The following is a 57,671-nucleotide window of genomic DNA, read 5'->3' as shown; positions in this document are numbered from 1 at the left end:
AAGATCTGGCCACCTATCCCCGCACCCTCGGGGAGGATCAGGACAAGCTTGCAGCCGCAGGCAACACGCTGGTCTTTGCCCCCTCCGCGGAGGAAATCTACCCGGAAGGTCTGGCCCGGCAAACCAAGGTGGTGGTCCCGGAAGTCAGTGAAGGCCATTGCGGTGCCAGCAGGCCAGGGCATTTTGAAGGCGTCGCCACGGTGGTCACCATACTGTTCAACATGGTCCAGCCGGACATTGCCGTGTTCGGTGAGAAAGATTTCCAGCAACTGGCGGTGATTCGCAAGCTCACCCGTGACCTGCTGATCCCGACGGAGATCATCGGGGCACCAACAGTGCGTGAAGACGACGGCCTGGCCAAAAGCTCCCGCAATGGCTACCTTTCTAAACAGGAAAGAGCTGTTGCACCGGTGGTACATCAAACCCTGATCAACATTGCGACACAACTGGAGCAGGGCCGCACCGATCATCACGAGCTTGAACGCGAAGCCCGGGAGACTCTTGCCCGAGCCGGACTGCGCCCCGATTACTTCAACATCGTGAACAGCCACACGCTGAAGCCCGCCACCCCAGCCGACCAGGAAATTACACTACTGGTCGCAGCATTCCTGGGTACTACCCGGCTGATCGATAATCTCTGCATTACCCGATAGTTCCCGGAACCGCCGCTTCTGCCTGCAGGAGCGGCAAACAGAAAGGATGCTCTGATGGCTGACAAACCGGCAACACCCACCCATCGTCCACAGTGGCAGGCTCTGGTTCAGCACAAGGAACGGCTGACCGGAACGTCCATGCGAGAGTTCTTTCAGCAGGATCCGGAGCGCGCCAACCGCTATCTGATCGACGGTGCCGGCCTGACCCTGGATTTTTCCCGCAACCGCCTGACTGACGATGTATTAACCGCGCTCACGGAACTTGCCGATGCCTGCGGTCTTTCTCAGCGCAAGGCGGCTCTGTTTGCTGGTGACATCGTCAACATCACCGAAAACCGCCCTGCTCTGCACACGGCGCTACGCCAGCCCAGCGACGAAGACGTCCGGGTCGACGGCAACAACATCATTACGGAAATTCATACCACGCTGGCGCGTATGGAAAAACTGGTCGCAGCCGTGCATTCGGGTAAACAAGCTGGCTATACCGGAAAAACCTTTACCGACGTAGTCAGTATTGGCATCGGTGGCTCCTTCCTGGGCCCCAAGCTGGTGGTTGAAGCCTTGAAACCCTATTGGCAAGGCAATGTACGATGCCACTTTGTCGCCAACATTGATGGCACCAACATTGCCGAAACCCTGTCTCGGCTTGATCCGGAAACCACACTCTTCCTGATTCAGTCCAAATCCTTCCGCACCCAGGAAACTCTGGAAAACAGCCTGGTGGCCAGGCAGTGGTTCATGGCACACGGGGGCGCTGAGGCGGCCGTCGCCTCGCATTTTCTGGCGGTGACCACCAACATCGCCGAAGCCACCCGTTTCGGCATTGACCCCGGCAACATTTTCCCGATGTGGGACTGGGTTGGCGGTCGTTATTCGTTGTGGTCGGCGATCGGCCTGCCCATCGCCCTGACCCTGGGGATGGATCACTTTCGGGCGTTACTCAACGGCGCCCACGCCATGGACTGCCATTTCCGGGACCAGCCCGCCGAGCGCAATCTGCCCGTGGTGATGGCGATGCTGAGTGTCTGGTACAATAATTTCTGGGGCGCGGAAAGCCACGCGGTTGTGCCCTACGACGAGTACCTGAAGCACCTGCCAGAACATCTGCAGCAGCTGGATATGGAGAGCAATGGCAAGCGGGTAAGCCAGAACGGCCAGCACGTTGACTATCAGACCGGCCCGATACTCTGGGGCGGTATCGGAGCCAACGGTCAGCACGCCTATCATCAGCTGATTCACCAGGGCACCCGGCTGATCCCTGTCGATTTCATTATCCCCCTGCAATCCCACCATGCCGTGGCGCACCATCACGCCACCCTGTTTGCCAATTGCCTGAGCCAGGCCCGGGCCATGATGGCCGGTAAAACCCGGGCAGAAGCCGAACAGGAAATGCTCGATAGCGGCGTCGATGAAAGCACCGCAAAAACGCTGGCGACCCACAAAGAGATTCCCGGCAACAAGCCCAGTAACATCCTGATGATGAACAGACTCAACCCGGAAACCCTGGGCGCACTGATTGCACTGTATGAGCACCGAACCTTCGTGCAGAGCGTAATCTGGGATCTGGATTGTTTTGATCAGTGGGGGGTCGAACTGGGCAAACAAATCGGCAACGAGATACTGCCACGGCTGCTGGATGAGGAGAAAACAGGCAGTGCCGGTGACAGCGCCACCGACCACCTGATTCGACGATTCCGCTCAGCCAACCGACCGTGAAATTTTCCTGCCCTGCCAGTTGAAATCCACCGGCCACAGTTTCTGGTCGCGCTCATAGCTGTGCCAGAGCTGGTGATACGACTGCCGGCACACCGGATGCAATTCATCGCCGGCGATGTCTGCCAGCGGCAGCAATACGAAAGCATTGCTCAGGATTTCGGCACGGGGCAGTTCAACACCGTCGACAATGCCTGCGATTTGATCAAACGTCAGGATGTCCAGATCCAGCGTCCGGGGGCTGAACTTTGGCGCCGATCGCATTCTGCCGTTGTCCGCTTCCAGCTGTTTGAACCGACGCGACAGCTCGCCCACTGCCAGGTCAGTGTCAATGCCCACGACCAGGTTGAGAAAGTCCGAGCCTTCGAAGCCAACCGATTCGCTCTCGTACACTGGCGAAATCACCAGCTCGCCAAACCAGGCTTCCAGTGCATCCAGCGCGGCGGTCACGTGCCGGTAACGCTCAATATTGCTACCAATGCTGATGTAGACCCGGCTCATGCCCGAACTCCACGCTCGACTCTTACGCCAACGGAGCGCGCCGAAGGCACAGCACCGGGCTTATGCAGAGCCAGCCGCAGCCAACGCACGCCAAACTCCGATTGCAGCATCGCAGCAACTTCTTCCGCTGCCCGTTCCAGCAACTGAGGCTGGAGCACTTGCAAGCACTGGGTTACCCGCTCGCTGACCGCGGCGTAATCCAGTGCATCGGCGACATTATCACTGGCACCCGGCACCCGGTTATCCCAAGCCATCTCCAGGTCGACCAGCAGTCGCTGGGTGACCTCCCGCTCCCAGTCATAAACACCCACCACGGTGTCTACCGCCAGGCCCTCAATGAGCACCGTATCTACGCTACGCTCTGCCAAACCGGACTCCCAGTGTATTGCACTCAAGGCTGATTGAATAATGTGCAGGCAAGCGATACTGTGACCACTCATCTGCTTGTTGAATCTTCAGAACGGGCATTTTCTCACAGAACACCTGGTGCCGTCTGTGCGCCCGCGATGCAATCATGGACCTGACCAACAACCCGATACTGATTGTCCTGCTCTGCTTCAGTGCCTACCTGGCGGGCTCCGTGCTGTTCGCCTTGCCGGTGTGTCGCCTGTGGCACCTGCCAGACCCCAGAGCGCAAGGTTCGGGCAACCCCGGGGCCACCAACGTTTACCGGGCCGGCGGCTGGCGACCGGCTCTGGTGACCCTGGCGCTAGACGCGTTCAAGGGCTGGCTGCCAGTATGGCTGACCCACCTTGCCGGCCTGTCGATCCTGGTACAGGCCATGGTTGCCCTCTGCGCCGTCACCGGCCACATGATCCCTCTGTTCTATCGCTTCAAAGGCGGCAAGGGCGTGGCGACGGCTTTAGGCGCCGGACTGGCACTGGCTCCGGTGACCACCTTCATCATGGCGGCCATATGGTTGATCTTTATGTGGCGATGGCGCATTTCAGCCGTCGCCTCACTGGTCGCCATCATCAGCGGTCCGATCATCAGTGCCTTGATTGAACCAGACACACTGCCCCTGTTCGGGCTGTTGGCGCTGTTGATTGTGGTGCGCCATCGCAACAATCTGATCCGGCTGGCGCAGGGGCGAGAAACCGGCCTGTAACGGGTCAATCCACCAGCCCATTCGCTCTGGGCTCATGCACCGGCGGCAGGGTATTCATTGGCCACCGCGGCACAGACACAATTCGCTCACCGTCCCGCTGGCCGGCTTTCAGGCGCTGGGTACCGGCATAGGCAATCATCGCCCCGTTGTCGGTACAAAACTCAGGGCGAGCATAGAACACCGAGCCCCGGGTTTTAGCGGCCATTTTCTCCAGCCCGGCCCGCAACCGCTTGTTGGCACTGACTCCGCCGGCAATCACCAACCGCTTGCAGCCAGTCTGCTCCAGCGCCCGCCGGCATTTGATGGTGAGGGTATCCACAACCGCCGTTTCAAACGCCAGTGCGATATCCGCCCTGACCTGATCATCCAGTGCACCCTTGTCCCTCGCCGCATTCACCGTATTCAACGTGAAGGTTTTCAACCCGCTGAAACTGAAATCCAGCCCCGGGCGATCGGTCATCGGGCGCGGGAACCGGTACTGTCCCTCACGGCCCTTTTCTGCCAGTGCCGCGACCCGGGGCCCGCCAGGGTAATCCAGCCCGAGCATCTTGGCGGTCTTGTCAAACGCCTCGCCGGCGGCATCATCCACGGATTCGCCGAGCATCTGGTATTCACCAATGCCGTCCACCTTGACCAGCTGGGTATGACCCCCAGAAACCAGCAGTGCCACGAACGGAAACTCCGGCGGGTTGTCTTCCAGCATCGGCGCCAGCAGGTGCCCTTCCATGTGATGCACACCCAACACAGGAATACCCAAAGCAAACCCGAGGGCATGGGCCACCGATCCACCCACCATCAGCGCGCCGACCAAGCCAGGGCCAGCGGTGTAGGCAATGCCGTCAATATCCGCCCGGGTTTTGCCGGCACTGGCCAGCACCTGATCGCACAGCGGCAGTAATTTGCGCACATGGTCGCGTGAAGCCAGCTCCGGCACCACACCACCATAATCGGCATGCATATCTATCTGACTGAACAGCACATGGGCGAGCAAACCCAGCCCATCGTCAAACAGGGCAACGCCGGTTTCATCACAGGAGGTTTCGATACCAAGAATCAGCATAAGCAGGGTCGCGTCCAAAAAGGGTCATTAAAAGCAGACGGCATTTTAGCAGAAACCGGAAAGGCTCTGGCAGATTCATTGAACAGTCATTGACCTGAACCTGCCCAGGGGCTATCATTGCCGCCCTAAATTATGCACTGGTCGAGTTTTAGCCAATCTGACCAGGGATCGAGCCGACCGGACGTAAAGCGCCGGTCGAATACATTGAAACCGAATCAATCAGGTAGGTGATTTTCGAATGCCAGCTGTTAAAGTGAAAGAGAACGAGCCGTTTGATGTAGCACTGCGTCGTTTCAAGCGTTCCTGCGAAAAAGCCGGCGTACTGTCTGAAGTACGTCGTCGTGAGCACTACGAGAAGCCGACTGCCGTACGTAAGCGCAAAGCAGCTGCTGCCGTTAAGCGTCATCTCAAGAAGCTTCAGCGGGAACAGCGCAAGTTCGAGCGTCTGTACTGAGTTCAGATCGTATCGACCGCACGACTGATTGCCGGAACGGCGTTTCGCCTTCTCCGGCAAACTGAAAATGCCGCCGAGGCCTGGCTTCGGCGGCATTTTTGGCTATGGTGAATAACGTCTGTATCCGGCACTCCGGATGAAGTGGAGCCACCATGAGCGGACTGATTCCTCAACGATTTGTTGAAGACCTGCTGGATCGTATTGATCTGGGGGAACTGATCGGCTCCCGCATTACTCTTAAAAAGGCCGGCGCCAACTATAAAGCCTGCTGCCCGTTTCATGACGAGAAAACACCCTCTTTCAATGTACGGCCGGACAAAGGCTTTTATCATTGCTTCGGTTGCGGCGCTCATGGCGATGCGATCAGTTTTATCCGTGAGTTTGAAGGCCTGGGCTTTACCGAAGCCGTCGAAGAACTGGCCAGGCGCGCTGGCATGGAAGTGCCTTACGACCAGGCCGCCAAGCAGGAAATGCAACAGGCCCGGACGCTGACCGATGCCCTGGACTTTGCCGGCAAGTTTTATCATTCGGCACTGGCCAGCCAGCAAGGCGCTTATGCACGGGATTACCTGAAACAGCGGGGCCTGGACGACGCGATTATCGAACAGTACCAGGTTGGCTTTGCACCGGGCACCGGCACCGCTCTGTACGAGGCAGCACCAAAAGACCTGAAGGCACCCTTGCTGGAAACCAAAACCGTTTCCGACAAATACGGCAAACCGAGGGATCTGTTCCGCAACCGGGTAATGTTCCCGATCCGGAACACCCGGGGCAAAACCATTGCCTTCGGTGGGCGCACACTGGGCGATGACAAGGCCAAGTACATCAACTCGCCGGAATCGGACGTATTCCATAAGAGCCGCGAGATTTACGGCCTGCACGAAGCCCGGCAAGCCATCCGCCAGCTCGATAAATTGCTGGTAGTCGAAGGCTACATGGACGTAATCGCACTGGCTCAGCACGGCATTCACTACGCCGTGGCAACGCTGGGTACCGCGACCAATCAGGACAGCCTGACCGCGCTGCTCCGGCAGGTTCGGCACATTGTGTTTTGCTTTGACGGCGATCAGGCCGGCTTCCGGGCTGCTGACCGCGCCATGGAAAACGCACTGGAACTGATGGCAGACGGCCTGCATCTGCAGTTCCTGATGCTGCCTCAAGGCGAGGACCCGGATACCCTGGTCCGCAAAGAAGGTGCCGAAGCCTTCCAGAAACGTATCGAAGGTGCCACACCACTTTCGCGTTATCTGTTTGACCGCCAGAGTGAGGGTCTGGACCTGCAGTTGCCGGAACATCGGGGCGAACTGAGGGCCCGAGCCGAGCCACTGCTGAACAAGATGCCCCGCAGCACCCTTCGGGACGCCATGTGGCACGAAATGCTGCGCCTGTGCGGCGGTCGCAATCAGTGGCAGAGCAGACCGCAGGGCAACCAAAGTTACAAAGCCAAAGGTTGGCGAGGCGAACGCCAGAACCGGCCGACGGAAGAACGCATTGACGTCAAACTGAGCAAAGACAGCACACTGTGCCTGGCCTTGCTGGAGACGCCGGAGCTGGCCACCGAAGTCAAAGCTCTGGCCGACAGCACGCGACAACTGGAGCAGGCCGGGCGTTTTGCCCGCTGGCTACTGGAGCAGGACATCCGGACCCGCAAGGCATTGGTGGCGGGGCTGGCAACAGACAAACAGGCCCGCGACAGGTTCTACAACCTGTTTGACGGACTGGAGCACATACCGGCACGGGACAGCACACTGGCAGCCGCCAGAGAGCTACTAAGCCCGAATGAAGAAGCCGCGCGCCAGCAAAAGCTGGCCACTCTGCTCCGGAACCTGGCAACGCTCTCCCCGGAACAACGGGATGAGCTGAGAACCCTCAGCGCCGGCACATTAAATCCGGGAACTGAGGGCTGAACACTTGAAACCATTGCCATTGATCACCATCTAACCATCGGTGGCAGACCAGATAAGCGACAGCTATAATGGCTGTTTAACTTTTTTCCTCTTTAAAAGCGAGTCTACAGGGTGTCTATGTCAGGCAATTCGCAGAAATCACGTTTAAAAGACCTCATCGCACGAGGCAAGGAACAAGGTTACCTGACTTACGCTGAGGTCAATGACCACCTGCCAGAAGATATCGCAGATCCGGATCAGGTTGAAGACATTATCCGGATGATCAACGACATGGGCATCCAGGTGTGTGAAGAAACACCGGACGCCGATACGCTGCTGATGACCGAAGGCGACTCCACCGCCGATGAAGCCGCCGCCGCTGAAGCCGCAGCTGCCCTCGCCGCCGTGGAATCCGACGCCGGCCGCACCACAGACCCCGTCCGCATGTACATGCGCGAGATGGGCACCGTAGAGCTGCTGACTCGTGAAGGTGAAATCGTCATCGCCAAACGGATCGAAGAAGGCATCCGCGACGTCATGGCGGCGGTTGCCCACTTCCCCGGCACGGCAGGCACCGTTCTGCAGGCTTATGAGCGCATCATCGAAAACGAAGGCCGCATCAGCGACATCGTGACCGGTTTTCTTGATCCGGACGACGCCGAGCCGTTCATGGGTGAAGTCACCAGCGAAGATACCTCCGCTGATGACAACGACAGCAACGATGTCGATGACGACGATGACGACACCGACGAAGAAGAAAAAGAAAGCGGCCCAGATCCCGAAGAGACCCGCCTGCGCTTCGAGCTATTGAAGGAAAAGCTGGATGCCGCCAGCGCAGCCCTTGCCAAACACGGTCGCAGCCACAAGAAAACCCAGGAAGCTCTGAACGAACTGGGCCAGGTGTTTGCCCCGTTCAAGCTGGGCAACAAAGCCTTTGATGAACTGGTCCGAGTGGTTCGCTCCACCAACGACCTGGTGCGCGAAAACGAACGGGCCATCATGCAGATCTGTATTCGCGACTGCAAAATGCCCCGCAAGGATTTCATCAAGGTATTTCCGGGCAACGAAGTCAATCTGGACTGGGCTCCGCAGATCGCCAAAAGCAAAAAGGCTTACGGCGCGGCCATTGGTGAGCGCCTGGACGAAATCGTCCGTCTGCAGAAGCGCATCCATAACGTGCAGGTCGAAGTGGATCTGGACGTGGTTGATATCAAGGAAATCAACCGTCGTGTGTCCATTGGCGAAGCGAAAGCCCGTCGGGCCAAGAAAGAAATGGTTGAGGCCAACCTGCGACTGGTTATTTCCATCGCCAAGAAATACACCAACCGCGGCCTGCAGTTCCTGGACCTGATCCAGGAAGGCAACATCGGCCTGATGAAAGCGGTCGACAAGTTCGAGTACCGTCGTGGCTACAAGTTCTCTACCTACGCCACCTGGTGGATCCGTCAGGCCATCACCCGCTCCATCGCGGATCAGGCCCGAACCATCCGGATTCCGGTGCACATGATCGAGACCATCAACAAGCTCAACCGCATCTCCCGTCAGATGCTGCAGGAAATGGGCCGCGAGCCCACCCCTGAAGAGCTTGGCGAACGCATGGAAATGCCGGAAGACAAGATCCGCAAGGTACTGAAGATCGCCAAAGAGCCGATCTCCATGGAAACCCCGATCGGTGACGATGAAGACAGCCATCTGGGCGATTTCATTGAAGATATCCAGGCCCTGTCGCCGGTGGATTCTGCCACCGCCGAAGGTCTGCGCGAAGCCACCCGCTCCGTGCTGGCCGGCCTGACCGCTCGCGAATCCAAAGTACTGCGCATGCGCTTCGGCATTGAAATGAATACCGACCACACTCTCGAGGAAGTCGGCAAGCAGTTCGATGTTACCCGTGAGCGTATCCGACAGATCGAAGCCAAGGCTCTGCGCAAACTGCGCCACCCTTCCCGCTCCGATCACCTGCGCGGCTTTATTGACGACCAGGGCAACAGCTAAAACAGCAAACACAGTAGCGGGCGCCAACCCTCATGGGTATAATGGCGCCCGCTTTGCTTTAGGGCCTATAGCTCAGTTGGTTAGAGCAGGGGACTCATAATCCCTTGGTCGCAAGTTCGAGTCTTGCTGGGCCCACCATTTATCCGTTCGCATCGCTGCCGCTATTCACTCCTAGGCAAACTCCCGCGTTTTACAAACTTTTACAACTTATTTCCGTGTAAATCTCATCTTTTATACCAGATGGTAGATGCTCCGTTTTTGTCGCTCTCCTACTCTGTTCGGGCACTTAATCCCGTGATCAGAATGGATGTCGACCATGAATACAAAGAAGAATCTCCTCGGTTTAGCGGTTTTAACCACCTCGCTGGCGCTGGTGGGTTGTGGTGGTTCCAGTTCCTCTGGCAATCAGCAGGTGGAAGAGGATACGACGCCGGATGGGCCAACTTTCCCGGCCGCGTTTGCGTTTAGCCAGGATCCGGCGGCGGCGCTGGATGAGATGAAAGGGTTGCCAGAGCAGGCGTTTCCGGCGGAATTGTATAACCTCTTACGCTGGCAGCTCATTGAGGGTAATTCTACGTCGAGTACAGAAAGGCTTTCGTTTTGGACTGATCAAGATGACTTCACCAACTATCGATGTGGCGCGGGCACCTTTGGCGATGTAGCAACACCCGCTAGCCCAGCCGAGGGAACACCCGCCAATTCCTTCAGAGTGGCTTCAAAAGATGTTGCGGCTAATGAAGCAGAACTGGGGGCATACCCGAACAGTACCAGTACCGCAGCGCTCTTCAGAAAAGTCGCCCTTCTGATCTTTAATGAGTGCGAACTCGTCGACCCGGCCAATCCAAGCACAGTCGTCGCCACGATTAATGGTGAGGTCAGTCTGATAAGGGAATGGGTTGGAGAGAGCAGCAACGGGGATATGGGCAGCAGCAGAGTTGTTATGGACAACTTCTACTTTAACTTCGGCCCAAATGGCAATGAAGCAAGCGCTCCGGTTGTTGTAACCAAGAATAACACCACCTATGGCCTGACTTTCAGCTTTACCGAAACCCATGTCTTTGGCGAGTTCTCCCAGGCCCAACAAAACGCACTGAGCAGTTTTGAGTACGCTCAGCCGTTCAGATCACGCCTGTTCCAGCAGCGTTTAGCCGATAACGACTTCAAAGGCATGTACGCCTTTGATGCGCCGAACCTGAGCATCACCACCACACCCAATGGTGGCACGGCATCGCAGGTGAAGTTCAACAACTTTGCGTCTGTTTTTGTGGCCGACCTGTTTGGCAGCAATCCTCCAGAGGACTACAAAGTCAGCATTGAATCGCCTTATCGTGGTGATGAAAATGCCGAAGCGACATCCATCGTATTCGGCACCGGCGAGGATGAGCAAAGCCTGCTAATCTCGACATTGAAGGACGATGGAAATGGAAGATTCGTTTCCGGGGATGTTGTTCAGATCAGTAATATCAAACGGTTGGTGCGAGAACGAACCCCAAGTGGAACAGTGCTCTCTTGCCCGGACGGCTACTCGATCGGATTTTCTGCCATCGCTGACGCGCCTTTGGTTGCAGGCTTGCAGTTCCTGGACAACACCAACGATGAAAACACCGTTCGCATTTTCGTCGACGAGGACAATGACCAAAGTTCTCGAATTCCTTCCGTGGCGATCTCAACCATGAGCACGGATGAGTCTTGCGGGCCAGATAACGGTCCAACCCGCTTCATCCCACTCCCAGGATTGGGTGAAGTGTCGTATCCGGACCCGAGTAACCCACCACAGGTCTGATGACCGTCAGGTCGTCACCGGATCGCAAGATCCGTGGCGGCCTGCCTGAACCACCCCCAGTTTCCTCATCCAGCCATATCCCCTGGCACTCATCGTTCAGAGGACACTGCCGCTCGCAGGCAACCCGCTCCGCCGGTTTCTCCGGCAACGGCCATCGGCCCTCGAAAGCCGGGAAGAGGAACCGTAGGGTCTTGGTAGAGGCTGGAGCGCCGATGACCAGCCGCTTCGTTAGAGATTCAAGGCCGCTCATTGCCTCACGCATCAGGGTGTCGGTTTGCGGCGCCATTGCGACCGTCAGCAGCCACTTCAAAAACGACAAACCCGACTGCCGCGCAATCTACCACATGGTATAAAGTGATCCGGAAGCACCCAGGCACCGTTTATTGGGTAGGATAAATTCGGTGGAGCCAGATGTCAGATAACAACAACCTCAAAGAGTTGATTTCGGCCGTTGCTGCCAGAAAGGCGGAGTTTGCTGATCTCATAGTGGCTTTGGCACCAAACCTAAGTTCACCGGCCATTTTGCCCACTGAGGTAGCCCTGGAATTGTCCACCGCACTGCATGATCTGGAAGACCGCGTAGCCGGCCACGACCCCCTCTACAAACTGGTGAACGATCACAGCGCGCCGGCTCTCGCCCTCAATGAGTCTGGCCAGGTGGTGGCGCTGAACGTAGGCGCGGCTCAGTTGTTTGAACTTCGGTCGGGAGACGGGTTGGTGGCCCTGGGCATTAGCCCGGAGGCGTTTCATCAGTTTAAGGAACGTCTGGCCACTGCTCAGGGGCCCACGCTGCTGAAGGCTTATCGCAAAGGCAATGATAAAAACGCCCTGCCTCTGGTTCTGGTCGGAATGTACCAACGGGAACTGAATACCTTTGTACTGAACACCTTGCAACAACACTGGCCCGAATCCATTGATCTGGCCTTCGCCGACGTGTTTGGCCTGACCATCAGCGAACGCAACATTCTCGCCCTGCTTTCACGGGGCTGCGTCTCAGAAGAGATTGCCGAGGAGCGGGGCAGTTCCGTAGCCACCGTCAGGCAGCAGGTTAAGAGCCTGTTACAGAAACTCGGAGCCAAAAGCCAGGTTCAGGCTGCAACATTAGCGGCATCCGCTGCCACCGCAATGGACTCAGGGACAACCAAAGGAAACATACTGGCGCCTGATTATGATGACTTCCCGATGAGTATCCACGAGACACTGCGTGATCATCGGCGAATCGGTTGGCGTCGATTCGGTAAGCCGGGCGGCATACAGGTGCTCTACCTTCACGGCCCATCATTTGGCGCCGGAGATTTTCCTGAAGAAAGGAAAGTCGCGTGGCGATTGGGATTGGATGTAATTGCGCCGGAGAGAGCCGGATACGGCAGAACGGACCCTCCAGACAAGCAGGCAGACTCTTTAACTTGCCAGTGCGACGACGTGCTCACTGTTCTGAGTGAACTTGGCATTGAATACATCACCGTCCTTTCACACGAGGTAGCGCTGATCCCGGCCCTGGCACTTGCAAGGCGGCCTGAGGTGGCAGTTACCGGAATTGTTTCCGTCTCCGCTGCACCGCCATTCAAAGAACTGGAACAGATCAACACTATGCCGGCGCACCAGGCTATATTCATCCAGGCAGCACGGCACGCACCCTGGCTTGCGCGGCTGATGATCCGACTACTGGTTCTGAGAATGCGAAAGCTCGGCCCAGAGCACTGGCCTGAAGTCATCTTTGATGGTGTGGAGCCGGACGAGAGCATAATGCGACGTAGTGCGTTTAAACCGGGAGTTATTGCCACATACGGCTTTTACATCAATCAGCTTGGCGCGGGTTATCTTGAAGATTTGAAGATCATGTTAGAGGACTGGAACTATCTGCTTGAAGAGATGAGCGCCCCCATTCGTCTATTGCACGGCACTTGCAATCAAACCACCCCGGTTGCCCATCTGGAAATATTCCGATCCATTAATCCCCAAGTTCAGGTTGAACTGGTAGAAGGCGAAGGACTGACCCTGGCTGTGTCGCGCACCGAACAGATCTATTCAGCCCTGCTGGAAATGGCGACCACTGGAACAACACTCCCGCAGCTTTTCGGCCGCGGATAACATTGCCCCCCCCGGGCCACTGCCACCTGCGTCAGAAACCTTTACAGCTCCCACCAATGACCGGCGACAGTTTAATTCTATCCTTCTGTTTTAAAAACAAATCGGATAACTGGCGTGCTCCATGCTTCTTCCTATTCGGTATAGGCGCACTTAGGAGCATGGAAGATGAGTATTCAATACGCAACACGGCGTTTTGTATGCCTGGCAGGTGGCTTGGCGCTGGCCGGATCACTGCAGGCGGCCCCGATCAGCTGCAACGTTGACCCCACAATCAACTACATGCAGGTTGATAGCAGCGAGGCCTCGGCTTGCCTGCTTTCCGGAAGCGGTAATCTGACAGGTAACCCTGGTAACGATCTGTTTCTGAACAATCTGGCAGGAGAAGACTACGGCATCGTGGGCAAGTCCGACGAACCGAACCTCTTCAATATCAGTTATACATCGGTTGGTGATGGTACCGGCGGCTGGTCCTTCGACAGCAGCTTCTGGGATCTCTACAGCAGCGCGGCACTGGGCTTCAAGTTTGGTACCGGTAACACCCCAGATGAGTGGTTTGTCTTCTCACTTCAGGACGGTGTTTCCGCAGGTTCCTGGGCTTTTTTCCATGGGTCAGGCTTTGATAAACAGACAGGTGGCGGGCTTTCCCACATCAACCTGTACTTCAAAGACACTGTAGCAGTGCCCGAACCTGGGACGCTCGCGCTGTTGGGTCTCGGAATCACCGGCCTCGTTGCGGTGCGAAGAAAGAAGGCAGCGAACTAAGCAGACAACTGTCAGCATTGTTTACATACTTTGCTGAACCTGCCTTACCCCTTTCTGCCAAGCAAAAGCTCCAACCAGAACCCTCGTCGAGGCGCGAGGGTTCTGCCTGTCCGATTGAGAACTCCATCACAATTTTGACCGATTCTTATCGTGGCTACCCCACCGCGAACAAGGCTAGCCCCCCCTAAAGTTAGTGGTTTACATCAGAATTGGCTCTTCAACTTCATGATTTCTGTCGCCAAGGCCACACCATATCCGCCCAATGCCGGTATATGATCGAACCATAATGATAAATCGGTCAAAAGACCGGCAAGCGACTATAAAAAAAACGGAGTATCAGAATGAAGGGCTTTCATTTTGCAGGTAAGCGGATTCTCTGCGTCTCGATTTCGGTGATCAGTCTATCCCTGTCGTTACCGGCCCACGCCAGCATGGGTAATCTCGGCACAACCTATGGCGTTATGCCCAGTGATGTTGCCTCGGCGCAGGCACTGTCAATGTTTAATACACAGGTCTCCGCCACCTATTATAATCCCGCCTACCTGACCAAAGACCCAAGGGGCGAGCTGACCACCGGGCTTCTTCATGCCGAACAGGAGCTGCGCGCCAGCGGCCCTAACCGGGACGGCGATGTAGTTTCCAGCTCACCTAGCCAACACGTGCTGGTCGGCATGAAAACCAATCTGGGGTCACTCACGCGTTTCGGGCACCCGCTGTATTTTGGCTTTATTGCCGGCGTGGAGAAGTACGGCAAAGAAATGCTGGCCTTTGAGTCCGAAACCTCCGAAGACGGCCAGTTCCTGCAATATGGCCGTGAGCCTCTGTTTTTGAATATCGGTGGTGCAACCAAACTCTGGCGCGGAATCGATGCGGGTATCGCGGCAAGGATTACCTTGCAGGCCGAAGCCAACCTGGATGCGCGCTCCACCCTCGGCGGTGAGACCAGTCAAGAGAGGCTCGGTGTTAGCGCCAAACCGTCGATCAAAGGCATTGCCAGCATCAATGCCGATCTTGGCGAAACGTTCTGCCCGGATCAGGCGTGCATCGTCAGTGGCTTCGAGACAGCAATCGCCTATCGCGCACGGTCTAACACTAAAACCACGGTAGACGCCAATGTGGTGGTTCCCCAGGTTATACCAGAACCTGGCTTGCCCCTGGCGGTGTCAACCATCGACTCTTTCCAGCCCGAAATAATCGCGTTCGGCCTTCATTACCGGGGTGATGGCTGGCGTATTGGGGCCAGTCTCGAGCACCAGAAGTGGTCGGAACTTGAGGATGCTTTCGCCAATGACACTATAAAGAATCAAAGTGGCGTGAGTGACGGCTTGAGAATGTCTTTCGATGACATTCTGGTGCCAAGACTTGGCGGTGAATACCAACTGACTAGCGCGTTTGCCGTTACTGCTGGCGTTGCATTTGAAGAGTCACCCCTTCGCAGCACCCAGAATCCGGAGGTCAACTATTTCGACAATGACAAGATAGTGATAGGTCTTGGTGTCAGTGCAGAGTATGAGCGTACTCGCCTGTTTGCCTATCCGGTCCGGTTTGATCTCGGCTACCAGTACCAGCAGCTTCAGAAGCGTGATTTTCAGGTAACACCGTTTGGTAGCGAAACCGCCAATGAAACCGTCGAAACCGATGGCGACGTCCACGTTGTCGCAGGCTCTGTGACCTTCAAGTTCTGAAGAGGTGTAGTATGAAGCGTTCCATTCTGGCAATGGCCCTCGCCACGTCTGTTGTTGCAGGCTGCGGCGGGGACGAGCAAACCGTGAACCGGTCAGAGATAACAAAGGCTGACCTGTATTTCAGCTACCCCATGGCCGGGCAAGCCGCAGTGGCCACCACCACACCAATTTTCCTGCGCTTTACCCAGGGTATAGCCACCTCCGAGGATGAACTTGCCTCAAGCCTTCAGCTCGAAAGCGAACACGGTGACATCGTTGCGCTTACTGACGCGAAAATGACCGCAGAGAACCGGGGTGTGGCGGTTCGGCCGGCACAGGCGCTGCTTCCCGGCACCCGTTATACCCTGGTCAATACGGATCTGAGGGTGGGCGGTGATCTGGTGACGCTGCCTAATGGCGGCATTGAATTCACGACCGCGCCCGCCACTACAGGCCCGCTACTGGATCGCGCGGAAGGCACTGGCTTTGACCTGGCTCGCGTTATCCCTGCGGGCAACGATCGATACCCTGCAACCGACATGTCTTCCCTGCGGATTCAGTTTACCGAACCGGTGGATGAACAAACCCTCCGTTATGGGGACACCATTGCATTGCTGGATGGCCAGGATGAAGCCGTTGCAGCTCAGTTATATATTAGTGGCCACCGAGTCACTGTTGATCCTGATTCAGATCTGGACCCCAACCAGACCTACACCCTGCATCTTAGTGACGACATTCGCAGCATGTTGGCACAGGCATCGTTGAACCTTTCAGACGATACCCCCCTGACCTTCCAGCCGCTCGATTCCCGTTCACCCAAGGGTGAGCGGGAACGGATGCCGCAAACCGCCACAACCACGCTGGGCGACCTCTCACTTTCCGGGGAGGGGTTCAACTCCGTGGGCCTGCGCTCAATTCTTTTGGGACAGGACAACATTACCCGTGCGCAGGGAACGGTGTTTGCGGAGCTGGGCTACATACCGCGGTTTGACGCTAACAAGCAGAGCGTGCCGTTGAGGATTGACCAAGGCACCCTGATGGCCGGGTCCAATGTGGATGTTAATGTGGCCGGGGCGCTGCCTGCCGGCTTCTCATCGGAGGCAATAGAGGTCCGTTTTCTGTCAGATGCCGAGGGCTTCCTGATGGCAAACCCATACACCGATGATGAAAACGCGCCCCGCATGATTGAGCTCTTTATCGACATGGCGCTCAATACCGGCAACACCATCGCCAATGCCGCGCTGGCCCAGGAACTGCTTCATGTTCATCTGATAGGCACGGCTATCGTGGAACAAGGCTCCCTGTCCATCGAAGCCGTTGGCATCATTGAGCCGGACGTGATGGGTGTGGATGTGGCATCCGGGCTGATTTCTTTCCGCCTTGAGGGCTACCGGAATCCGGACGATGCACCGGCGGCAGGAAATTTTGCCGACACCCAGGCACCGTTCATCAAAAGCTGGGTGCCGGGCGAAGAGGCGGCCGATACATTACGCCCCGGCGACCCGCTGATCATCTACTTCTCAGAGCCTGTACTACCGGGCACCGTTAATCAGGACACCGTTAAACTATTTGGGGGTGGTAACGAGCTTGCTGTTGAACGTTCTCTGAACGGATCTATCCTGGTCATTAAGCCTGATCAACCACTGGCTCATGGCACGGAATACAGCCTGATTCTGGAAAACATCAAGGACACCGCTGGCTTCAGCCTTGGCTCTACTACCCTGAACGTCAACCTTGCACCCACACTGCCGGGCACACCGGAGGATCAATCACCGCTGGTGCTGGTGACCATGCCCGGTTTCCCGTGCACAAAAACCGGAATCAACCTAAGCCAGGGCCATCAGGGCCGCTGCGCAGGTGGTAAAACAACGGATGACTTGCTGCCGATTCCGGAGTATGCGAGCCATAAACCGTTAGTGGTGCGATTCTCACAAAATATCCGTCCAGAAACACTGGCACCAGGCGTTAACCTCTCTCTTGAGGTGCTCACGGAAGGTCTTTGGGAGCCTGTGCCGGCCGGCGAATACGATATCAGGCGCGAGCCCCGCAGCCTCATTATTACCCCCGTTGCGGGTTGGCAGCCGGGAGCTCAGTATCGGTATACCCTGAACAGCAATGAGCCCATTCTTTCAGCCTCAGGCTTACCGCTTCAGACCGAACTGCTGACCCAGGGCACCCGCAACCGAAACAATCGTACCTTTGGCGGCGAAGCGCTGGTGAACCACTTTGTGGCGGTGGCCGCGAAGTCTCAAACCGTCAGCCTTCCGCTGCGCAACCTACCAACCGCAGATGCCAACTCAGATCTGGCCTACCAGAAAGGCACAGAACAGGGGGTGACCGGAGACGAGACGCTACCTAACTCGGCGGGACTGAAAGCCAACGGTGTTTCGCCGCTAAACAGCACCAGCGTTGTCAAAAATGCGAACATTGGTTGCGCCGTTGGGCTCGACTGTGCCAGCGATCAATCCATCTATCTCACTGCGATGCTTGATACCCTGGTTTATGGCAAAAGCATTGATAACGGGACCCGGATACCTGTTGATATCTATCCGTCGATCCTGGCCACAACCTCCAGCAGCGTCTGGGTCCGAATTGACACCAGCTTCATTGATGCCTTCCCGGATTTTATTCTGAGTGTCGACCTCAGCCCGAACGAAGAAATCCCCACCGGCCCGATGCTGATGCGCATTCGCTACGATGACGACAGTGAAGCCGGAAGAATTCCGCCGAAGGGTTTCATCTCCAGCGATGAAAACGGTCAGCTGACGTTTGAGACCGTGCTAAATGTCTATCTGGATGCCCCGTATCTGAATCCGAGCATCGGCCCAGCGAATCTAACTCACAACCTGCGCAGCTACGAAATCAACAATCTACGCATGCGCGGCCCCATAACTTTCCTGGACGATGGCCGGATGCAGATTTCATTAAGCAATATAGAGGCCGTGCCCATTAATGTGGACGTGCGCGGAACAATCGAGATTACCGGCCAGAACACTGGTGGCCTTTGCGGAATCTGGCCGTTCACTTCCTTATGTGGCGGCATTGCAAACGTCGCGGTGGATGCCAACAGCCGGATTCATCTTGAAATCCCGCCAGGCAAGCTGAATCTGAACTACCTGTCCCCCTACACACAGAACTGAGCCCCGCCCGGGTAACCGGGCACTCACCTTCACATCTTCGAAAAGGCCAGCGACACGCTGGCCTTTTCGATACAAAGTGCCGCACTTACTCACAAATCCCCAACAAACCCGGCCTGAGTTGCCCTACCAAAGACCCTTTTTTTGCTTAAAGATAGAGACGAACACTTTGTGATCAATTCGACGGTTGAGTGTGTCAATCGAGCCAATGTCCCAAAAAGACAAGCCCTCTAAAGTACAGCATAAAGGTGTAAATGCGAAAACATAACCTATATTATCGTTAGTACACCAAAACCTGAATGACAACAATAACAGGAGCTTTATTCATGGTAGGTTCTCACCGTGTTTCCATGCGGGCACTGTCCCTTGCAATTGCCACAGCCACTGCCGGCCTGGCTCTCAATACCCATGCCAGCATGGGTAACCTGGGCACCAGCTACGGCATTATGCCGGTGGATGTGGCAACGGCCCAATCGCTGTCCATGTTCAACGACCAGGTTTCTGCCACCTACTACAATCCCGCTTCTCTCACCAGTGACACCCGGGGCGAGCTGACGGCAGGCATTCTTCACGCCGAGCAGGAACTGCGCTCCGCCAACCCCACTGCAGATGGCGATGTGCTTTCAAGCTCTCCCAGCCAGCATGTGCTCATTGGCATGAAGACCAACCTGGGCTCACTGACCCGCTTCAAGCACCCCATCTATCTGGGCTTTGTTGCCGGCGTGGAGAAGTACGGCAAGGAAATGCTGGCATTCGGCTCCGAAACCAGCGAAACCGGTCAGTATCTGCAGTATGGCAGGGAGCCTCTGTTCCTGAACATTGGCGGTGCCACTCCCATCTGGCGCGGAATTTCTGCGGGCGCCTCCGTGCGAATCACGCTTGAAGCCACCGCCAACCTCGACGCGGTCTCTACCCTGGGCGGCGAAACCAGCCGCGAACGGCTGGCGGTCAACGCCAAGCCCTCCATGAAAACCATTCTCGGCACCCGCATTGACCTTGGCAGCACCTTCTGCCCGGAGAGCAGCTGTATCCTGGACGGCTGGGAAACGGCATTCACCTACCGGACCAAATCCTCTGCCTCTACCACGGTGGACTCCAACATTATTGTCACCCAGACCATTCCGGACCCTGGCCTGAGCCTGGCGGTGACTACCATTGACTCGTTCCAGCCGGAAACCTTCGCCATTGGCACTCAGTACTCCGGTGATGGCTGGCGCGTCGGAGGCAGTATCGAGCAGCAGAACTGGTCAGAACTCGAAGACACTTTCGCCCGCGATACTATCAAGAACCAGGGCTCTGTAGCCGCCGACAACCGTATCCGGTTTGACGATGTGCTCATCCCCCGCGTGGGTGCAGAATACCAACTCAACCGGAACTTTGCGGTGCGGGGTGGCCTTGCCTACGAGGAGTCTCCGCTGAAGACGACACGCAACCCGGAGCTGAACTATCTGGACACCGACAAGATTGTGGTCGGCCTCGGCATCAGCGCCACCTATGACCGAACCCGCCTGCTGGCTCACCCAGTTCGTCTTGACCTGGGTTACCAGTATCAGCAGCTCCAGAAACGGGACTTCACACTGGTCGACTTTGACGGCAATGAAACCAACGTGACCGCGGACGGTGACGTCCACGTATTCAGCGGCTCCATCACCCTGAAGTTCTGAGGAGAAACCGGCCATGAAATACAATAAAACACTGGTTCTCGTACCCGCCATACTGCTCGGCGCCTGCGGCGGAAGTGATGAACAGACTGTCAGTGAGCGCACTATCCCCGGTTCGGTGGTGTATTCCTTCCCGATGGACGGACAGGCCGATGTCAGTCCGAAAACCGATTTGGTGCTGCGCTTTTCCCACGCCATCACGGATGATGAGACGACGCTTTACGAGAAAATCCGTCTTGACTCAGGAGGCGCGGCTCACGACTTTACCGTCGCGAAAATTGACGGTGGCAAAAGCCTGAAGCTTGAGCCAGCCAAGACGCTCGACCATCGAACCCGCTATTCAGTCACCTTCGAGCAACCGCTCATCGCTGAGGGTGGCCGAACCATCGAGACACGCAGCGCCGTCGGCGAACCCGGCATTCAGTTCGATACCCGAGGCCACTTCACCCCCATCGCAGACCTTGCCAATACGGATACAACCTTCCGGGTTGCCTGGCAAGTGCCGGATCAGGCCGGCCCATTTCAGGTAATGAACTTTTCCACCTTCCGGCTGGCCATGACCCATCCGGTACACCCGGACTGGCAGAGGCTTGGCGGCACCATTGAGCTGCTGGGGCCGGATGGCCAGGCAGTGCCTTCAACCCTGCTGGTCAAAGGTAACCGGATTACCGTCGATCCGTGTGTCACGGCGCAACCGGAAGACTGTGGCAGCAAGGCCGATGTGCTAGAAGCCGGAGAAACTTACACCCTCAAGGTGACCAACCTGCCGAGCCTGACCAATGGCCCGGACGGTGAGCGCTTTAGCCAAGAGTTCAGTTTCCAGCCCCGGGATACCGGCCCCACCGTGGTTCTGCAACAGACCGCCGTAGACTCAGGACTGCTCTCGGCGACCGATCCTGACGCGGCCACCAAGTCTGTCCTCAACGGCCAGATCATCAACGGCGTCACCCTGAATTCGGTCCTTCAGGGCGTAGCTGGCCCGTCGCAACAAACCGGCGACCTGTATGCGGAACTGGCTTTCGCTCCTGCCTTCCGGGCGGACGAAGCGCTGCCACTGAGGGTGCCGAAGGGCAGCGTTCTGAACAGCACCAGCCTGAATGTCCGCATCGGTGGCGAAGTGCCCATTCTCAACGCAACCACTAACCAGCTGCAGACGACCGGCAACATCAAAGTCACCCTGTTGTCGGATGCCTCCGGTTACATGAGTCCGAACCCATATACCGATGACCTGAACGCACCCCGCCACATCACCTTGTTTATGGACGTGTCCATGAACACCGAAGAGGCGCAGCCGAATGCGTCTTTGTCTCAGGATCTGCTGGGCGTGGAACTCCGGGGCATTGCGCTGGTTCAGGATGGCGTGCTGACCATCGATGCCATAGGCATGGTTGAACCTAATCTCCTGGGCCAGGAGTTCACCGACTCCACCATTGCGTTTCACCTGCAGGCCGCCACGGATGTGGACTCTGTGCTGGATGCGGACATGTTGCGAGAGCTGGATATCACCCCGCCACAACTGGTGAGCTGGATGCCCGGCCCGGCCAATGCTGTACCCGAAACCCGCCAGTCCATGCAGCGCCCGGGTGACCCGGTGGTGCTTAACTTCGACGAGCCACTGGACCCCGCCTCAGTGCCCGGTGGCGTCATCATGCTGGAAAGCGGAGTTCCAGTCACCGATCTGGAAACCAGGCTGGATGGTACGACCTTGGTCATCAATCCCAAAGGTGGCCTGAAGCATGGCGCGGCCTATCGGGTAGCGGCGAGCGGGTTAACCGACATTGCCGGCAATCCGGCGGTATTCGCCGACCTTGAATTCGTAATGACCTCCACCGGAGACGAAGACGCCGGCGTCGAGAAACGCTCACCCATCGCACTGACCACCTATCCCGGGTTCCCCTGTGTCACCACGGCGGTGGACCTGAACGCCGGAACCCACGGCCAGTGCCTGGATGCAGCGCCGGGTGGTCCGGCGGGTGATCTGCTCCCGATCGCAGACATGCCCAGGGACCGGCCGATTGCCGTGGCGTTCTCACAGTCCATGCAAGCGGGCACCATCAACAGCGACACCCTGGTTGTGGAGAAAATCAGTGACGCCTCAACCGCCATCGGCGAGGGCGACATCGTTAGCGGCCGCATCGAGAAAAACAATCAACGTATCCGTTTCTTTCCGGACCAGCCCTGGGAGGTTGGCAGCTTCTATCGCTACACGCTACGTTCGTCGACCGCTGAGGGCGATTGCGCTGCTGCGATTTGCTCGGAACTGGGGGGCGGCTTCCCCCTGAAGACCGATTTGCTGGTTAACCCGGAAACCATTGGTGGTCCGGACATGACGATCTATTTCCGGGGCTCGGAAGCCATAACCTCGGTTTTCACACCGCTGAGAAACCTGCCGGTCCGGGATACCAACTCGAACTTTGTGATCGACTGTCCCACCCTCGGTGGCGAAGGCTGCCTGGAGCCGTTTAATCACGAGAGCGATGGTATGGGCGGCTTCTTGCCCTCCGAAAACTCTGCGAAGCTTCTTGTTGAAAACAAGCAGGCTACAGTGCTGGGTGCTCCCGCCGGAGCGGCCGTAGGCTGTGCTGCTGATACCTCTGGCGATTGCCCCCGAGACAAATTCATCTATCAGACCTACGGCCTGAATGCGGAAGTGGCGGGCACTGCGATTGACCCGGAAACCAACAGAAAAGGGGTCAGAATCCTGCTCTACCCGACCATGCTGGCCGCGACCTCTGCGACGGTTGTGCTGGACGGACTGGGTGATCAGGTTACCGGCCCTCAGGTACTGAGAATGAGGTACAGCGAGGGCACTGAGGGGCGTCGGGACGGTTTGATCGAAGGCATCATCATTGAAGATGACAACGGTGGGCCACTATTCAAAACTACCGCCGAGCTGACCCTGGATGCGCCCAACCTGACAGTGCCGCTGCAGGGCGTGCTGCAACACAACCTGTACAGCCTGCCTATTACCCTCGACCTAGATGGCCCTATTACCTTCTTTGACGACGGCCGAATGCAGATTGAACAGCGCAGCAAGAACGCGCCGGAAATCAATGTGCTGGTCAGTACGGAAACCGCGATCATCGATTCCGGCATTGAACTTGTCAGTTGCCTGGGGGGGTTGCTGTTCGGCAACACCTCCGCCTGCGAGAACCTCTTGGACGGGTCAACCGAGAACTCCGGGGCCGTGCTGATCCCTCTGTTCATTCCTGAAGGCGGCATTTACCTTAACTTCATCTCCAACCCGATCAAAGAGATCCCTGTCGAGCAGTAATCCCTGCCTTGGAAGACATACCGACATAAAGAGGCCAGCCTTTGAGCTGGCCTCTTTATGTGTGATTTTGCCCAGCCATTATCCTTTCTTTCACCTGGCGGCCATTTCCTGATAATCTGGTTGCAACTTGAAACCTAAAAACAACAAACCCGGGAGAGCCTTCATGCAAAACGGCATTCACTACCGCACCTGTCACCTCTGCGAAGCCATGTGTGGCGTCGCCATCGAAGTGCAGAAGGGCAAGATCGCCTCCATCAAGGGTGACGAGCAGGACCCCTTAAGCCAGGGCCATATCTGCCCGAAGGCCGTGGCTCTGCAAGATTTGCATGAGGATCCGGAGCGGTTGCGCAAGCCGGTGCGAAAAACCGCCGACGGCTGGCAAGAGATGTCCTGGGATGAGGCTTTTGACCTGGTCGCCAGCCGCTTGCACCAAGTGCGCAGCGAGCATGGTAAAAACAGCGTTGGTGTCTATCTGGGCAACCCCAACGTGCACAATCACGGTGCCCTGATGACCACCCTGCCGTTCCTGCGGGCCATCGGCACCCAGAACCGGTTCTCGGCCACCTCCAATGACCAGTTGCCGCACATGCTGGCAAGCCTGGAAATGTTCGGACATCAAATTCTGTTCCCGATTCCGGATATCGACAACACCGACCTGTTCATCTGCATTGGCGCCAACCCGATGGCCTCTAACGGCAGCCTGATGACGGTGCCGGATATTCGTGGGCGTCTGAAAGCGCTCAAGCAACGGAGCGGCAAGCTGGTGGTGATTGACCCTCGCCGAACCGAGACGGCAAAGCTGGCGGATGAGTTTCACTTTGTTCGACCGGGCACCGATGCTCTGGTGTTAATGGCGATGGTGTACACCCTGTTTGACGAAAAACTGGTTAACCCCGGGGCCGCCGAGCGGCTGATCAGGGATGTTGACCTGCTGCACCTGGCCTGTCTCAGCTTTGCGCCCGACGCCGTGGCAGAGCACACCGGTCTATCCGCCGAGGCTATCCGCCAACTGGCCAGAGACCTGGCCGGCACCCGAAAAGCGGCGTTGTACACCCGCATGGGCACCAGCACCCAGGCCTTCGGTGGCACCACCACCTGGCTGGCGTATTGCCTGAACATTCTTACCGGCAAGCTGGATATTCCGGGTGGGGTGCTGTTCACTCAGCCGGCAGTCGATCTGGTCGCGCTTGGGGCCATGTCGGGCCAGAGCGGGCATTTCGGCAAGCGCCACAGCCGGGTGAGGAAGCTGCCGGAGTTTGCCGGCGAATACCCCGCCAGCACCATGGCGGACGAAATCCTGACCACCGGCGAAGGCCAGGTACGCGCCTTTGTGACGGTTGCCGGCAACCCGGTGCTGTCGAGCCCCAACGGCCAACGCCTGGACCAGGCACTGGAGGGCCTGGACTTCATGGTGTCAGTGGATTACTACCTCAATGAAACCACCCGCCATGCAGATGTCATCCTGCCACCAACCGCCGCCCTGGAGCGCAGCCATTACGACCTGATTTTCAGCCTGTTTGCCGTTCGCAACGTCGCCAAATATAGTGAGGCGCTGTTTGAGCCGGGCTCCGAAACCCGTCACGACTGGCAGATTTTGCTGGAACTGGCCCACCGACTGGAGCAGGCGCGCAAAGGTGGCCGCCTGCCCTGGCGTGCCGAGCTGGGCTGGCAAGCTTTCAAACGACTCGGGCCAGACCCAATTCTGGATGTCATGCTGCGAACCGGCCCTTATGGCGCCAACCTGGGCAAAGCCAGTAAGCTGGTTCAGCCGGCACTTGACCTGATCATGGGCATTCTGCCCAAGCGTCACCCACTGCAAAGTCTGGTGAAACTCAGCCCGCTGAACCGGCGCTGGCAGAATCTACCCAAAGGCTTGTCGCTGTCCACTCTCAAGGATTACCCAAGTGGGGTGGACCTGGGCCCGCTGCAACCGAGCCTACCTGACCGTCTGTTTACCCGGGATGGCAAAGTCCAGCTCGCGCCACGCCGCTATCTGGCCGACGTGGAGCGACTGAAGGCGCTGCTGGAGCAACCACCGAGTAACGGCCTACGTCTGATTGGTCGCCGCCACGTTCGCAGCAACAACTCGTGGATGCACAACAGCAAGCGCTTGGTTAAAGGCAAGAACCGCTGCACATTGATGATTCATCCGGAAGACGCCGCCAAACAAAATCTTTCGGATGGCAAGCAAGCACAGATCTTTTCCGGTGGCCGCTCGGTGGTATTACCCGTCGAAATTACTGAGGATATCATGCCGGGTGTGGTCTCCATTCCCCACGGTTGGGGCCACGACCGCCCGGGCACCGGTCAATCTGTTGCCAGTGCCCATGCCGGAGCCAGCATCAATGATGTGCTGGACGACGCCGAGGTTGACCCGGTTTCTGGCACGTCAGTGTTAAATGGTCAGGTAGTGGAGGTCAAAGTCTGGCAAACTGAGGCTCAACGCGAACCGGCGTAACTCATTCTGAAATGGGAGACCCAACATGCCCAGAGGGCTACAACTGGTCATCATAGCCATCGGCCTGGTGGCTATCGCAGTATTGCTGTACTTCATCTGGCGCCAGAGCAAGGCCATTTCTGAGCACCGCTTGCGTCAGAAGAAAACTGACGAGTTCCAGGCCAAACGCCGGGACGAGATGATCGAGAGCATCCGCATCATTGCCATGGCGGTAGAGGAAGATCAGGTGGAGTACTCGGAGGCGTGTCTGCGTCTGAAAGGACTGCTGGATTATGTTGCGCCGGAGTTGCTGGAAAAATCACCCTACCGGGTGTTCCAGGTGGTTCACGACAAGATTCAGCACATGCCCACTCATCGCGCACGGCAAGGCACCGACACCAAGTTTGTGCAAAAAATGGATAAAGAACGTTTTGCGGTGGAACAGGCGCATTCCGATGAAGTGCGCCGGGCGGCAACGGCTATCCGGCATCATCGGTTCGATTAACCAGACCGGCTTGATTGTTAATGCTGACCCATCATGCCAGCCATTGCCATGATGCTGTCTTTGCTGTTGACCAACTCGTCAAATTGCTCTTCGACCGCCTCTCGATTCAGGCCCAGCTCGTCATAGAAAGCCTGACCCACAGGTTCGCCAGCGCCCAGGGCAACCCCTCGCGCCGTCAACAGCTGGCGCCCTAGCCAAAGCAGGCGTGAATAAATTTTTTCAGGTCCATCGTAGGCCGGATTCTTCTGGTAGCGAATGGCCAGAGTCACTTCATCCGGCATGCCCCAGTTTTCCATCAACTGAGCGGCAATCTGCTCACGGGTGATGCCCAGCAGATATTGCTCGATTACGCTGGAGTCGATGTGAGGGTTCACTTCCAGCGAGCGGCACACCAGCTTGAAGTGCGGCGGGAACACCTGGGCCAGGACCAGATGGCCAAAGTTGTGCAGCAACCCCGCCAGATAGGCCAGACCAAACAGGGGGCGCTTGCCTCGGGGCATCATGCTGGCAAGGATGCCTGCCGACTGGGCCTGCCAGATAGCCTGCTGCCAGTAGTCCACGTAACCGTCGGGGTGGTCCTTCGGATGCTTGAGCGCGCGGCCCAAGGCCAGACCCATTGCCAGGTTCATCACCAGGTCAAAGCCCAACACCCGAGAGACCGCATCGTGAACTGAGCGCACCTGCCCTGCAGCGGCGTAGAAAGATGAGGAAGCCCAACTGACCACCTGGGCGGCCAGGCTGGGATCACTCTCAACAACATCCACAAGATCACCCATCACCGCGTTCGGATTAACCCGAAGATGAATGATGCGCTGGGCGGTTTCAGGCAACGGCGGCAACTCCAGCGTGTCTTCCAGGCGCTGCTGTATACGCAGACTGGTAAACTTCTTGATGGCAGAATGCAGCTGATCACGATCGGCGCCGTGATTGCTCAGGTTAACTGAGATGGAGCTGGTCTCTACCGCAAAATCGAAGCGGTCCGCCTTGGTGGTCAGCTGAACAAAATCCACCACCGGCATAACGATGGCCAGCTTCTGATCGGTCAGCTCCAGAGCAACAGATTCCAGTTGATCAACACGCTGATCAACAACCGTCGGCCAACCGGTTAACGAGGGCAGCGCCGGTAATTCCTGCAGCCCGGACCGCTGGCGGACCCGCACCTGCTCGCGACGTTGCATCATTCTCAAGTCACGCCCCAGGTGCTTGTTCAACGCTTCAAGATCGAGCATGTCATCGCGCCGGCAGATGGCCTGCAGATTACCCTCGCTGTCGTTCAGCAAAACCATTCGCAACAGATGATGCGGCTGAACCTGGTCAACACTCCGCAATGACACACCGGCGGCATTGTCGCCAAGAGCTTGTTGAACCACAACGGGCAGTTCCATAACGATCTCCGAATGAATGTTCAAAATCTATTTGGCTGCATTTCGCAGGCATTATCAAGACAGCAACTCTGATTTAGTGGCCTAGAGCACGACATTCTGCCGGCACAGCATGACAGATTCACACTTCACCGTAGCGGATGTTTTCTCCGAGCCAGCGGCGGATCAGGGCGTCGACTGCTTTTGGCTGCTTCATCAGTCCGGGCGCCATTTCTTTGACGGGCTCTATCCAGCCCTTATCCCGTTCGAAGTCCGCCAGCCGGAACTGCATCAAGCCGGTTTGGCGCGTGCCCAGCACCTCTCCCGGGCCCCGGATTTCAAGATCTTTCTCAGCAATAAAAAAACCGTCCTGACTGTCTCTCAACGCCTGCAGTCTGGCTTTGCCGTTGTTGGACAGTGGCGGATGGTACATCAACACACAAAAACTGGCCTGTTCGCCCCGGCCAACCCGACCTCGCAGTTGATGTAACTGAGCCAGACCCAGGCGCTCCGGGTTTTCGACGATGATCAGCGAGGCGTTGGGTACATCCACGCCTACCTCAATCACGGTGGTGGCCACCAGCAGGTCGAGCTCTCCGGATTTGAAGCGCGCCATTACATCGACTTTGTCCTGGGCTTTCAGGCGACCATGTACCAGGCCAATTTTGAGCTCCGGCAGTCGTTTTGACAATTCCTGCGCGGTCACCTCTGCCGCCTGACACTGCAGGGCTTCAGACTCCTCAATCAAGGTGCAGACCCAGTAGGCCTGGCGGCCGGTCTGGCAAGCGCCGCGCACCCGCTCGACGATGTCATCACGACGGCTGTCCGGCAACACGATGGTTTCGATGGGCTTGCGTCCTGGGGGCAATTCGTCAATCACAGAGGTATCCAGATCGGCATAGGCGCTCATGGCCAGGGTTCTGGGGATCGGCGTGGCTGTCATGATCAGCTGATGGGGGGCCAGGCTGCCGCCAACACCCTTTTCTCTGAGGGCCAGGCGTTGATGCACACCAAAGCGGTGCTGCTCATCGACAATCACCAGGGCCAGGCGCTGGAATTGCACCTCGTCCTGAAACAATGCGTGGGTACCGATGGCCACTTGGGCACGACCCTCGGCCACAGCCGCCAGCGCTTCTTGCCGAGCCCTGCCTTTGACCTTGCCCGACAACCAGGCAAGCGTAACGCCCAGAGGCTCCAGCCAATCCTGAAAATTGCGAAAGTGTTGCTCCGCCAGAATCTCGGTCGGCGCCATCAGCGCCACTTGCGCCCCGGAGCCCAGCGCCTGCAACGCCGCCAGCGCGGCAACCACGGTTTTACCAGAGCCGACATCGCCCTGCACCAGGCGCAACATCGGCACTGGCTGACTGAGGTCCTGGCGGATGTCCTGCACCACGTGCTTTTGCGCACCGGTGAGTTTGAAAGGCAGTTGCTCAAGGAACCGTTCCGGCAGATCGCCGGTCGGCAGTAATGGCAACGCCTGGCGGGCCTGGATTTGCTGGCGAACCCGCAGCAGGCTGAGCTGATGGGCCAGTAATTCTTCCATCACCAGCCGCTGCTGGGCCGGGTGGCGGCCCTCTACCAACAAATGCACCGGTGAGCCTGCCGGCGGCAAGTGCACCAGCCTGACCGCCTCGGTGATGCCGGGCAGCTGGTAGTCCGTCAGTAAATCCGGTGGCAACCAGTCCCGGATCGGAAAACGCTCCAGGTAGCCCAGCGCCTGCTGGCACAAACCTCGCACTCTGGGTTGCTGGATACCCTCGGTCAGCGGGTACACCGGGGTCAGGGTTGCCTCACCGGCAGCCGGCATCGGCGGCGGGCTAACTTGATATTCCGGATGGTAGAATTCATAACCGGCCCGGCCAGGTCGCACCTCACCAAAGCAGCGGACGCTCGCGCCTTCCGCCAGCTGGTTTTTCTGGGCTGCATTAAAGTGGAAAAAGCGCATCACCAGAAAGCCACTGTCATCCCGCAGCGTTACCTGCAGCGAGCGACGGCGGCCCATGACCAAATCGGTTTTCATCACCTCGCCTTCAACCACCGCAATGTCGCCTATGCGCAGGCTGCCCATGGGCACCACACGGGTGCGATCTTCGTACCGATAGGGAAGGTGGAACAGCAAGTCCTGTACAGAATGGATGCTCAGTTTGGCGAGCGTCTCCGCGAGGGCGCTTCCTACGCCCTTGAGCTGGGTAACCGGAATGTCATCCAATGACGTCATAAAAGCCCTCAGGCGCGCTGAGCGACCACTGGCGTTTCGGTTGTGGCCCGTTCGATCACCCGGCATTGGCTGGCCGCCAGCGACAGCACGTCAATGGCTTTGGGTCGCGGAAAGGTGACGCGCCAAGCCAGTGCGACTGTCCGGAACGGTACCGGCGCTGCAAACGGTCGCACCACCAGAATGTCCTCCTGATACTTCATGCCCGTCGCAGCCGACAACGGCAGCACCGTGATGCCGAGACCGGAGGCCACCATGTGGCGGATGGTTTCCAGCGAGCTGCCCTCGGTGACCAGCTCCGGGGTGCCATGGTCAACCCGTTTGGTGATGGCATCGACCAGCGGCGGACAGGACTCGAGCACCTGATCCCGGAAACAGTGACCCGGACCCAGCAACAACAGCTGCTCTTTAGACAGTTGTTCGGGCGTTATTTCATCGTTATGGGCCAACGCATGATCCGCCGGCAGCAGTACCACGAACGGTTCATCGTAGAGCGGCAGGGTAACCACTTCCGGCTCTTCAAATGGCAGCGCGATAATGATGGCGTCCAGATCGGAATGTCGCAGTTTCTGGCGCAGGCTGGCGGTGTAGTTTTCTTCGATATACAGCGGCATTTCCGGCGCGGCACGGCGCAATTGCGGCAGCAGGTGCGGAAACAAATAGGGCCCGATGGTGTAAATGGCCCCCACTTTCAGTGGTGAGTTCAGCTGGTTCTTGCCATCCTGAGCCATGTCTTTGATGACGCCCACCTGATCCAGCACCCGCTGGGCCTGGTCAATGATGCGCTGACCCACTTCAGTGACACGGATGCTGCTTTTGCTTCGCTCAAATAATGGGATACCCAACTCTTCTTCCAACTTCTTGACCGCCACACTCAGAGTGGGCTGGCTGACGTGACAACGCTCTGCCGCACGGCCAAAATGCCTTTCCCGGGCAAGCGTAACGACGTATCGTAACTCGGTGAGTGTCATGGTGCGCTCCGGACAATGGGTGCGAGTCGAAGTTTCACATACTTTATCAGCGAAAGCATAAGGATTGAAATTGTCTATGGCAATGACCGATCGCAAGCAATCTGCACGAATTCTGGTGGCCGGCTGCGGCAAGCTGGGTGGCGACATCGCGAAGGCCCTGAGCCATAACAGCAAGGTGTACGGCCTGCGCCGTAATCCAGACCAGGTACCGGAGGGCATAATCGGGCTTGGTGCCGATCTGACCGATCCTGCGACCCTGGACGGCAAACTGCCGGGCCAGCTGGACATCGTGATCTATTGCCTGACACCGTCCAGTTATGACGAGCAGGGCTATCACAACGCCTATGTCGCAGGATTACAGAATCTACTCGAAGCCATCGGTGACAAGCCACTGACCAGACTGATCTTTATCAGCAGTACCAGCGTTTACGCTCAGGATGATGACAGCTGGGTCGACGAAACCAGCCCCGCCGAACCCGACCGCTTTACCGGTCAGCACATTCTGCAGGGTGAGCAGACCGCCCTCAACAGCATCCACCCGGCCACCGTTGTGCGATTCAGCGGCATTTACGGGCCTACCCGGCAGCGGTTTCTGGAAGAGGTGCTCGAAGGGCGAATGAATCCCCAACCACCAGCACCTTTCAGCAACCGGATACACGAGCAGGACGCCGTCAGAGTGGTCGCCTGGCTGAGCGAGCAGGCGCTGGCAGATAAGACGATCGAGACTCTATACGTCGCCACTGATTGTGAACCGGTTCGGCTGGATGACGTGGTGGCATGGGTTCGGCAACAACTGCCGTGTAAAGAACCCGTAGACAGCGCCAGAAAAGGCGGCAGGGCGGGGAGTAAGCGGTGCCGTAACCAGCGATTGCTTGCCGGCGGGTTTGAGTTCCGGTACCCCGACTATCGCGCAGGGTACCGGGAGATGATCAGCAACCTCAGCTGAGCACCATCACCGCTTCCATTTCCACCGGCACACCCTTTGGCAGAGCTGCCACACCGACGGCAGCTCGCGCCGGGTAAGGTTCCTGAAAGTAGGTCGCCATGATTTCGTTCACCGTGGCAAAGTTGGCCAGGTCGGTCATGTAGATATTCAGCTTGACGATATCCTTGAGCTCACCACCAGAAGCTTCACACACAGCCTTGAGGTTTTCGAACACTCGGCGCGTCTTGGCAGCGAAATCGCCAGGCACCACTTCCATAGTTGCCGGATCCAGGGGAATCTGGCCAGACAGATACACGGTGTCTCCGGCTTTGACTGCCTGAGAGTAGGTTCCGATCGCCTGAGGGGCGTTTTCGGTCTGGATAACAGATTTGTTGGTCATGGCGTGCAATTTCCTCTCGTCCAAAACGCCAATCGTCACCCTTGGCCACAGCAGCTGTCAACCATACCTGGGTCTACTCAGTGGCGAACGCGGCTGATATGGGTAACCGCACGGACATTCCGCACCCGGCGCATGACCCTGGCCAGGTGTCTGCGACCGTGTACGTGCACCACCAGGCTGACAATTCCGAATTTGGCATTCTGATCTTCAACGCCGATCCGTTCGATGTTGCCATCGGCCATCGCCACCGCATTGGCCACTTCGGCAATTACCCCGCGCTGGCGTTCAAGCTCCACACGTAGTTCAACAGAGAACTCGTCGGTGATGTCCTTGGCCCATTTCAGATGGGTCAGCCGCGCCCGGGCGTCGCCGTCTTCTGGCAGTCTTGAGCAGGTATCCGAATGAATCACCATGCCATTGCCAGAATCCATCACACCCAGCACCGGATCTCCCGGAATAGGCTTGCAGCAATTGGCAAACTTGACCAGCAAACCTTCGGTGCCACGAATGGTCACCGCGCCCTGCTTAGCGCCCTCGACGTTCTCCAGGTTCGCGGGCACGTCCAGTGATTCGTTGCCTGACACCAGCTGGCGCGCAACCAGATAAGCCATGCGATTGCCAAGACCAATATCACTGATCAGATCATCAAAACTGTTCACCTGATTGTGATTCACCACCGATTGCTTCTGGGCGTCACTGATGTCGGCAAGCCTGGCGTCAAAACCTTTCAAAGACTTCTTGAGCAAAGCGCGCCCCAGTTCCATGGACTCCGCCCGTTTGCGGGTTTTCAGTACGTGGCGAATGCTGCTTCGGGCCTTACCGGTCACCACAAAGCTAAGCCAGGCCGGGTTGGGCTTGGCGCCGGGTGCGGTGATCACCTCAACGGTCTGACCGCTTTGCAGCGGCTGGCTCAACGACGCCAGGTTGCGATTGATGCGGCAGGCAACCGAGGCGTTGCCGATGTCGGTATGAATCGCATAGGCGAAATCCACCGGGGTAGCGCCGCTGGGCAGCTCCATAATGCGACCCTTGGGGGTGAACACGTAGATTTCATCCGGGAACAGATCGACTTTTACATGCTCGATGAACTCCATGGAGTCATCCGCCCGTTCCCGCATTTCCATCAGCCCTTCCACCCAACGGTCGACTCTGGACTGATTGATGTTGGTGACGCCGGGCTCGTCATGCTTGTACATCCAATGGGCCGCAATACCGTTATTGGCAATATGCTCCATCTCCTCGGTGCGGATCTGGATCTCGATGTTCACGTGCATGCCGAACAGGGTAGTGTGCAAGGACTGGTAGCCATTGGCCTTGGGCATGGCAATGTAGTCTTTGAATCGGCCCGGGAGCGGTTTGTACAGACTGTGGACAGCGCCAAGAATGCGGTAGCACTCGTCTTCCGAGTCCGTGATGATGCGGAAGGCGTACACGTCCATAATTTCATGGAAAGATTTCTGTTTGAACTTCATCTTGTTGTAGATGGAATTCAGGTGTTTTTCACGACCAAGAATGCGCCCGGGGAGACCTCGCTCTTCCAGTTTTTCCTGGAGTTTACTGCGAATGTCGTCAATGATTTCCCGGTGACTACCTCGCAGTTGCTCCACCGCCTTGGAGATGTACTTGGCGCGCATGGGGTAAAGGGCGCAAAACCCGAGGTCTTCCAGCTCGGTGGAGATAGAGTGCATACCCAACCGGTTGGCAATCGGGGCATAAATGTCAAGAGTTTCGGTGGCGATGCGCTGGCGTTTCTCGTAGGGCATGGGGCCCAAAGTACGCATGTTGTGCAAGCGGTCCGCCAGCTTGACCAGAATTACCCGGATGTCCTTGGCCATGGCCAGCGTCATTTTCTGGAAATTCTCCGCCTGGGCCTCGGCCCGGGAGCGGAATTCAATCTGGGTGAGCTTGGACACGCCGTCCACCAGCTGCGCGACGTCATCTCCGAATTGCTCAGATAACGCATCCTTGGGGATGCCGGTATCTTCAATCACATCGTGGAGCATCGCGGCCATCAGGCTTTGATGGTCCAGCCTGAGTTCGGCCAAAATGTGGGCAACGGCTAGCGGATGGGTGATGTAACGGTCGCCGCTTTTGCGCATTTGCCCTTCGTGGGCTTGTTCGGCGTAATAGTAGGCCCTTCGCACCTGATTGATGCGATTGGTATCCAGATATGAGCTAAGCTCTTTGGCCAGCTCTTCGACCGTCGCTTCTACTGCTGACACCGCGCCCCCAACCTTTCTTCTGTACGTCAAAGACAAAAAAAGCCCGAATGCATCCATCCGGGCTTTTCCTTGTCCTTCCAGCAGGCTTATATCGATACACTATAAACTGCTGAGACAGATTTCAATGCTTCTTCATAACTGACAGGTATTTCTACGCATCCCCGTCAGTCATTTTTACTCGTCGTCATCTTCATTGAGAAGATCGCGACTGACCAGACCTGCGGCAATTTCGCGCAGGGCGATCACCGTTGGCTTATCGTTCTCTTCCGGCACCATTGGCTCTGAACCCTTGGTGGCAATCTGGCGCGCACGCTTGGTGGCCAGCATGACTAGCTGGAACCGGTTATCAACGTGTTCCAGACAATCTTCAACGGTAACTCGTGCCATTATCTTCCCCGACAAAAAGAATCACTGATTTAGCAGACCGAGTAGTCTACTTCCCCCGGCTCAATTTGTATACAGCTTGGGCGGCAATCACACGCTACCGGCCAACCCGGCCAACAAACGGCTATGCCGATTCTGCTGTACCGACATTTTCAGCCTGCGGGAGCGAACAATGGCCAGCAAATCCGCCAGCGCCACGTTAAAATCATCATTAACCACCAGATAGTCAAACTCCACGGCGTGGCGGCACTCTTCTTCAGCTTCCGACAACCGGCGCTCCACTACTTCCGGAGCGTCGGTACCGCGACCGACCAGCCGCTCGCGCAACACTTGTGCCGACGGCGGCACAATGAAAATACTGAGGCACTCAGGAATCAACCGGCGCACCTGTTCGGCACCCTGCCAGTCAATTTCCAGGATGACGTCCTGCCCCCTCGCCAGAGTCTCGCGCACCCACACCTGTGACGTACCGTAGTAGTTCCCGAAAACATCGGCATGCTCCAGGAACTCGCCACGGGCAATCATTGCCTCGAACTCGCCACGGCTGACAAAGTGGTAGTTCACGCCGCTTCGTTCGCCCTCTCGCAGTGCGCGGGTGGTATGAGACACTGACACCCCCAGCTGCGCATCCTGTCGAAGCATCTCCGACACAAGGCTGGTTTTACCAGCACCCGAGGGCGCAGAAATCACAAACAGGGTACCCTGCCCACCGGCCTGACTCATCGCTAACTGACCCCCGAGATTCTGTTTACGGCCGACATTGACGACCAGAAAGCATGAAATTATACGGGGTTTAACCTATCCGCGCATCCCGGGCAGCGCTCAGCTGGTAGTATTGATAGGAACGACCAAAAACTGATGGACTAGCAGCATGACCAAATTCCTGATCATCATGGATCCCAAGCACAAACACCAAACCGCCCTCGGTCGCGGCATCGAACTGGCCCGGGCAACCGGCGCTGACCTCGAAGTGGTGGCGTTCGTGCATGAGTATCTGGATGCACTGCCGGCCGATCCGGCAGTTCAGACCACCGCCAAACAAGCGCTGATTGAGCACCGGCAGCAGTGGCTGGAGCAGATGCTGGCATTAGCGGATTGCGGCGATCTGAAAATCAATGCCTACACGGTCTGGGAAAAACACATCCATCAATGGGTCAGTGCGCGCTGTCAACAGGACACCATCAACGCGGTGGTAAAGACCGGCAACCGGTCGGAGACCTTTCTGTATACCCCGACTGACTGGCACCTGGTTCGCGAGTGCCCGGCCCCGATCATGCTGGTTGCGGCCAACAAGTGGAACAAAGCCCATCCGATTCTGGCGGCGGTCGATCTGAGCTCAGACAAACCAGTTAAAAAAGCCCTGAATAACCGGATTATTGACCAGGCCTGGCATCTGGCTAACGTCATGAGCACGGATCTGCACCTAGTGCATGCCCTGCATACGTCGGTGGTGCTGGCCGACCTCGACATCATTGACCCGATCGCCCAGGCCCGTAAACGCGAAGAATCGCTGAAGCCGAAAATCGAACATCTTTGTCACACTTGGCAAATCAAGCCTGAGCATGTCCACATCGTGTCTGGGCCGGCTCAAAAGGTGATCCCAAGCGTTGCCAACAAGATCAAGGCCGACATGGTGGTCATCGGCACCACCGGTAAAACCGGATTAGCGGCCAAGGTGATCGGCAATACCGCAGAAAAAGTGCTGACGCACCTGCGCACCGACCTGCTGGCCGTCAAACCTGCGGAGTAATCGAGCCGGTTGATCAGAAAGAACAATCGAAAGAAAAAGATAAACAGGGCCGGCAAATAGCCCGCCCTGCAGGCAATTACTCCAGGTTCTGCACCTGCTCGCGCATCTGCTCGATCAGCACCTTAAGATCTACCGCAGCGCGGGTTACGGCGGAATCAATGCTTTTGCTGCTAAGGGTATTGGCCTCCCTGTTCAATTCCTGCATTAAAAAGTCGAGGCGCCGGCCGATAGCGTCATCATTCTGCAAGGTTTCGGCTACCTCACTGATGTGAGCGTCCAACCGCTCCAACTCCTCGGCTACGTCGCTTTTCTGAGCCAACATCACCATTTCCTGGGCCACCCGATCGGCATCCAGCTCGACTTTGGCCTTCACAAAACGCTCCCGCAGGTTTTTTTCCTGCGCCGTCAGCAGCTCCGGCATACGCTCACGCACGTCAGAAACCAGCCGACTCATAGTGGCCAGGCGATCCTCAAACAGCGGGCGCAAGCGCTCCCCCTCTCGTTCCCGTACGCTCACCAATTCAGCCACAGTTTCCGCAAACAAATTCGCGGCTGCCTCCTTGGCACAACTGTAGTCTTTTTCTGGCACCGACAGCACACCCGGCCAGCGTAAGATATCCAGAGCATTGATGTGAGCAGGATTATCCAGCATACGGTTGACGTGATTGGCCGCCTCGTTCACCGCCTTGGCCATTTCCTCGCTGATCTCGAAGCTTTGCACCTCGTTTTCCGCAGACTGCAGGCGCATGGACACATCCACCTTGCCCCGTTTCAGGCTCTTATACAGTTCTTCCCGAAAGCGGTTTTCCAACTCACGGAAGGCTTCCGGCAAACGAAACGAAGGCTCCAGATAACGGTGATTGACCGTCCGGATCTCACAGGTCAGGGTTCCCCAATCACCACGGGTGTCCTTGCGGGCAAAAGCAGTCATGCTGCGGATCATATTGGCTCCAGTACTGGTAAACGTGTCTATCGAGTCTAACAGGGTACCTGCCCGAGCGGCGAACCTGATCGAAGATCAACGGCCACCTCCCCGCCCTGACCAGGCACCGTGTTATACTCGCCGACCATTCAAAGAAACCGCCCGGCACAAGCCCGGACATTTATTCTCAATAACAGGACATATTATGCGACCAAGTGGCAGAACGCCCGAGCAACCCAGAGACGTCCGCATCACCCGCAATTACACCCGTCACGCCGAGGGTTCTGTGCTGGTAGAATTCGGCGACACCAAGGTGATCTGTACCGCCTCTGTGGAAAACAAAGTACCGCCGTTCCTGCGCGGTGAAGGCAAAGGCTGGATTACCGCCGAATACGGTATGCTGCCCCGCTCCACCGGCAGCCGCATGGGTCGCGAAGCCGCCCGTGGCAAACAAGGCGGTCGCACCGTCGAAATCCAGCGCCTGATCGGCCGCTCCCTGCGCGCCGCCGTCGACATGAAAGCCCTGGGCGAACACACCATCACCATCGACTGTGATGTCATCCAGGCTGACGGTGGCACCCGCACCGCCGCCATCACCGGCGGATGCGTAGCCCTGGCCGACGCCCTGAACCATCTGGTAGCGACCAAGCGCCTGAAAAAATCCCCACTGAAGCAGATGGTGGCAGCGGTTTCCGTGGGTGTTTACAAAGGCACCCCGGTGGCCGATCTGGATTATCCGGAAGACTCCGAAGCCGAAACCGATATGAACGTGATCATGACGGATCAAGGCGGCTTCATTGAAATTCAGGGTACTGCGGAAGGTGCGCCGTTCGAGCAGTCAGAGCTGGACTCCATGCTGGTGCTGGCACGGCAGGCGATTGATAAGTTGTTTGAACTGCAAAAGGAAGCGCTGGCATCCTGATCACTTGAGATGGGCGCCCGCGTGCCCGGAGGGGGAGACCTTTCCGGGACACGCTACGAGCACATCCATGTGCGCTCCGCTCCGGCCATCCCTGGCCGGAGAGGGTCCCGGAAAGGTCTCCCCCTCCGAGCCCGCTAAATCAAACCAAGCCCTATGATTCAGAGCCCTATTTCGATTTCGTAATCCATGATCACCGGCGCGTGATCAGAAAAACGGGTGTCCTCGTCAATCCAGCCATCGCGAATGGTCTTGCGGATGCCAGGGGTCAGCAGCTGGTAATCCACCCGAATCCCTGCTTTCTTACGTGAGCCCTCAGCACTCTCCGGCCACCAGGTAAACTGATTGCTCTGCTTGTTGATCTCGCGGAAGCCGTCAATACAGCCCATTTCATCAAACAAACGATCCAGCCAGGCCCGCTCGTGGGGCAAAAAGCCGGAAAAGTCGAGTTTGTGATAGAGCGGACTGGCGTCGGTAACGTGATGCGCGGTCTGCAGGTTGGCGCAGAGAATAAACTGGCGGCGCTTACGCAGCGTCTTCTGCATGTGCAGACCGAAGGCTTCCAGAAACTCGTCTTTATGGTCCAGAACGGTCAGGTCATCGTCGCCGATCAGCTCTTCTTCGCGCCCGAGCGCGTTGGGGGCCAGCACACACGCCACCGACACCTTGTCGAAGTCGGCCTGAATAAACCGGCCCTCACGGTCGGCCTGCTCATTGGCAAAGCCATACATGATGGCCTTCGGAAAATGCCGGGTGTAGATGCCCACACCACCGTGCTCGTTCAACTCACCATCGATAAAGTAAGCCTCATAGCCCTCGGGAATCAGGTTTTTATCCTCAATCTCGTAGGCGCGCATGCGGTGATCCTGAACACAGACGACGTCAGCGTCCTGTTCGGCCAGCCAGTCGAAAAAGCCTTTTTCAACGGCCTGCTCAAGACCGTTGACGCTGATTGATACTACCCGCATACGTGTTCCCTGATTCGGTTTGTGTGTATGATACCGGTTTTACACGTTAATTAAAGATCAAACCCCGCCAGAAGCCTTGCCATGCACGACTATCAGCAAAAATTTATTGAGTTCGCCATTGACCGGAATGTTCTTCGCTTTGGAGAATTTACACTCAAATCCGGGCGCACCAGTCCCTATTTCTTCAATGCCGGACTGTTCAACACCGGAAACGACCTGCTACAACTGAGCAAGGCCTATGCCGCCGCAATAGAACGCAGCAGCCTGAATTATGACATTATTTTCGGCCCCGCCTATAAGGGCATTCCGTTGGCCACCGTGACCGCCATGGCTCTGGCAACGGAAGGTAACAGCAAACCGTTTGCCTTCAACCGCAAAGAAAAGAAAGATCATGGTGAAGGTGGCAATATTGTGGGTGCCCCGCTACAAGGTAAGGTACTGATTGTTGATGATGTCATTACCGCCGGGACCGCTATTCGGGAATCAATCGACATCATCCGCAGCGCCGGCGCCGAACCTGCCGGGGTATTGATCGCTCTTGACCGTCAGGAAAAGGGCAATGGCGAACTCTCTGCCATTCAGGAAGTCGAGCAGGAATTCGACATTCCCGTTGTCAGCATTATTCGCCTTGAACAAGTGCTGGACTATCTCAAGTCCAATCCGGAGTTTGCCGGCCATGCAGAAACCGTGGCCCGCTACCGGGACCGATACGGAGTCTGACCCATGCCACACCGTGTGACCAAATCGACGGTTATTGCCAGCCTGGCGGCTGCCGGACTGCTATTCGCCGCCAGTGCCCAAGCCACTATGTATCGTTACACGGACGAAAACGGTCAGCTGGTGATCAGCAACACCATTCCCCAGGAAGCAACCCAGCGCGGATACGACATCCTCAGCGGTAACGGCCGGGTCGTAGAAACCATCCCGCCCGCCCCGACTGAGGAAGAAATTGCCGCACGGGAAACTGAGAAGGAACACCAGCGGCAATTGGAGCTACAGCGTGCTCAGGACCGCGAACTGCTGAAACGTTATAGCCATCCGGACCAGGCTGTGCGCGCCATGCATCGGAAAATTCGCGAACTTGAAGGCGTCATTCAGCTGAAGCGCGGCAACATTTCCGTGCTTTCCAGCCAACTGGATAACGAACAGAGCCGGGCGGCGGATCTGGAACGGGCTGGCCGGGACATTCCGGAAACCACCCTGGAAAGAATCCGCCGACTGGAATCGCAGGTCCGCGATGTTGAGCGGGAAATTGCGGCCCAGCGGCAAGATATCGGGGCGATGAAAAAAGAGTTTGAAGTCGACATCGAGCGCCTTGAGGCGATCACTGGCGACAATCGAACACTGCCGCTGTCTCCCGAGTAAGTCACTGATCACCACTAACAAGAAGGGCGCTCCACTGAGCGCCCTTCTTGTTTATCAACCAACCTGATGATCAGGCAGAAGCTGTCTCACTCTTCGCAACAGAAGCTTTGCTGGCAGTGGTCTTGCGAACTGCCTGCTTCTTTCCGGTGACGGATTTCTTGGCGTCCTGGGCTGCGCCGGATACATCTTCGGCTGCTTCAGAAACCGTATCCGCACCTTCAGCGGCTTCTTTTTCCAGCTTGGCAACCAGCTCTGCAGCGAAGTTACCGAAACGGCTGTTCAGACTGCGCAGCTGACCGAACAGGTTCTCGGAGTAGCCAGTGTAACGCTTACGCAGGCCTTTCACGCTGTATTCACGAACTTCTGTTTCCAGCTTTTCTGCATAGTCGAACGGCTTGGCCGCCAGCTTCTTCTGCTGCTCTTCAGCGGCATTGATGCCTTTCTCGACGATGTCTTGCAGCTGTTCCTGATAGGATTTAAGTTTACCCATAATATGTCTCCTTGATCTTTCGGATCGTTTCAGCGCTGGCGAGCATTCGGGCGCCTTTAGTAACTTTCATCTATCAAGGTACGGAGAAAAATTAGAATGTTCATACTAAAACTTTGTTGTGGTTTTCACGGACAGTTCACTTGATCGCACATCAAGGGCTGGCATAATCGCACACTGATTTTTGGCAGCCCGTCTCCCGGTTTTATTCAGGCTCGATACGAACCAAAAACAGAGGGCCACGGCCCCGTATGCGAGTTCCCCATGATGTTTTCATTACCCCGACAATCAGGCCCTACGGCCCGCTTGCTGACTTTTACGGGCCTGTGCGTTTCGGCACTTATCATTGCCCCATTGCTATCCGGTTGCCAGGAAGACAGCCGCGCCAGCAAACTCGACCCCCATCGCGCCTCAGCTGTTGCAGACGCGAGATTAAAACAGGCGCAGTCCAACCTGATGGCGACATTCGGCCAGCGCACGCCAGACGCCAGAACCCCCCACGATAGTTTCGACGACCGGCAACCCACGTTGGCGTGGACCGCACCTCTGACTCGCGAAGACGGCTCGTCTCTGGCACCCGGCCAGATCTCCGGTTATCGAATCTATTATCGGCTGAAGCACACCAGAAAGTTCGACATTATTCCGCTGAGCGATGCCAGCACCACGCGCTACCCCCTTAACGGCATGCCGCCCGGGGCCTACGAATTTTCGATCAGCACGGTCGATGTGGACGGACTGGAGAGCAGGCGCTCAGAGCCAGTTCAGGTCAACCTTATCTGAGCAACCTGGAAAGCGGGGTTACCAGCGGAAAATAACCCAGCTGGGGATCAGCAAATCGGATTCCGAATCTTGAATCCAGCCGCCGCCGGAAGGCACCAGGTAGTACTCTGGACCCACTTCCGGCACAACTTTGATTTCCACAAGTTGGCCATTAACCCGGTATTCGTAGAACACTTCATTTTCGCCGGGGCGGATGACAATTTCCGGGCCAGCCTCGGGCGGCTGGTAATCGGAGACAACCACAGGCTCCTGGGGTGTTACCACCGGCGTGGCATCCAGCGCGCCCTCTTGCTGAGCCATCACTGGCACTGACGCAAGCCCGGCAAGCAAGGCGGAACAGGCGATTCGTTTCATTTTCGTGATACCCTTTGATTCATCTTTCTGGCTACAGAAATACTCTATTGTTAAAGAGTTGCATAAGCCAACCCACGCTTCAATCAGATTCCGGACCTGTTTTGACATGACTGAGAAAAAGACTCCACCCGTGGTTCTTGTGGACGGATCGTCCTACCTGTTTCGCGCCTATCATGCGCTGCCACCGTTGACCACCAGCAAGAATCATCCGACTGGCGCGATTAAGGGCGTCGTCAGCATGTTGCGCCGACTTGAGCAGGACTTTCCGGGCTCCAAAATTGTGGTGGTGTTTGACGCCAAGGGCAAAACCTTCCGCCATGACCTGTATGAAGAATACAAAGCCAACCGGCCGCCTATGCCAGAAGACCTGGCCATGCAGATTGAACCGATTCACGAGATTGTCCGGGCCATGGGCCTGCCATTGTTAATTGTCACGGGAGTGGAAGCCGACGACGTGATCGGCACCCTGGCCTACGAAGCCACCAGCAAAGGCATTGATGTGGTGGTGTCTACCGGCGACAAGGACATGGCACAGCTGGTCAGTGACCACGTTACCCTGATCAACACCATGACCGAAACCGCCATGGACCGGGACGGGGTGATCGAAAAGTTCGGCGTGACGCCAGAGCAGATCATCGACTACCTGGCTCTGGTGGGTGACAAAGTAGACAATATACCGGGCGTAACCAAATGCGGCCCGAAAACCGCCGTTAAATGGCTCGAAACCTATAACGATCTTGACAACCTGATTGACCACGCTGACGAGATCAAAGGCAAGATTGGCGAGTACCTGCGCGCCGCCACCAACACCCTGCCCCTGAGCCGTGAACTGGCCACCATCCGCCTGGATGTGGAGCTGGCGTTCGGACTGGAAGATCTGGAACACCGGCAGCAGAAAGACGACGAGCTTTTGAAACTGTTCCGGGAATACGAGTTCCGCGCCTGGATCGCCGAACTCGAAAACAACAGCGCCGGCCAACAGGCCGAGCCTGCCATCTCTGAGCCTGAACCTAAACAAACCATTGAGAAGCGTTACTCGGTGATCACCGATCAGGCCGAATTTGACACCTGGCTGGTCCGACTGACCGCCGCCGATCAGTTTGCCTTCGACACCGAAACCACCAGCCTGCGCTATATGGACGCAGAAGTGGTAGGCGTGTCGTTCGCCATCGAACCGGGTGAAGCCGTGTATGTTCCCCTGGGCCATGACTATATGGGCGCACCGGATCAGCTGGACCGTGATGACGTACTGAACCAGCTCAAACCACTGCTGGAAGACCCTAAGCAGAAAAAAATCGGCCAGAACCTGAAATACGACAAGAACGTGCTGGCCAACCATGGCATTCATCTGGAAGGCATTGCCGACGACACCATGGTGGAGTCTTACGTACTCAACTCCGTCGCCATCCGCCACGACATGGACAGCCTGGCCCGTGAGTATCTGGGTGAGCAAACCATTACCTTTGAATCCATTGCCGGCAAAGGTGCCAAGCAGCTCACCTTCAATCAGATTGATCTGGAAAGAGCCGCGCCCTATGCCGCAGAAGACGCCGACATCACCCTGCGCCTGCACCACGCCTTGAGCCCGAAGCTGAAAGAGACCGGTCAGCTGGAATCCGTGTATCGGGACATCGACCTGCCGCTGATACCGGTACTGTCCCGCATGGAACAGCGCGGCACCCTGATCAGTGCCAGCACTTTGCGCCAGCACAGTCAGGAGCTGGCCGAGCGCATGGCCGAGCTTGAAAAAGAAGCCCATGAGGTGGCCGGTGAAACCTTCAACCTGGCCTCGCCCAAGCAGCTGCAGACCATTCTGTACGACAAGTTTGGCCTGCGGGTGATCAAAAAAACCCCGAAAGGCGCACCGTCCACCGCCGAGCCGGTACTTCAGGAGCTGGCCCACGAACATGAACTGCCCCGGTTGATCGTGGAGCACCGCAGCCTGAGCAAGCTAAAGTCTACCTATACCGACACCCTGCCCGAGCTGATCCACCACCGTACCGGCCGGGTACATACGTCCTATCATCAGGCGGTGACCGCTACAGGCAGACTGTCATCTTCTGAGCCCAACCTGCAAAACATTCCCATCCGCACGCCCGAAGGCCGTCGGATTCGCCAGGCCTTTATTGCCCCTAAAGGCTATAAACTTCTGGCAGCAGACTATTCCCAGATTGAGCTACGGATCATGGCGCACCTGTCTGGCGATAAAGGCCTGCTGACCGCGTTCGAGCATGGCGAAGATATCCACAAAGCCACCGCAGCTGAAGTCTTTGGTGTCAGCCTGATTGAAGTGACCTCCGACCAGCGTCGCAGCGCCAAGGCCATCAACTTTGGCCTGATCTATGGCATGTCGGCCTTTGGCCTGGCCCGCCAGCTGGATGTAAACCGCACCATCGCCCAGGAGTACATTGACCGTTACTTCGACCGTTACCCGGGGGTACTCAAGTACATGGACAACATCCGCAAACAGGCGCACGACGACGGCTACGTAGAAACGCTGTTCGGTCGCCGCCTGTATCTGCCGGAGATCAACGCCCGCAACAAGCAGCTGCAGCAGGCTGCGGAACGTACCGCCATCAATGCCCCTATGCAGGGCACCGCCGCCGACATCATCAAGCGGGCCATGATTGAGGTCGACACCTGGCTGCACCAAGAGCATGCCGACAATGCCTGCATGACCATGCAGGTTCACGATGAACTGATTATCGAAGTCCGGGAAGATGTTGTAGAGCAGGTCAAAGCCGGTCTGGTGAAGCGTATGTCGGCGGCCGCCAGCCTGGATGTACCTCTGCTGGTGGAAGCCGGTGTAGGGGATAACTGGGATCAGGCGCACTGACCAACCCGCCACCATCACACCTTCAGATATCGCCCTGTTTTTGGCCATTTTCAGCAAGGCGGCACAAAAACAGGGCGGCCTCCCCGCTCGGTATGCCTGAACTCCGCTCGATTCACGGCATTTGACGACGGCACGAATTCTGCTTTGTATTCCGTGTCTGGGCGTAACCATGCCCCAATGCAGTGACATCGATGCGAGGCCTTTCCATGAATTCCGTAGCGAGTGAACGCAGCTGGCTTTTCGACCCCTCCCTCCTGAAACTGGTGCACCAGTGTCGGCGATTGATTCAGTCCGAATTTGGCGTAAAACTCCACCTCAATGAAGACCACCTCGAAGAGCATCTGGCCGAATACGCAGGAAAAACCCGATCCCAACACTTGGTGCACACCTGGGAGGCGCTGAAACAAAGGGTACCGGAACTGAGCCAGATCAGTGCTGACCAGCCAGCTGCAAAAACCTACCGGGGCCAGCCCATCGCTAATGATGATGACGTGAAAGTGCGAAACGGGGAGCCGGGAGAAGAGGAAGCCCGGCCACGGAAGAAGCAGGTGATTTACCGCGGCCAGGTGGTAGGCTGATCCGGAAACCGGGCCAGCCATTCGCGAGAGCAGAAGCTTAAAAAGCTTTACTGAACTCGATAGCAGCGCTCCATGCGCTCAGGTCGTACTCGGCCTGGTAGCTAGATAGGCTAACGGGATCACCGGTTGGATCGTCGTGGCTATACTCACGATCATTAACCTTTGCGTTGCTATCGAAGATCAATGTTCCGACCGCCGCGTCGACTGTCCATCCGCTGGCAACATCTTTCCACTGCGCGCCCAGAGTCAGCCAATGCCTATCTGTAGAAGGAATACGGGCAGTGACATATTCATCAACAGGCGATTCGTCAAAGGCGTAACCCGCTTTGAATGCCCATGCAGGCGTTGCCTGCCAGATACCGCCCACGTTGAACTGCCAGGTATTTTTCCACTCCTCAGTCACGTGGTTGATCGGGTCAGGAGGAGTTTGCGTAGGGCTAAGTCCACCGAGAATCTGTGAAACACTCCCTGAACCACCTTCCCGACTGACAATGTCGAGCTCCTCGAAGCGGCTCCAACGAGCATACGCTGCCCCGGCCAATAAGGTAATCTCATCCATCAATTTGTGCCGGACTCCAAACGTTATGCTTTCGGGGATAGCCAGCGGGACTTCCACTCTTTCGTCAGCGGATGCAGGCAAGCCAAGATTCGCGGGCAATCCAGAGACCTCCATATCACCCTTCAGGTTCAGCTCGGTCCCAGTCTGGGCGCTCAAACCAAACTGGGTGCGATCTGACAGCTCATACAAGAACCCGACGCGGAAAGTGACGCCGATGTCATCGCCTTCAACGTCCGCGTAGGGCTCCGGGGCCTTAAGAGCCAAATTTTGATCCCCAGTAGCCTGTAAAACCGCACCCGAAAGATCCTGATACCGGCTCAACCGGCCTTCTGCATAAATAATATTAAGACCCAAGCCCATCGACAGACCTTCGCCGTTGTTAATAGCGATAGAGGGAGTCAATGCGATTGCCGTCAACTCAGTCTTATCCGCAAAAAAGCGACCGGCAAAGTCATTCTCGTAGTCAGCAGCAAGCCCGTATGGGGCGTGAATACCAAACCCCACATCGATGGAGTCATTGACTTCATGAGTCATATAAAAGTTTGGCAGCACGGCGGGGTCAGCAATATCGCCGCCGCTCCTGTAATCCCCTCCGTCAACGGCCTGCCCGATAGCGCCGGTGGCCTGAATACTGGATGTCTTCGCCTCAGCAGTAATATCCAGAACCGCCGCACCAAACGAAATATTGGTGCCCGACAACTGGCTCATGCCTGCCGGGTTAAACAGTACCGTGGTCGCGTTTTCAGGATTGGCCGTAGCACCGGCGTTGGCCACGCCCATCTGGCTGGCGCTCTGTTCGTTCAGCGAAAAACCACCCGCCATGACATTGACTGGCGCGACCATCGCAGCGAGGGTAGCGAGGCGGATTGCCTTTACAAGTGTATTAGTATTTTTGTGCATGGTGTCTCCTTATAGATCTCGCGCGGAGTATACGCAGCACATAGCAATGGCCTCAAATGCTATTACTACTGGTTACCTTTCCTAATTAATTACGACTTTGGTATGACAATGGCCCCTGAACAGGGGCCACTCACAAGGCAGGAGGGGCTGTTCAGTCGCCCTGGATGGTCAGCTTGTCGACCGAAGAGGACAGCTGGTCTGCGCCCTGGGCATTGGTGCCCAGCTTGATCATCAGGCGCAGATCATTGGCAGAGTCGGCGTGGGCCAGAGCATCCTCATATGTAATGGAGCCTTCCGCGTAGAGCCTGTACAACGCTTGATCGAAGGTCTGCATCCCAGACTCATTCGACTTCGCCATCAGCTCCTTGAGCTTGTGTACATCGCCTTTGCGAATAATGTCCGCCACCAGCGGGGTGTTGATCAGCACCTCAATAACCGCCTTTCGCCCGGTACCATCCGGTGTCGGTATCAGCTGCTGCGCCACAATAGCCCGAAGGTTCAGGGATAAATCCATCCAGATCTGGTTGTGCTGCTCATGCGGGAAGAACTGGATAATCCGGTCCAGCGCCTGGTTGGCGTTGTTGGCGTGGAGGGTGGCCAGGCACAGATGACCGGTTTCTGCGAACTGCACCGAGTACTCCATGGTCTGGCGGGTACGCACCTCACCAATCAAGATCACATCTGGCGCCTGCCGAAGTGTGTTCTTCAGAGCCACTTCAAAGTTTTCGGTATCAATGCCCACCTCACGCTGGGTCACGATGCAGCCCTGATGCTGATGCACAAATTCGATCGGGTCTTCGATGGAGATGATATGACCCCGACTGTTCCGATTCCGGTGGCCCAGCATGGCCGCCATTGACGTGGACTTACCGGTACCGGTAGCACCCACGAACATGATCAGGCCACGCTTGGTCATGGCCAGATCCTTGACGATTTCCGGCAGGGACAGTTCATCAATCTGCGGAATCTTCACCTCGATCCGACGCAGCACCATGCCGCACAGGTTGCGCTGGAAGAAGGCGCTGACCCGGAAACGACCGATGCCCCGGGCGCTGATGGCGAAGTTACACTCGTGGGTATCATCGAATTCGGCGCGCTGTTTGTCATTCATCGAGCCATAGACAAACTCCCGGGTCTGCTCCGGCGTCAGGGCATTTTTGGTAACAGGCAGCACCTTGCCGTTCACTTTCATGCTGGGGGGCACGCCTGCCGTAATAAACAGGTCCGAACCACCCTTTTCTACCATCAGCCGCAACAGTTTATCGAATTCCATGCTCTTACCTATTGTTCAATCTATGGTGTCGGATTACACCGATCAGAAGTTATCCGGCATTTTCGCTTTGGCTCGCGCCTGTTCGCGAGAAATCAGACCTTTCTGCAACAACTTCTCCAGACACTGGTCCAGGGTCTGCATGCCCAGAGACGCACCTGTCTGGATCGATGAGTACATCTGGGCGATCTTGTCTTCCCGGATCAGGTTCCGGATTGCCGAGGTGCCGATCATGATTTCATGGGCCGCAATCCGGCCGCCGCCCATCTTCTTCATCAGGGTCTGTGAGACAACCGCCTGCAAAGACTCAGACAACATCGACCGGACCATGGATTTCTCTTCCGCCGGGAACACGTCGACCACCCGGTCGATGGTCTTGGCAGCAGAGGTGGTGTGCAGGGTGCCGAACACCAGGTGGCCGGTTTCCGCGGCCGTCAGAGCCAGGCGAATGGTTTCCAGATCTCGCAATTCGCCCACCAGAATGATGTCGGGGTCTTCCCGCAGCGCTGAACGCAAGGCTTCGTTGAAACCCAGGGTATCCCGGTGCACTTCCCGCTGGTTGACCAGACATTTCTTGGATTCGTGCACGAATTCGATAGGGTCCTCGATGGTGAGAACGTGCTCATAACGGGTATCATTGATGTAATCGATCATCGCCGCCAGCGTGGTGGACTTACCGGAACCGGTCGGTCCGGTCACCAGCACCAGCCCACGAGGTACGGAAGACACGTCCTTGAAAACCTGGCCCATGCCCAGATCTTCCATGGTCAGTACTTTCGAGGGGATGGTCCGGAATACCGCGCCGGCCCCGCGATTCTGATTGAACGCGTTGACCCGGAAACGGGCAACACCAGGTACCTCAAACGAAAAATCGGTTTCCAGGAATTCTTCATAATCCTTGCGCTGCTTGTCGTTCATGATGTCGTAAATCAACCCGTGCACTTCTTTGTGCTCCATCGGGGGCAGGTTGATACGGCGAACATCGCCATCGACACGAATCATTGGCGGCAGACCGGAGGACAGGTGCAAATCCGACGCACCCTGTTTGGCCGAAAAGGCAAGCAGTTCAGTAATATCCATAGGATTCCTCGGAGGGCTTTTTCTTTTAGTCTATAAGCGGCAAACTCACACCATGAGCAGCATAGCAGACAACATCGGGAGCGTAACCCGACGCATACAAAAAGCAACATTGACCGCGGGCCGGAAGCCCGGCAGCGTGCAGTTACTGGCTGTCAGCAAGACCCGCTCACCGGAAGAGCTCCGGGCTGCCGCCGACGCAGGGCAAATCGCTTTCGGTGAAAACTACCTTCAGGAGGCACTGGACAAGGTGGCCGCGCTAAACGATCTGAACCAGATCGAATGGCACTTCATCGGCCCAATCCAGTCTAACAAAACCCGGCAGATTGCCGAGACGTTTGCCTGGGCACACAGTGTCGACCGGCTGAAGATTGCGCGGAGGCTAAGCGAGCAGCGGCCAACCTCTCTGCCGCCCCTGAATTTGTGCCTGCAGGTCAACATCAACAGTGAGGCTAGTAAATCCGGTTGCGCGCTGACCGACCTGCCAGAACTGGCCGCCGCCGTCGGTGAACTGCCGAACCTGAAACTGAGAGGCCTGATGGCAATCCCTGACCCAGGTCAATCCGAGTCAGAATTGCGCACCAGCTTCCGAACACTGGCCAATGCGCTGCGCGCCCTCAAGCAAGAGCAGCCCGAGGCCGGCCCACTGGACACCTTGTCGATGGGAATGTCGGATGACCTGGAGGCGGCCATTGCCGAAGGCGCAACCTGGGTACGAGTAGGCACAGCACTGTTCGGAACCCGGCCACCCAAACACAGCCAGAGCTGAATTGGCCGGTTCCTGCTATGATCTCAATCAACCTATTAACCGACCCATGCCCTGGAGTAAATCTTGAGTAAATCACCCACGATTTCTTTTATCGGTGCCGGCAACATGGCCAGTGCCATCATTGGCGGCATGCTGGACAGCGGCTATCAGGCTAATGATATCTGGGTCAGCGCCCCAGCCGATGACCATCTGCAGACCATTCGCAAACGTTTTGGCGTGAGCGTGACTACCGACAACCGCTACTGCGCTCAGCAGGCAGACATTGTGGTGCTGGCGGTAAAGCCACAGGTGATGGCCGAAGTGTGCAGTGACATTGCCCCGGTGGTTCAGAACACCCGCCCGCTGATGGTGTCGATTGCCGCCGGCCTGACCGTAGAGACCCTGGACCAGTGGCTCGGTGGCGGTATGCCGTTGGTGCGGGTCATGCCGAACACCCCGTCTCTGGTTGGCAAAGGCGCAGCCGGCCTGTTTGCCAACGACCAGGTCAAAACTGACCAAAAAGACGCGGTGCAGTCGATGTTTGAGAGCGTTGGCACGGCGTTGTGGGTCGATGACGAAAATCTGCTGCACGGCGTGACAGCGTTGTCTGGCAGCGGGCCCGCCTATTTCTTCCTGATGCTTGAAGCACTGGAAGAAGCCGCGACCGCCGCCGGCATTACACCCGCAACGGCCCGGGAGCTGGCCATCCAGACCATGGCCGGTGCCGCTGAAATGGCAGGGCGCAGTGATCAGGACCCGGCCCAGCTCAAACGTAACGTGATGTCGCCCGGTGGCACCACAGAGCAAGCGGTCAACACCTTCGAGGAGGGTGGCCTGAGAGATCTGGTGAAAAAAGCTTACGGTGCCGCGTTCGAGCGCTCCCGGGTAATGTCCCGGGAAATGGCAGACAAACAGTAATCGATAACGGAGACACGGCTTCATGCTGGCAGATATTGTGATTACGATCTTGCTGATCGCATCCACCTTTTACATGACCATTGTACTGCTGCGCTTTCTGTTGCAGCTGGCCCGGGCCGATTTCTACAACCCGATCACCCAGTTTGTGGTGAAAGCTACCAATCCACCCTTGCATCCCATGCGCCGGGTTATCCCGGTATTAGGCGGCATTGACGGTGCCGCCCTGGTGCTGGCCATAATCATTCAGGCCATCACCTTCTTTCTGATTCTGGTAGCTTTGAATGGTGGCATACCGGCGATCAATCCGCTGACCCTGCTGGTCTGGGCCGTGCTGAACGTGCTTGGCCTGATCGTGAAAATCTACTTCTGGTCGGTGATTGCCGTGGTAGTGGTGAGCTGGATTGCACCGCAAAGCGGACATCCGGCCATTCAACTGGTAGCACAGATCACCGAACCCGTGATGCGTCCGGTGCGCAAGATTATGCCTTCAATGGGGGGGCTGGACCTGTCCCCGATCATCGTGTTTCTGATCCTGAACGTGATTTCGGTGATGATTGATCACATGAAGCTGGCCGCCGGACTGGGCGCCATTGGCCTGGGAATGTAACCTGCATCACAAGTATACATTTCTTTACAGACTTACCCGCCTCTAAAAAAACCAGGGCTGCAGAGTCAACCAATTGATCCTGCAGTCTTTTTTTGTTTTTGGCGCTGAACACGCGGTAAAACACCGACTGGCTCACCGCAACTGCCTGAACAAACAAGCTATCCTTAACGTCATTTAACTCAGGAAGCCAGAGGTACGCCGGGAACTCTCCGGAAGCTCCCTGGGAGAGAACCCGGAAGTCGCGCAGAAGGATGATCCAATGAATCAGCAGGGAACTCTGTCGCAGCAGGTTGAGGCCTATCACAACTGGAAAAAAGAGCTGATCCGGCAAATTGGCCGATATCGGTTGTGGCTGCAGGACAACAATCTATTCTCTGAAGACGTCAGTACTCGTATCCGGCATGGTCTTGAACTGCTTATCGAAGATGAGCTGACCATTGCCTTTGTCGGCGAGTACTCACGAGGCAAAACCGAGCTGATCAACGCGCTGTTTTTCGCCGAATACGGCCAGCGCATGCTGCCATCGCAAGCCGGCCGGACCACCATGTGCCCTACTGAGCTGTTCTACGACCGCAGCGCCAACCAGAATTATCTGCTATTGCTGCCGATCGAGACCCGGACCGGCGAGCTCTCTCTGCAGCAACTGCGCAAACAGCCGGAGCGCTGGGTCAAGCACGACCTCGATGAGCGTAATCCCGAGATCATGCGTGAGGTGCTGGCCGAAGTTGCCCGGGTCAAGAGCGTTGCGCCGGACGAAGCCCGAAAACTGGGTTTCGACGAAGACATGCTCGAGCATGATCGCAACAATCCCGGCAACGTACTGGTGCCCGCTTGGCGAAACGCCCAGATCAGTATTCGTCACCCGATGTTCGAACGGGGCCTTCGCATTCTCGATACGCCGGGCCTGAACGCCTTGGGCTCTGAGCCCGAGCTGACCATCAGCATGCTGCCCCGGGCTCATGCAGTCATTTTTGTGTTGAGCGCCGACACCGGCGTGACCGCCAGCGATATGACCATCTGGAAAGAGCACATCGACACCGAGCACGCCGATCATCGCGCCGGTCGCTTTGCGGTGCTGAACAAGATTGACGTGATGTGGGACGACCTGCAAGGCGAGCAGCACACCAACGATGCCATCGAACGGGTGCGCAGCTACACCGCTGATCACTTGAGTATCCGTCAGCAGGATGTGATTCCACTGTCAGCCAAGCAGGGTTTGCTGGCCCGGGTGCGCAAGGATAGCGAGCTGTTGCAGCGCTCCAACATCGGCCAGCTTGAGCATCTGATTATTCAGCGCATTCTGATGCACAAAGAGCAGCTGATTACCCAGAACCTGATCAACGATCTGTTGGGCATGTTGCAAAACAGTCAGGCCGCCATGCAATACCGCCTGGAGTCGCTGGAAGAAGAGCGCCAGGCCTGCACCGGCACAACCATGGACAAACCGGCACTGAGCCGGATGGCGGACCGGGCCCAAAAAGATTACGACTTCTATTACAAGAAACTGATCACGCTGCGCTCATCCCGACGACTGATGGGCTCCCAAGGCGACATGCTGACAAAGCTGGTAGCCGAGGACCGGTTTGAAAGCCATGCCGACAAGGTCCGCCACATGATGTCCAAAAGCTGGACCACCGCCGGCATGAACCGGGCCATGGATCACTTCTTCGAACTGCTGGAAAGCGACCTGAGCAACCTGCTCGCCGAAGGCCGACTGGCGGAAAAGATGGTCGCTGCTATTTATCGCCGATACAACGAAGACACCCGGGCAAGACATCTGGAGCCGATTCCGTTGCGAGCAGGTCGTCACGTCATCGCCATCCGGGAGCTTCGCAAAAAGGCCAAGCGTTTCCGCATCAGCCCGAAGAATCTGCTCACCGAGCAGTCACTGCTGGTTCGCCGGTTCTTCAACGTGATGGTTGGCGAGGCCCGCACCCTGCACGATAGAGTACGCAAAGACGTCGAACGCTGGCCGCAGGAGGCTCTGCTGCCGATCATGCAGTACTCCATGGAGCAGAAGCAGCTGCTGGAACACCAGATTCGCCGCCTGCGGGACATGGTGCGCAGTGACCGGGACAGCCGCGCCGAACGGGAACGGCTACAGAACACCATTACCGACCTGAAGCGGCAGCTGGAGCTGGCCGACGCCATGATGCGACAAATCCGTAAACCGGCCCCCACCATGATCCAGCAGAAAGTCGTCAATATCTCCGGCGCCGTTTGAGCGTCCGGGGCCTGGGCGACCTTCGCCCAGGCCCCGAAAACCTGCGTCACCAACACACACCGGTTGCAGCAACCCCCACCCCCCTTTAAACTGCAACGTTGTCGCGAACTTCCGCACAACTCATGGCCTGTGGCCAGACACTTGTGGACCGGACCAGGAACTCATCACACCCATGCCTGATTCCCTGCCCTCGGATTCCGTAGGCCTTGTTAGCCCTCAAACCATCCCTTTTGATGAGCCTATAGCGCTGGCCTGCGGCCAGACCCTGGAACGTTTCGATCTGGTGGTGGAAACCTATGGCACCCTTAATCCGGATGCCAGCAATGCAATTCTGATCTGCCATGCTCTGAGCGGCCACCACCATGCGGCCGGTTATCGCACCATGGAAGAACGCAAACCAGGCTGGTGGGACAGCTGCATCGGCCCCGGCAAGCCCATCGACACCAGTCGTTTTTTTGTGGTCAGCCTGAACAACCTCGGCGGCTGCCATGGCAGCACCGGGCCCAGCTCGATCAATCCGGCCACCGGCAAACCTTATGGCCCGGAATTCCCGGTCATTACCGTGGCAGACTGGGTTAAAAGTCAGGCCCGGTTAGCTGACCATCTCGGTATCGAGCAATGGGCGGCCGTGGTTGGCGGTTCACTGGGGGGCATGCAAGCCCTGCAATGGAGCCTGGACTACCCGGAGCGCCTACGGCACGCGCTGATCATCGCCTCCACACCCAGGCTCAGCGCTCAAAACATCGCCTTCAACGAAGTGGCACGCCAGGCCATTACGTCTGACCGGGAGTTTCATGACGGCCGGTACCAGGATTTCGAAACTCTCCCACGCCGGGGCTTGATGCTGGCAAGAATGGTCGGACATATCACTTACCTATCCGACGCCTCCATGGGTGAAAAGTTTGGCCGGGAATTGCGCGAAGAGGCCTACAAGTTCGGTTTTGATGCGGAATTTCAGGTGGAAAGTTACCTGCGTTATCAGGGCGAGCGGTTCTCTGAGAGTTTTGATGCCAACACGTATCTGCTGATGACCCGCGCCCTGGATTATTTCGACCCGGCGTATGCCGCCGGCGGAGATCTGGCCAAGGCGCTAGCGCCCGCGCAATGTGAATTTCTGGTACTGTCATTCAGTACAGACTGGCGATTCACCCCCGCCCGCTCCGAAGAAATGGTAAACGCCATGATTCAGGCTCGCAAAAAAGTCAGTTACGCGGAAATCGATGCGCCCTGGGGCCACGATGCGTTTTTGATACCGACCCCCCGCTATACCGATATCTTTACTGCCTATCTGGACCGGGTTGCACGGGAGGTAGGCGCATGAGACCCGATCTTGAAATTATTCAGCAGTGGGTACAACCGGGTGATCACGTTCTGGACCTGGGCTGTGGCAATGGCACTTTGCTTGATTTTCTGCAAAGGGAACGCGGGGCGACCGGCTTCGGCCTTGAGATCAACCCGGACCACATCACCACCTGCATGGGCCGCGGTGTGAGCGTCATCGAACAGAACCTGGACACCCAGGGCCTGGTAAACTTTGATGACGGTATGTTCGACGTGGTGCTGATGACCCAGGCTCTGCAAGCGGTTCGCCGCCCGGACAAGGTCATTGAAGAAATGCTGCGGGTTGGTCGTGAAGGCATTGTCACTTTCCCCAATTTTGCTCACTGGCGGCTACGTTGGGGATTAACGCTCAGCGGTCGTATGCCCGAATCAGAGGCACTGCCGTATAAATGGTACAACACCCCAAATATCCGGTTGTGCACCTTCAAGGATTTTGAGGCGTTGTGCCGGCAAAAAGGCATTCGGATCAAAAGCCGGCGAGTCGTCGACGGCCAGCACCAGAACAGCTGGCTGGCACGACTGTGGCCCAACCTGTTGGGCGAAATTGCCATCTATCGAATCACACGGGAGAACGCAAAATGATCACTCGTTCCATAACACAACTGCTGACTCTGGTCCTCGGCCTCTTCATGTTGACTCAGGCTCAGGCCGGTCAAACGGATTTCGGTAAATATCAGGTGCATTGGAGTGTCTTTCCCAGCACCTTTCTGGACCCTCAAGTCGCCAAAGACAACAATCTCCAGCGCAGTCGGAGTATTGGCATTATCAACATTTCAATTATGACTGAAGGAGAACACGGCCAGATTCGCCCTGTGGGCGGTCAGGTTGAGGGCCAGGTATCCAACGATATCCAGCAGGTAAATTTCCTGGCGTTCCGGCGCATTCAGGAAGGCGACGCGGTCTATTTCATTGCCCAGTACCAGTATCGCACTGGCGACCTGATGACATTCAACCTCAAGGCCCGACCGGCAGGCCATAATCAGGATCTGCAAGTCCGCTTTTCACACACCCTGTTCAATGACTGACGCCATGAAACAGACTCTCGTCATCGCCAGCAACAATAAGGGCAAGATTGCTGAGCTCAGCGACTTGCTCAGCCCGCTGGGCCTGCAACCGGTGGCCCAGGGTGAACTGGGCGTCAGCGAGGCAGAAGAGCCCGCGGTCACCTTTGTCGAAAATGCCATTCTGAAGGCCCGTCACGCCGCCAGAACAACGGGATTGCCGGCATTGGCCGACGACAGCGGGCTGGCGGTCGATGCCCTGAATGGCCAACCAGGGGTGCGCTCGGCCCGTTATGCCGGCGACAACGCCACCGATGGCGACAATGTTCAGGCTCTGCTCGCCGCCATGCAGCAGGTACCCGAAGACCAGCGCAGTGCCCAGTTCCACTGTGTCCTGGTTTACTTGCGACACGCCGAAGACCCGACACCGATCATTTGTCATGGTCGCTGGCCCGGGCAAATTCTGACCAGCCCACGGGGTGACGGTGGCTTCGGCTATGATCCGGTGTTTCTGTCACCGGAACACCATTGCAGTGCCGCCGAGCTGACCCGCCAGCAAAAAGGCAAGATCAGTCACCGAGGCCGGGCGCTGGCCAGCTTGCTGGCGCAACTTCGGGCGGAGACGTGACATCTACTGCCCCTGTGGCGGTGTCCCCGCCACTGAGCCTTTACCTCCACGTACCCTGGTGCGTGCGCAAGTGCCCCTACTGTGACTTCAATTCCCACGCGATTCAGGGTGACATCCCGGAAGACGCCTATCTGAAGGCCATCCTGGAAGATCTCGATCACGATCTCAGTTTTGTTCGTGAGCGCCCAATCAAAAGTGTCTTTGTGGGCGGCGGCACCCCCTCGCTGATGAGTGGAGGGTTTTACCACAAGCTTTTTGAACAACTGCGCCAGCGCCTGGC

47 protein-coding genes, 1 tRNA gene and 2 pseudogenes (2 of these 50 cut by a window edge) are annotated in these 57,671 nt (G+C 57.0%); 33 read left to right on the top strand and 17 right to left on the bottom strand.

Annotated elements, in window-relative coordinates; all coding sequences use genetic code 11:
* Window positions 1-653, top strand: the 3' portion of a protein-coding gene (panC, locus tag C7H08_RS02610) for a pantoate--beta-alanine ligase (RefSeq protein ID WP_106670182.1). Its footprint begins 196 nt before the window's first position; 653 of the gene's 849 nt are visible here — the last part of the coding sequence; its start codon lies beyond the left edge, outside the window; it ends in the stop codon at window positions 651-653.
* Window positions 654-707: 54 nt separating this feature from the next.
* The gene (gene pgi / locus C7H08_RS02605) at window positions 708-2,369 is read left to right on the top strand and encodes a glucose-6-phosphate isomerase (RefSeq protein ID WP_106670181.1); all 1,662 of its coding nucleotides are present in this window, start codon (window positions 708-710) and stop codon (window positions 2,367-2,369) included.
* Here pgi and folK read toward each other — a convergent pair.
* Together folK and folB are read right to left on the bottom strand one after the other, a co-directional pair.
* The gene (gene folK, locus C7H08_RS02600; RefSeq protein WP_106670180.1) at window positions 2,352-2,867 is read right to left on the bottom strand and encodes a 2-amino-4-hydroxy-6-hydroxymethyldihydropteridine diphosphokinase; all 516 of its coding nucleotides are present in this window, start codon (window positions 2,865-2,867) and stop codon (window positions 2,352-2,354) included. The genes pgi and folK overlap by 18 nt on opposite strands.
* On the bottom strand, window positions 2,864-3,235 hold the full coding sequence (folB, locus tag C7H08_RS02595; RefSeq protein WP_227663230.1) for a dihydroneopterin aldolase: 372 nt from the start codon (window positions 3,233-3,235) through the stop codon (window positions 2,864-2,866). The genes folK and folB overlap by 4 nt, the downstream gene beginning before the upstream one ends.
* 146 nt (window positions 3,236-3,381) lie before the next feature.
* Between folB and plsY the strand changes: the two genes are divergently transcribed.
* Window positions 3,382-3,975 (top strand): glycerol-3-phosphate 1-O-acyltransferase PlsY, encoded by a 594-nt coding sequence (plsY, locus tag C7H08_RS02590; protein ID WP_106670178.1) that lies wholly within the window; start codon window positions 3,382-3,384, stop codon window positions 3,973-3,975.
* Between the two features lie 4 nt (window positions 3,976-3,979).
* Here the strand turns inward: plsY and tsaD are convergent, their stop codons facing one another.
* Window positions 3,980-5,035 carry a tRNA (adenosine(37)-N6)-threonylcarbamoyltransferase complex transferase subunit TsaD gene (tsaD, locus tag C7H08_RS02585; RefSeq protein WP_106670259.1) on the bottom strand — a complete coding sequence of 352 codons (1,056 nt, stop codon included), beginning with the start codon at window positions 5,033-5,035 and terminating at the stop codon, window positions 3,980-3,982.
* Window positions 5,036-5,273: 238 nt separating this feature from the next.
* Here tsaD and rpsU point away from each other — a divergent pair, with 238 nt between their 5' ends.
* The 13 genes and pseudogenes from rpsU (at window position 5,274) to C7H08_RS02520 (ending at window position 26,681) form a co-directional block, all read left to right on the top strand.
* The gene (gene rpsU, locus C7H08_RS02580) at window positions 5,274-5,489 is read left to right on the top strand and encodes a 30S ribosomal protein S21 (protein ID WP_007153483.1); all 216 of its coding nucleotides are present in this window, start codon (window positions 5,274-5,276) and stop codon (window positions 5,487-5,489) included.
* Between the two features lie 152 nt (window positions 5,490-5,641).
* Complete coding sequence (dnaG, locus tag C7H08_RS02575; protein ID WP_106670177.1) at window positions 5,642-7,396, top strand: DNA primase; 1,755 nt, start codon at window positions 5,642-5,644, stop codon at window positions 7,394-7,396.
* Window positions 7,397-7,513: 117 nt separating this feature from the next.
* Entirely contained in the window at window positions 7,514-9,367 is a 1,854-nt protein-coding gene (gene rpoD / locus C7H08_RS02570) for an RNA polymerase sigma factor RpoD (RefSeq protein WP_106670176.1), read from the top strand.
* A 61-nt stretch (window positions 9,368-9,428) separates the two neighbouring features.
* Window positions 9,429-9,505 (top strand) — tRNA-Ile (locus C7H08_RS02565).
* Window positions 9,506-9,683: 178 nt separating this feature from the next.
* A complete protein-coding gene (locus tag C7H08_RS02560; protein WP_106670175.1) occupies window positions 9,684-11,150 on the top strand; it encodes a hypothetical protein in 1,467 nt (488 codons plus the stop codon).
* Window positions 11,151-11,561: 411 nt separating this feature from the next.
* Entirely contained in the window at window positions 11,562-13,241 is a 1,680-nt protein-coding gene (locus C7H08_RS02555) for a LuxR C-terminal-related transcriptional regulator (protein ID WP_106670174.1), read from the top strand.
* 669 nt (window positions 13,242-13,910) lie between these two features.
* Window positions 13,911-14,003 (top strand): annotated as a pseudogene (locus C7H08_RS18525) (VPDSG-CTERM sorting domain-containing protein); the annotation flags it as partial.
* A gap of 341 nt (window positions 14,004-14,344) precedes the next feature.
* Window positions 14,345-15,688: an alkane uptake protein AupA gene (gene aupA, locus C7H08_RS02545; protein ID WP_106670172.1), complete on the top strand. Its 1,344-nt coding sequence runs from the start codon at window positions 14,345-14,347 to the stop codon at window positions 15,686-15,688.
* 11 nt (window positions 15,689-15,699) lie between these two features.
* On the top strand, window positions 15,700-18,807 hold the full coding sequence (locus tag C7H08_RS02540; RefSeq protein ID WP_106670171.1) for an Ig-like domain-containing domain: 3,108 nt from the start codon (window positions 15,700-15,702) through the stop codon (window positions 18,805-18,807).
* A gap of 323 nt (window positions 18,808-19,130) precedes the next feature.
* Entirely contained in the window at window positions 19,131-20,468 is a 1,338-nt protein-coding gene (gene aupA, locus C7H08_RS02535) for an alkane uptake protein AupA (RefSeq protein WP_106670170.1), read from the top strand.
* Window positions 20,469-20,481: 13 nt separating this feature from the next.
* Window positions 20,482-23,739: an Ig-like domain-containing domain gene (locus C7H08_RS02530; protein WP_106670169.1), complete on the top strand. Its 3,258-nt coding sequence runs from the start codon at window positions 20,482-20,484 to the stop codon at window positions 23,737-23,739.
* A 163-nt stretch (window positions 23,740-23,902) separates the two neighbouring features.
* Complete coding sequence (locus C7H08_RS02525) at window positions 23,903-26,197, top strand: molybdopterin oxidoreductase family protein (protein ID WP_106670168.1); 2,295 nt, start codon at window positions 23,903-23,905, stop codon at window positions 26,195-26,197.
* A gap of 25 nt (window positions 26,198-26,222) precedes the next feature.
* Window positions 26,223-26,681: a DUF2489 domain-containing protein gene (locus tag C7H08_RS02520; protein ID WP_106670167.1), complete on the top strand. Its 459-nt coding sequence runs from the start codon at window positions 26,223-26,225 to the stop codon at window positions 26,679-26,681.
* 17 nt (window positions 26,682-26,698) lie between these two features.
* On the opposite strand, the gene C7H08_RS02515 is transcribed toward C7H08_RS02520, so the two are convergent.
* The 3 genes from C7H08_RS02515 to C7H08_RS02505 all read right to left on the bottom strand — a co-directional run bounded on the left by C7H08_RS02515 (window position 26,699) and on the right by C7H08_RS02505 (window position 31,228).
* Window positions 26,699-28,066, bottom strand: a complete 1,368-nt coding sequence (locus C7H08_RS02515; protein WP_106670166.1) for an aminoacyl-tRNA deacylase and HDOD domain-containing protein — start codon at window positions 28,064-28,066, stop codon at window positions 26,699-26,701.
* Window positions 28,067-28,184: 118 nt separating this feature from the next.
* Window positions 28,185-30,260, bottom strand: a complete 2,076-nt coding sequence (recG, locus tag C7H08_RS02510; protein ID WP_106670165.1) for an ATP-dependent DNA helicase RecG — start codon at window positions 30,258-30,260, stop codon at window positions 28,185-28,187.
* An 8-nt stretch (window positions 30,261-30,268) separates the two neighbouring features.
* A complete protein-coding gene (locus C7H08_RS02505; RefSeq protein ID WP_106670164.1) occupies window positions 30,269-31,228 on the bottom strand; it encodes a hydrogen peroxide-inducible genes activator in 960 nt (319 codons plus the stop codon).
* 76 nt (window positions 31,229-31,304) lie between these two features.
* On the opposite strand from C7H08_RS02505, the gene C7H08_RS02500 reads away from it, so the two are divergent.
* Window positions 31,305-32,174, top strand: coding sequence for an NAD-dependent epimerase/dehydratase family protein (locus tag C7H08_RS02500; RefSeq protein ID WP_106670163.1), 870 nt, complete (start codon window positions 31,305-31,307; stop codon window positions 32,172-32,174).
* Here the strand turns inward: C7H08_RS02500 and C7H08_RS02495 are convergent.
* The 4 genes from C7H08_RS02495 to gmk all read right to left on the bottom strand — a co-directional run bounded on the left by C7H08_RS02495 (window position 32,167) and on the right by gmk (window position 35,882).
* Window positions 32,167-32,553, bottom strand: coding sequence for a RidA family protein (locus C7H08_RS02495; RefSeq protein WP_106670162.1), 387 nt, complete (start codon window positions 32,551-32,553; stop codon window positions 32,167-32,169). The two genes, C7H08_RS02500 and C7H08_RS02495, sit on opposite strands and share 8 nt — an antisense overlap.
* 77 nt (window positions 32,554-32,630) lie before the next feature.
* A complete protein-coding gene (locus C7H08_RS02490) occupies window positions 32,631-34,775 on the bottom strand; it encodes a RelA/SpoT family protein (RefSeq protein ID WP_106670258.1) in 2,145 nt (714 codons plus the stop codon).
* Window positions 34,776-34,949: 174 nt separating this feature from the next.
* Window positions 34,950-35,162, bottom strand: a complete 213-nt coding sequence (gene rpoZ, locus C7H08_RS02485; protein ID WP_106670161.1) for a DNA-directed RNA polymerase subunit omega — start codon at window positions 35,160-35,162, stop codon at window positions 34,950-34,952.
* Window positions 35,163-35,249: 87 nt separating this feature from the next.
* Complete coding sequence (gene gmk / locus C7H08_RS02480; protein WP_106670160.1) at window positions 35,250-35,882, bottom strand: guanylate kinase; 633 nt, start codon at window positions 35,880-35,882, stop codon at window positions 35,250-35,252.
* 148 nt (window positions 35,883-36,030) lie between these two features.
* Here gmk and C7H08_RS02475 point away from each other — a divergent pair, with 148 nt between their 5' ends.
* Window positions 36,031-36,909 (top strand): universal stress protein, encoded by an 879-nt coding sequence (locus tag C7H08_RS02475; RefSeq protein ID WP_106670159.1) that lies wholly within the window; start codon window positions 36,031-36,033, stop codon window positions 36,907-36,909.
* Window positions 36,910-36,985: 76 nt separating this feature from the next.
* On the opposite strand, the gene C7H08_RS02470 is transcribed toward C7H08_RS02475, so the two are convergent.
* Window positions 36,986-37,852, bottom strand: coding sequence for a YicC/YloC family endoribonuclease (locus C7H08_RS02470; RefSeq protein ID WP_106670158.1), 867 nt, complete (start codon window positions 37,850-37,852; stop codon window positions 36,986-36,988).
* Between the two features lie 184 nt (window positions 37,853-38,036).
* Here C7H08_RS02470 and rph point away from each other — a divergent pair, with 184 nt between their 5' ends.
* On the top strand, window positions 38,037-38,753 hold the full coding sequence (rph, locus tag C7H08_RS02465; RefSeq protein ID WP_106670157.1) for a ribonuclease PH: 717 nt from the start codon (window positions 38,037-38,039) through the stop codon (window positions 38,751-38,753).
* Window positions 38,754-38,911: 158 nt separating this feature from the next.
* Here rph and C7H08_RS02460 read toward each other — a convergent pair whose 3' ends face one another.
* On the bottom strand, window positions 38,912-39,718 hold the full coding sequence (locus C7H08_RS02460; RefSeq protein ID WP_106670156.1) for an exodeoxyribonuclease III: 807 nt from the start codon (window positions 39,716-39,718) through the stop codon (window positions 38,912-38,914).
* Between the two features lie 81 nt (window positions 39,719-39,799).
* Here C7H08_RS02460 and pyrE point away from each other — a divergent pair, with 81 nt between their 5' ends.
* Window positions 39,800-40,438 carry an orotate phosphoribosyltransferase gene (gene pyrE, locus C7H08_RS02455; protein WP_106670155.1) on the top strand — a complete coding sequence of 213 codons (639 nt, stop codon included), beginning with the start codon at window positions 39,800-39,802 and terminating at the stop codon, window positions 40,436-40,438.
* Window positions 40,439-40,441: 3 nt separating this feature from the next.
* Complete coding sequence (locus C7H08_RS02450; protein ID WP_106670154.1) at window positions 40,442-41,083, top strand: DUF4124 domain-containing protein; 642 nt, start codon at window positions 40,442-40,444, stop codon at window positions 41,081-41,083.
* A gap of 70 nt (window positions 41,084-41,153) precedes the next feature.
* On the opposite strand, the gene C7H08_RS02445 is transcribed toward C7H08_RS02450, so the two are convergent.
* Complete coding sequence (locus tag C7H08_RS02445) at window positions 41,154-41,573, bottom strand: hypothetical protein (protein WP_106670153.1); 420 nt, start codon at window positions 41,571-41,573, stop codon at window positions 41,154-41,156.
* A 303-nt stretch (window positions 41,574-41,876) separates the two neighbouring features.
* Between C7H08_RS02445 and C7H08_RS02440 the strand changes: the two genes are divergently transcribed.
* Entirely contained in the window at window positions 41,877-42,350 is a 474-nt protein-coding gene (locus C7H08_RS02440; RefSeq protein WP_227663229.1) for a fibronectin type III domain-containing protein, read from the top strand.
* An 18-nt stretch (window positions 42,351-42,368) separates the two neighbouring features.
* On the opposite strand, the gene C7H08_RS02435 is transcribed toward C7H08_RS02440, so the two are convergent.
* Window positions 42,369-42,704, bottom strand: coding sequence for a DUF2782 domain-containing protein (locus C7H08_RS02435; RefSeq protein ID WP_106670257.1), 336 nt, complete (start codon window positions 42,702-42,704; stop codon window positions 42,369-42,371).
* Between the two features lie 106 nt (window positions 42,705-42,810).
* On the opposite strand from C7H08_RS02435, the gene polA reads away from it, so the two are divergent.
* Together polA and C7H08_RS02425 are read left to right on the top strand one after the other, a co-directional pair.
* Window positions 42,811-45,540, top strand: coding sequence for a DNA polymerase I (gene polA, locus C7H08_RS02430; protein ID WP_106670151.1), 2,730 nt, complete (start codon window positions 42,811-42,813; stop codon window positions 45,538-45,540).
* A gap of 206 nt (window positions 45,541-45,746) precedes the next feature.
* Window positions 45,747-46,118, top strand: coding sequence for a hypothetical protein (locus C7H08_RS02425; protein WP_106670256.1), 372 nt, complete (start codon window positions 45,747-45,749; stop codon window positions 46,116-46,118).
* Window positions 46,119-46,155: 37 nt separating this feature from the next.
* On the opposite strand, the gene C7H08_RS02420 is transcribed toward C7H08_RS02425, so the two are convergent.
* From C7H08_RS02420 to C7H08_RS02410, 3 genes are all read right to left on the bottom strand, one after another.
* Window positions 46,156-47,577 carry an OmpP1/FadL family transporter gene (locus C7H08_RS02420; protein WP_106670150.1) on the bottom strand — a complete coding sequence of 474 codons (1,422 nt, stop codon included), beginning with the start codon at window positions 47,575-47,577 and terminating at the stop codon, window positions 46,156-46,158.
* A 151-nt stretch (window positions 47,578-47,728) separates the two neighbouring features.
* Window positions 47,729-48,850, bottom strand: a complete 1,122-nt coding sequence (locus tag C7H08_RS02415) for a PilT/PilU family type 4a pilus ATPase (protein ID WP_106670149.1) — start codon at window positions 48,848-48,850, stop codon at window positions 47,729-47,731.
* 42 nt (window positions 48,851-48,892) lie between these two features.
* Entirely contained in the window at window positions 48,893-49,927 is a 1,035-nt protein-coding gene (locus tag C7H08_RS02410) for a type IV pilus twitching motility protein PilT (protein WP_106670148.1), read from the bottom strand.
* Between the two features lie 52 nt (window positions 49,928-49,979).
* Here C7H08_RS02410 and C7H08_RS02405 point away from each other — a divergent pair, with 52 nt between their 5' ends.
* The 9 genes and pseudogenes from C7H08_RS02405 to hemW form a co-directional block, all read left to right on the top strand.
* Window positions 49,980-50,693, top strand: coding sequence for a YggS family pyridoxal phosphate-dependent enzyme (locus tag C7H08_RS02405; protein WP_106670147.1), 714 nt, complete (start codon window positions 49,980-49,982; stop codon window positions 50,691-50,693).
* 63 nt (window positions 50,694-50,756) lie between these two features.
* Window positions 50,757-51,590 carry a pyrroline-5-carboxylate reductase gene (gene proC / locus C7H08_RS02400; RefSeq protein ID WP_106670146.1) on the top strand — a complete coding sequence of 278 codons (834 nt, stop codon included), beginning with the start codon at window positions 50,757-50,759 and terminating at the stop codon, window positions 51,588-51,590.
* Window positions 51,591-51,612: 22 nt separating this feature from the next.
* Window positions 51,613-52,197 (top strand): YggT family protein, encoded by a 585-nt coding sequence (locus C7H08_RS02395; protein WP_106670145.1) that lies wholly within the window; start codon window positions 51,613-51,615, stop codon window positions 52,195-52,197.
* A 259-nt stretch (window positions 52,198-52,456) separates the two neighbouring features.
* Window positions 52,457-53,266, top strand: a pseudogene (locus C7H08_RS18520) (dynamin family protein); the annotation flags it as partial.
* Window positions 53,267-54,593: 1,327 nt separating this feature from the next.
* Window positions 54,594-55,742, top strand: a complete 1,149-nt coding sequence (metX, locus tag C7H08_RS02385) for a homoserine O-succinyltransferase MetX (RefSeq protein ID WP_106670143.1) — start codon at window positions 54,594-54,596, stop codon at window positions 55,740-55,742.
* Window positions 55,739-56,344 carry a methionine biosynthesis protein MetW gene (gene metW, locus C7H08_RS02380; protein ID WP_106670142.1) on the top strand — a complete coding sequence of 202 codons (606 nt, stop codon included), beginning with the start codon at window positions 55,739-55,741 and terminating at the stop codon, window positions 56,342-56,344. Before metX ends, metW begins: the two co-directional genes overlap by 4 nt.
* Entirely contained in the window at window positions 56,341-56,787 is a 447-nt protein-coding gene (locus tag C7H08_RS02375; RefSeq protein WP_106670141.1) for a DUF4426 domain-containing protein, read from the top strand. The genes metW and C7H08_RS02375 overlap by 4 nt, the downstream gene beginning before the upstream one ends.
* 4 nt (window positions 56,788-56,791) lie before the next feature.
* On the top strand, window positions 56,792-57,391 hold the full coding sequence (rdgB, locus tag C7H08_RS02370; RefSeq protein WP_106670255.1) for an RdgB/HAM1 family non-canonical purine NTP pyrophosphatase: 600 nt from the start codon (window positions 56,792-56,794) through the stop codon (window positions 57,389-57,391).
* Window positions 57,388-57,671: the start of a radical SAM family heme chaperone HemW gene (gene hemW, locus C7H08_RS02365; protein WP_106670140.1), read on the top strand. Its footprint extends 865 nt past the window's final position; only the first 284 of its 1,149 coding nucleotides appear in the window; the start codon lies at window positions 57,388-57,390; the stop codon falls past the right edge of the window. Before rdgB ends, hemW begins: the two co-directional genes overlap by 4 nt.

The organism is Marinobacter halophilus (assembly GCF_003007685.1).
Classification (GTDB): Bacteria; Pseudomonadota; Gammaproteobacteria; order Pseudomonadales; family Oleiphilaceae; genus Marinobacter; species Marinobacter halophilus.
This window is presented reverse-complemented; position numbering and strand designations above follow the sequence as displayed.

What these genes read in the sequence shown, in the direction of transcription:
- pgi (WP_106670181.1), top strand. Translation starts at nt 708, where the DNA reads ATGGCTGACAAACCGGCAACACCCACCCATCGTCCACAGTGGCAGGCT.
- folK (WP_106670180.1), bottom strand. Translation starts at nt 2,867, where the DNA reads ATGAGCCGGGTCTACATCAGCATTGGTAGCAATATTGAGCGTTACCGG.
- plsY (WP_106670178.1), top strand. Translation starts at nt 3,382, where the DNA reads ATGGACCTGACCAACAACCCGATACTGATTGTCCTGCTCTGCTTCAGT.
- tsaD (WP_106670259.1), bottom strand. Translation starts at nt 5,035, where the DNA reads ATGCTGATTCTTGGTATCGAAACCTCCTGTGATGAAACCGGCGTTGCC.
- rpsU (WP_007153483.1), top strand. Translation starts at nt 5,274, where the DNA reads ATGCCAGCTGTTAAAGTGAAAGAGAACGAGCCGTTTGATGTAGCACTG.
- dnaG (WP_106670177.1), top strand. Translation starts at nt 5,642, where the DNA reads ATGAGCGGACTGATTCCTCAACGATTTGTTGAAGACCTGCTGGATCGT.
- rpoD (WP_106670176.1), top strand. Translation starts at nt 7,514, where the DNA reads ATGTCAGGCAATTCGCAGAAATCACGTTTAAAAGACCTCATCGCACGA.
- C7H08_RS02560 (WP_106670175.1), top strand. Translation starts at nt 9,684, where the DNA reads ATGAATACAAAGAAGAATCTCCTCGGTTTAGCGGTTTTAACCACCTCG.
- C7H08_RS02555 (WP_106670174.1), top strand. Translation starts at nt 11,562, where the DNA reads ATGTCAGATAACAACAACCTCAAAGAGTTGATTTCGGCCGTTGCTGCC.
- aupA (WP_106670172.1), top strand. Translation starts at nt 14,345, where the DNA reads ATGAAGGGCTTTCATTTTGCAGGTAAGCGGATTCTCTGCGTCTCGATT.
- C7H08_RS02540 (WP_106670171.1), top strand. Translation starts at nt 15,700, where the DNA reads ATGAAGCGTTCCATTCTGGCAATGGCCCTCGCCACGTCTGTTGTTGCA.
- aupA (WP_106670170.1), top strand. Translation starts at nt 19,131, where the DNA reads ATGGTAGGTTCTCACCGTGTTTCCATGCGGGCACTGTCCCTTGCAATT.
- C7H08_RS02530 (WP_106670169.1), top strand. Translation starts at nt 20,482, where the DNA reads ATGAAATACAATAAAACACTGGTTCTCGTACCCGCCATACTGCTCGGC.
- C7H08_RS02525 (WP_106670168.1), top strand. Translation starts at nt 23,903, where the DNA reads ATGCAAAACGGCATTCACTACCGCACCTGTCACCTCTGCGAAGCCATG.
- C7H08_RS02520 (WP_106670167.1), top strand. Translation starts at nt 26,223, where the DNA reads ATGCCCAGAGGGCTACAACTGGTCATCATAGCCATCGGCCTGGTGGCT.
- C7H08_RS02515 (WP_106670166.1), bottom strand. Translation starts at nt 28,066, where the DNA reads ATGGAACTGCCCGTTGTGGTTCAACAAGCTCTTGGCGACAATGCCGCC.
- recG (WP_106670165.1), bottom strand. Translation starts at nt 30,260, where the DNA reads ATGACGTCATTGGATGACATTCCGGTTACCCAGCTCAAGGGCGTAGGA.
- C7H08_RS02505 (WP_106670164.1), bottom strand. Translation starts at nt 31,228, where the DNA reads ATGACACTCACCGAGTTACGATACGTCGTTACGCTTGCCCGGGAAAGG.
- C7H08_RS02500 (WP_106670163.1), top strand. Translation starts at nt 31,305, where the DNA reads ATGGCAATGACCGATCGCAAGCAATCTGCACGAATTCTGGTGGCCGGC.
- C7H08_RS02495 (WP_106670162.1), bottom strand. Translation starts at nt 32,553, where the DNA reads ATGACCAACAAATCTGTTATCCAGACCGAAAACGCCCCTCAGGCGATC.
- rpoZ (WP_106670161.1), bottom strand. Translation starts at nt 35,162, where the DNA reads ATGGCACGAGTTACCGTTGAAGATTGTCTGGAACACGTTGATAACCGG.
- gmk (WP_106670160.1), bottom strand. Translation starts at nt 35,882, where the DNA reads ATGAGTCAGGCCGGTGGGCAGGGTACCCTGTTTGTGATTTCTGCGCCC.
- C7H08_RS02475 (WP_106670159.1), top strand. Translation starts at nt 36,031, where the DNA reads ATGACCAAATTCCTGATCATCATGGATCCCAAGCACAAACACCAAACC.
- C7H08_RS02470 (WP_106670158.1), bottom strand. Translation starts at nt 37,852, where the DNA reads ATGATCCGCAGCATGACTGCTTTTGCCCGCAAGGACACCCGTGGTGAT.
- rph (WP_106670157.1), top strand. Translation starts at nt 38,037, where the DNA reads ATGCGACCAAGTGGCAGAACGCCCGAGCAACCCAGAGACGTCCGCATC.
- C7H08_RS02460 (WP_106670156.1), bottom strand. Translation starts at nt 39,718, where the DNA reads ATGCGGGTAGTATCAATCAGCGTCAACGGTCTTGAGCAGGCCGTTGAA.
- pyrE (WP_106670155.1), top strand. Translation starts at nt 39,800, where the DNA reads ATGCACGACTATCAGCAAAAATTTATTGAGTTCGCCATTGACCGGAAT.
- C7H08_RS02450 (WP_106670154.1), top strand. Translation starts at nt 40,442, where the DNA reads ATGCCACACCGTGTGACCAAATCGACGGTTATTGCCAGCCTGGCGGCT.
- C7H08_RS02445 (WP_106670153.1), bottom strand. Translation starts at nt 41,573, where the DNA reads ATGGGTAAACTTAAATCCTATCAGGAACAGCTGCAAGACATCGTCGAG.
- C7H08_RS02435 (WP_106670257.1), bottom strand. Translation starts at nt 42,704, where the DNA reads ATGAAACGAATCGCCTGTTCCGCCTTGCTTGCCGGGCTTGCGTCAGTG.
- polA (WP_106670151.1), top strand. Translation starts at nt 42,811, where the DNA reads ATGACTGAGAAAAAGACTCCACCCGTGGTTCTTGTGGACGGATCGTCC.
- C7H08_RS02425 (WP_106670256.1), top strand. Translation starts at nt 45,747, where the DNA reads ATGAATTCCGTAGCGAGTGAACGCAGCTGGCTTTTCGACCCCTCCCTC.
- C7H08_RS02420 (WP_106670150.1), bottom strand. Translation starts at nt 47,577, where the DNA reads ATGCACAAAAATACTAATACACTTGTAAAGGCAATCCGCCTCGCTACC.
- C7H08_RS02415 (WP_106670149.1), bottom strand. Translation starts at nt 48,850, where the DNA reads ATGGAATTCGATAAACTGTTGCGGCTGATGGTAGAAAAGGGTGGTTCG.
- C7H08_RS02410 (WP_106670148.1), bottom strand. Translation starts at nt 49,927, where the DNA reads ATGGATATTACTGAACTGCTTGCCTTTTCGGCCAAACAGGGTGCGTCG.
- C7H08_RS02405 (WP_106670147.1), top strand. Translation starts at nt 49,980, where the DNA reads ATGAGCAGCATAGCAGACAACATCGGGAGCGTAACCCGACGCATACAA.
- C7H08_RS02395 (WP_106670145.1), top strand. Translation starts at nt 51,613, where the DNA reads ATGCTGGCAGATATTGTGATTACGATCTTGCTGATCGCATCCACCTTT.
- metX (WP_106670143.1), top strand. Translation starts at nt 54,594, where the DNA reads ATGCCTGATTCCCTGCCCTCGGATTCCGTAGGCCTTGTTAGCCCTCAA.
- metW (WP_106670142.1), top strand. Translation starts at nt 55,739, where the DNA reads ATGAGACCCGATCTTGAAATTATTCAGCAGTGGGTACAACCGGGTGAT.
- C7H08_RS02375 (WP_106670141.1), top strand. Translation starts at nt 56,341, where the DNA reads ATGATCACTCGTTCCATAACACAACTGCTGACTCTGGTCCTCGGCCTC.
- rdgB (WP_106670255.1), top strand. Translation starts at nt 56,792, where the DNA reads ATGAAACAGACTCTCGTCATCGCCAGCAACAATAAGGGCAAGATTGCT.